A 49,696-nucleotide genomic window follows, 5' to 3' on the forward strand; every position below is an offset into this window, starting at 1 on the left:
CAAATTTTTTTGGGGGTTAGTGCTAATCTAAAACTATGACCTTACAAGGAGATAGCAATATGAGTTACAAACACATACTTGTGGCAGTCGACCTGTCAGACGACAGTAAAGTGTTGATTAAAAAAGCCGTATCACTGGCTAAACCTCTGGATGCGAAAGTCTCTTTTATTCACATCGACGTGAACTACGCAGAGCTCTACACCGGGCTTATCGACATCAATATGGCAGAAGCGCAACATCAAGCAATGGAAGCGTCGCGCACACAATTGGCGAATTTCGCAGAATATGCGCAATACCCAATTGCCCATACTTTAGTCGGTAGTGGCGATTTGAGTAATGAGCTGTGCGATACCATTCAAGACTACAGTATCGATTTGGTGGTTTGTGGTCATCACCAAGATTTCTGGAGCAAGATTCTGTCTTCGACTCGACAACTGATTAACTGCTCTCCAGTCGATATGCTGGTCGTACCGCTAAAAGACTGATTGGCGCGACGTTAAAACTTGGTTAGACTGCGGGCACATTTGTTGTTGATAAAGATTCTCATCCATGGCTTATCTATCCGCAGTTACCCTACTTTGGGCATTCTCATTTAGCCTGATCGGCGTTTACCTCGCTGGTCAGGTTGATTCTTGGTTCTCGGTGTTCATGCGCGTGGCACTGGCGAGTCTGGTTTTCATTCCCTTTTTAAAATTCCGCGGCGTTAGCAAATCCTTAATCGCGAAACTGATGACGGTCGGTGGCTTTCAGCTCGGTCTGATGTACTGCTTCTACTACCAATCTTTTTTGCTCCTTTCCGTGCCAGAAGTATTGCTGTTCACCGTATTCACACCCATTTACGTCACGCTGATCTATGACTTCTTGAAAGGTCGCTTTTCACCTTGGTATTTGGTTACCGCGGCGATTGCTGTATTTGGCGCAGCCTGGATTAAGTTTGCAGGCATTAATGAAGACTTCCTGCTGGGCTTTTTGGTCGTACAAGGAGCAAACCTCTGTTTTGCCATTGGTCAGGTGGGCTACAAATACATCATGGAAAGTGAACCGGTTGATTTGCCACAACACACCGTGTTTGGTTACTTCTACTTAGGTGCGCTTTGTGTAGCAACCGTGGCTTTCACTCTGATGGGCAACCTCGACAAACTACCCACCACCGCAACGCAATGGGGCATTCTGACGTACCTTGGTTTAATTGCTTCCGGTTTTGGTTACTTCGCGTGGAACAAAGGCGCAACCATGGTGAACGCAGGTGCACTGGCAGTAATGAACAACGCATTGGTTCCGGCGGGTTTGATTGTGAACATTGTGATTTGGAACCGCGATGTTGATGTCATGCGACTCGCCATTGGCGGTGCGATCATCATGCTATCGCTATGGATTAACGAAACCTGGGTGAAAAAGCGCGTCGAAATGAGCTATGCCAAGAAGTAAAGCGACCGCTCCCAACACACATACCGACAATAAAAAACGCTCTCCAACTGGAGAGCGTTTTTTTGGATTAGATTAATGCACTTTGACTTGCGAGCTTGCGCTCATCAACGCCTTGGGCGACGTTGGCAACAACACTTCTAGCTTCGCATTGCGCGCTTCAAGCTTGCGCTGACGCTTAAGTAACTTTTGTTGTTTTTTCGCTACTTTTAACAACTTCTTCTGCTGCTTATAATGCTTTTTCAGTGCTTTTTTCGCTTTCTTAAGCGATTTTTTATCCGCTAAATCAAACCATACTGGTACGTCGGTTCTTACTGGATCCAGGGATTTTTCGGCTTGCTTTTTCTCTTTTACGCGCTCAACAACACGCTTCACAATCGCGGCTTTTTCGTTGCTTTGTTTTGTTGTCACAGGAATCGGTTGTACTGGCAGCGCTTCAGCCAATAAGCCACATGATTGTTGCTCGTTCAATGGCTTGTCTTGGCATTTTTGCGGCGGAATAGCGGCTGGCTTACACAGGGTATCTTTGGCCGCTGAAGAGCGTGCGCAAGAGCGACAAACAAACTTTGGTGCGACAACTAAACGATGGATGTCGCCAAGCTCCGCCGCGATCTGTTTACGACTCATTTTGCATAAGCGTTTAGCCATTCTACTACTCCAGCTTCCCAATTATCGACCGCATCACAACAAGTGAAATAATAATAATTCTTAGTTAGATATACAGTCAGGAAGGAAAATTAGCAAGAGAAAACTATCAGTAACGATTCAGAAAGAGAGGCTTGATCACAGCACGATACACCGTACTGTGACAAGAAAAGTTGAGCGGTCAGGAAGTTATGCCATTGAGGCTTTAACATAGACATCAAAGCGATTTTTTTTGGTTTCAATCGCCATAGTCGGCTTTTGCTCGTTCAGCCAGTTTGCATAGTCTGGGCGCTTCACCACCACGCGTTTTGTGGCTAACGCCATGGCAGGATCTAGCAAACCATCGGCGTCCAAATCGGCGCCAACCAACGATTGAAAAACGCGCATCTCTTTTTTTACGAGCGCCGATTTCTTCTTGTTTTCTGGGTGCGGATACATAGGGTCGAGATACACCACATCTGGCTGAACAAAGTCTTCATCTTGTGCCAGCTGTTCCAATGCATCATGACTGGAGGCATGGATCAGCGACATACGCTCTGATACCCAAGTTCCAATTTCAGGGTCTTGTTTCGCACGCGCTAAGCCGTCATCCAGCAACGCTGCGACTACCGGGTGTCGCTCCACCATCTGTACCTTACAGCCGAGCGAAGCCAAAACGAACGCATCACGTCCCAGCCCCGCCGTGCCGTCTAGAACGGTTGGCGTTGCCCCTTTGTTCAAACCTGCGGCTTTTGCGATGGCTTGGCCCTTACCACCACCAAATTTTCGGCGATGTCCCACTGCGCCACCAATTAAATCGACAAAGATAGCTCCCAACTTTGGCTCATCCACTTTACGCAGCTCTAAACGCTCGGTGGTCAGCACCAAAGCAAAATCGCTCTCGTCAGTGTGAGAAAGCTGCCAGCGCGCAGCCAGTTCATCCAGATGAGGTTGTTGAGACGGGTCTTCACAGATCAATTGCAGTTGCAAAAGGAGGCTCCAATAAAAAATCGCGGTAACTGGCGCTGAGTGTATACCTAATTTACCTCTCAATGCTAGGTTGAGCTTGATATGACAAGACTACTCAGCCGTCAGTCGCTCAACTAACTCAGAAAGCGGTTGAGGATGCCCAATACCGTAGCCTTGGCCATAATCCACACCAAGATCGATCAAATGCTGCATGACTTGTTCGTTTTCGACAAACTCCGCCACCGTCACTTTGCCTAGCTGTTTTGCCAAGTCATTGATCGAGCGAACCATTACACGGTCCATTTCATTTACGTTGATATCTCGCACGAAAAGGCCATCAATTTTCACAATATCAACGGGAAGTTTCTTTAAGTAACCAAATGAAGACAAGCCCGAACCAAAGTCATCCAATGCAATCATGCAACCCAGCGCTTTGAGCTTGGTGAAGAGCTCAATGGCTTGCTCAAGATTACTCATCGCCGCTGTCTCGGTGATTTCTAGACAGATTTTTTCACACGGCATGGACGAACGTTCCAACCGCTCCAATAAGAAATCGATAAACTCTTGATTCCCCATAGATTGACCTGAAAGGTTTATCGAACAACGACCGAGTTTTTCAACCACCTCCGGGCGTTGCTCAAACCATTCTAGTGTTTGAGTAATGACCTGTTTATCAATCCAATGCGCAATGTTGTAGCGCTCGGAAGCCGGAATAAACAGTGCAGGAGAAACATAATCACCATATCCATTGCGAATGCGCACTAAAATCTCAAAATACATCTGAGCATCGTGCTGTTGTAAGCTTTTGATCGGTTGAGCAAACAACTCTAAACGCTGATTCGACAATGCCTCATGCACCAAATTGACGCTCTGCATTTCCATCTGGCGACGTTGTAGCTCTTCGTTATCTAAGCTGAACAGATTGTAGCGGTTACGGCCTTGCTCCTTGGCGGCATGACACGCAGAGTCTGCTTGAGCGTGCACCATTTGCGGCGTCTCTGCCGTATGGTCGATGATACGAATACCAATAGAACAACTGATGAACAAGCGCGTATCTTCCCAAATAAAGAGATGCTCACTCAACGTCGAGATGATCAGTTTAGCGATATTAATGGCGCCGTATTCGTCGCAATCTTTGAGTAGTACCGCAAACTCATCGCCTCCCATTCGAGCCAAGATGGAATTGTATGGCAGCACTTCCTCTAACATGCTGGCGCAAAATTGAATCGCCGCGTCACCCGCATCATGCCCAACCGTATCATTGAGGACTTTTAGCTGATCTAAGTCGAGGTACAGCATGGCGTGGACGCGACGATGGCTGTCCACCTCACGCAGTGCGGTCTTGAGCTCTAGTTCAAAGTGGTTTCGGTTATAAGTCCCTGTCAGTAAGTCATAGCGCGCTTGATATTCCAGTTTCTCGGAAAGCTGTTTAGTTTCTGTAATATCTTCGCCCACAATCAACAGCTGATCAGATTCACTCAGTGGACGAATGTTCTCGCGTACCCAAACACGATGACCATTTGCATGGCGATACTCGACTTCACGTCGCCAGACCCCATGCACCTGTTGATTGGGTTGCAATAGCACTTGGCGAGGAAACAGTACCTTGTCATCAAAATAAAACTCCCTTAGGCGGTGTCCGAGCATGTCCATCGGTTTGTAGCCGAGGAGTAGTTGAGCAAATCGATTCACTTCTTGAATGCGGTTATTGCAGTCAAGTGTCACCATCATGACAGGCTGTTGCTCATAATAGTTACGCAGGGTTGATTCGCGTTGATAGAGCTTATCTTCCATCAACTTACGACTAGTGATATCGCGCGCTTCAAACAAGTATTGCTTTTGATTTCCTACTTGCTGAGAAAAAGGCTTGAGTGAAATTTCCAACACCAATGTACCGTGCTCTTTACTCCAAATTTCAGCCTCAAACGTCGACACTTGATGGTGAGGCGCGTGGAAATACGCCTCAAGCAACGATTGTGCTTTCTCACTCCAATTGGGATGAAACCAAAGTGGTCGGTCTAAACGCAGCCCTTGGTGATACAGCAAAGATTGCAGGTGATCGTTGCCCGATTTAAGTACACCGTTGGCATCCAAAATGCCCATATACTGCATGCTCTGATCAAAAATCGACTCTAAGATGGCTTGGCTTTCTCGCGCGGCACTCTCGCTGCGACGCATCCGCTGTAAATAGTAACCCATCAACAAAATGACCACCGACATCACCACAAACAGGCTACCAAACAAGCGAATTTCTTTGGCAAAACGCTCAGAAAACTTCATCGGTTTATTAAAAAATACCGCAGAGACCTCTTGCTCAGCACCCAGCCCCCAGCGCACTACAGCTTGATAATCGAGCTTGATTTCAGAATCACTTTTCTTCACGGCTGGCAGAGCTTGGTCAGGGTTATCCAACACAAACTCAAGTATCTCAGCGCTCTCTATGCCATGCCGATAACCACTTTGGATCACGCCACCAACCGCACCGTGCCCTAAGCCAATGTCGTGCACCATAAACAGCGGCGCATTTGAGGCTCTGTTGACGCCAATCCAGTCACGTTCACTGCCAACCACACCTTGTTTATCTCGGTAATAGGTCCAAAACAGGACGACTTTATCTTTATTCAGCTTCGCCACTTGTTGCTTTAAGTCAATGATACTATCGGGAATAACTTGCACGATTTTGTCGCGATATTGCGGATGTTCATGTACAAAATCGTCGATTTGATAGCGTAATACCTCTCCCGTTACGGAATGGTCACTGACAATAAGAATTTGAGTGTAATCAGGGTGTAGGCGCTCTATGAGGGCTAAATTTGCCTCCAAATCGACATCTTCTGTTACTCCTGTTGCGTTCAGGGATTGGTGCAAAGAAGGATGATAATTGTTGATGCCGTTAAATATAACCGGGGTGTCTTTGATGATTAGCGCCAAACGCTGCATCAGTTCAAGCGCGTTGTTGTCGCTCACTAAAATGGCATCGAATCGTTCTTTGCTTAATTTCGTACGATATAAGGATTCAAGCTGAGCGAAAAACTGCTCACTCTGGTTACGTTTCGAGTCTAAATAGAGCACGCGCATATCCAGCGATCGATCACCCAATTGCTGCTCGATACCTCGCTGTATGGAATCCGTCCAGAAAAAACCTTGATGATAGGAGTGCACGACCAAAACTTTCGGATCTGAGGCCGCGGCAAACGCGCTCCAACATAGCGCGACAATAACCAGAAAACGCTGCACATTATCTCCATAGCTCGGAGTTAACCCGCAGTTACTCCTGCCAAACCTTGTGAATCCTATCCGCTATGAGTATAAAAGGGAGGTAAAACTCTATCCCTAACGGAAATAATAGTATGAATGCGAGCCTGCCGAAACTCGACGACCTTGACCGCGCAATATTAAAAACACTGATGGCTGACGCCAGAACGCCCTACGCAGAAATGGCAAAGCAGTTCGATGTCAGCCCTGCCACTATCCATGTGCGTATTGAGAAGATGAAATCGGCTGACATCATCGAAGGAACGGAGGTGATCGTAAATACCAAAAAGCTCGGCTACGATGTGTGCTGCTTCATTGGTATTAACCTAAACGCAGCTCGCGATTACCATTCCGCGCTAGAAAAACTCAACGCGCTCGACGAGGTCGTTGAAGCTTACTACACCACGGGCGCGTATAACATATTCGTCAAATTGATGTGCAAATCGATTGAAGAACTGCAATTTGTGCTGATTGATAAGCTGCAAGCCATTGATGAGGTTCAGTCTACGGAGACATTGATATCGCTGCAGAACCCAATTAACCGCAGTGTGAATCCGTGAATTTTTTATAAAAAATGGACAAAAAAAGGCCAACCGAATGGTTGGCCCTAGTATTTTTTAAAAGACAGCGTGCGCTTACGCTGCAATACCAGAATGGCGCAATAGCGCATCAATTTGTGGTTCACGACCACGGAAGCGCTTAAACAGCTCCATTGGCTCTTCACTGCCACCCATTTCTAAGATGTTGTTCAGGAAGCTTTGACCCGTTTCTTTGTTGAAGATACCTTCTTCTTCAAAGCGAGAATACGCGTCTGACGACAGCACTTCAGCCCACAGATAGCTGTAGTAACCCGCGCTGTAACCTCCAGCGAAGATGTGACCAAAGCTGTGCGAGAAGCGCGCCCACTCAACGGCTGGAACCACCGCGACTTTCTCTTTCACTTTCGCCAGCGTTTCTAAAACGCGTGCACCCACTTCTGGGTCGTATTCGGTGTGCAGAGTAAAGTCGAACAAACCGAATTCTAGCTGACGCAAAATGCCCATCGCCGACTGGAAGTTCTTCGCCGCGAGCATCTTATCTAGCATCGCTTTCGGTAGCGGCTCACCTGTCTCATAATGACCAGAAATGAACGCCAGAGCATCCTCTTCCCAACACCAGTTTTCCAGGAACTGACTTGGCAATTCAACCGCATCCCAAGGTACGCCATTAATGCCTGATACCGCGCCAGTTTCTACTTGCGTCAGCATGTGGTGGATGCCGTGACCAAATTCATGGAAAAGTGTCACAACTTCATCGTGCGTAAACAGTGCTGGCTTTTCGCCCACTGGACGGTTGAAGTTACACGTTAGGTACGCCACCGGCGTTTGCAGTTCACCAGAGAGCGTAATACGACGACCACGACAGTCATCCATCCACGCACCACCACGTTTGTGCTCACGTGCGTAGAGATCTAGGTAGAAACTGCCACGCAGTGCGCCTTCAGCGTCAAAGATATCGAAGAAACGCACAGATTCGTGCCAAGTGTCCACGCCTTCGCGCTCAGTAACTGTCATGCCAAACACGCGGTTTAGCACTTCAAACAGCCCACTGACAACCTTTGATTCTGGGAAGTACGGGCGCAGTTCTTCATCCGAGATTTGGAACAAGTGCTGCTTTTGTTTCTCGCTGTAGTAAGCAATATCCCACACATTCAATTCTTCAACGCCAAACTCACTTTTCGCAAACTGACGCAACTCTTCGACTTCACGTTCACCTTGTGGTTTCGCACGTGTCGCTAGGTCATTCAAGAAGCCCAACACTTGATCTGGCGTTTCGGCCATTTTCGTTGCTAACGATTTCTCGCTGTAAGTATTGAAACCCAACATGCGTGAAATTTCGTGACGCAGTCTCAGTTGCTCAGTAATGATTTCTGAGTTGTCCCACTTACCAGCATTTGGACCGCGATCAGAGGCGCGCGTCACGTATGCTTCGTACACTTCTTTGCGCAACTCTTGGTTGTCGCAGTACGTCATGACAGGTAGGTAAGATGGGATATCCAGCGTAATGAGGTAACCATCTAACTCTTTTGCTTCTGCCGCGGCTTTCGCTGCTGCCAGCGCCGATTCTGGCATGCCAGCAAGGTCTTTCTCATCCGTGATGTGCTTGGTCCAACCCATGGTGGCATCCAGTACATTGTTAGAGAATTTAGAGCTGAGCTCAGACATGCGCTTGCTGATTTCGCCGTAACGGTGCTGCTCATCGGATGGTAAACCAACACCCGATAGCTCAAAGTCTCGTAACGCATCGGTGATGGTTTTTTGTTGAGCGCGAGTCAGCGTTGCGAATGCATCACTGGCTTTAATCGCTTTGTACGCTTCGTACAGGCCTTTGTGCTGACCAACCCAAGTGCCGTATTCCGACAAAATTGGCAAACAACTTTCGTACGCTTCACGCAGATCTTCGCTGTTCACCACGGAGTTCATGTGACCCACTGGCGACCAAATGCGGCTTAAGCGGTCATCCGCTTCTTCAATTGGCGCAATCACACTGTCCCAAGTTGGGTGAGCATTATCTTTTAGAACTTCATCGATTTTCGCTCGGCAGTCAGCAATCGCTTGTTCAACGGCTGGCTTGATGTGTTCTGGTTTAATTTGAGAAAACGGAGGTAAGTCCGTAAACGTCAGAAGAGGATTAGACATGAATAATTCCTTTTGTGTTTTGACTCTGTGATTGCCTGTCTATTTTGTGTAGATAGGCCAACTCAATGTACAGACGAGCCAGCAACATGGATTAGGGGAGCTCCGTTCCCTTTCTCTATGCTGCGATGACCATATAGTCAACGAGCGCTACTCTGTCCTTGAGTCTTGTTATACCTAAATGAGATTTCACACTCTTTGAGCACGAGAAACTCACCTAGTTCAATTCGATTACCAATAGTAAGTGTGGGTGACTTAAAGAAATTTCAATAGCGTCCCCTTATCAGAGGAACAGATTTGATTGGAAGTTCTACATCTTTAAGTTACTTGAGTATAATACCGCCATAGAGTGAAAATCACAGACCACACTCAGCCAAAGAGTGTTTCGAGAGTTTAATTTGTTAAGTTACCGCCACAGCTTCCACGCCGGAAACCATGCCGACGTGGTCAAACACATCGTTCAAAGCCTCATTCTTGATGCGCTGAAACAAAAAGATAAACCATTCGTTTATCACGATACCCACTCGGGTGTGGGCCGTTACGATCTGACTCACGAATGGTCTGAAAAAACGGGCGAATACAAACAAGGCATCGCGCGTATTTGGGATAACCCAAATATTCCTGAAGACATCAAAAGCTACATCGATGCCATCAAAGTGCTCAACAACGGCGAGAAGCTGCGTTACTACCCAGGCTCACCACGTGTGGCGCGCGCGCAAATCCGCCCACAAGATCGCATGGTGCTGACGGAGCTGCACCCAGCCGATCACCCATTGTTAGAGCAAGAATTCCATCGCGATCGCCAAGTGAGCATCTTCAAAGAGGACGGATTCCAACGCCTAAAAGCAAGCTTACCGCCACAAGAGCGTCGTGGTTTGGTGCTGATTGACCCACCATACGAGCTCGCGAAAGAGTACCGCGATGTAGTGCGCGCGATTCATCAGAGCCATAAGCGTTGGGCAACCGGTATCTACGCGATTTGGTACCCAGTGGTAAACCGTCACGACATCGAAGATATGATCGAAGGCCTGGAAGCACTGGGCATTCGTAAAATTCTGCAAATCGAGTTAGGTGTCGCACCCGATACCAACGAGCGCGGCATGACGGCATCCGGCATGATTGTGATTAACCCGCCGTGGAAACTGGAAAGCCAGATGAAAGAGATTCTGCCATTCCTGCAAGACGCGATCGCGCCAGCAACTGGCCACTGGAAAGTGGACTGGATTGTGCCAGAGTAAGCTCATCTGCACCGAAACCTTCTAGCGCAACGACATGCTCGTTGCGCTTTTTATGCTCTCACCTTCTCCCTCCAGTCGCGCTTATTCTTCTTTTTGTGCCTCTCATCGCTATTTGTCATAAGTATTGTCGCTTTTTCCCATTTAGGAATTAGTCGAATTAGATTTATGATAGTGGGATAACGGTGGCATTGAGTTCGGGCAAGGTCATCCCAATCTATCTATGTACCAGATAAAATTTATAAGCTCTTGGAGAAAGTAATGGCGACTCATTTTGACTATATCTGTATCGGTGGCGGCAGTGGCGGCATCGCATCTGCAAACCGTGCGGCGATGTACGGCGCGAAAGTTGCGCTAATCGAAGCTCAAGACCTTGGCGGTACCTGTGTCAACGTAGGTTGTGTACCGAAGAAAGTGATGTGGCACGGCGCACAAATCGCAGAAGCAATGAACCTGTACGCAGAAGATTACGGTTTTGATGTCGACGTGAAAGGTTTCGACTGGAGCAAGCTGGTTGAGAGCCGTCAGGCGTACATTGGTCGTATTCACCAATCTTACGATCGCGTTCTTGGCAACAACAAAGTAAACGTGATTAAAGGCTTTGCTAAGTTTGTTGACGAAAAAACGGTCGAAGTAAACGGTGAACACTACACAGCAGATCACATCCTGATCGCGGTTGGTGGTCGTCCTACTATTCCAAACATTCCAGGCGCTGAATACGGCATCGATTCAAACGGCTTCTTCGACCTAGCAGAGCAACCAAAACGCGTTGCGGTTGTGGGCGCAGGCTACATCGCAGTTGAAATTGCTGGCGTACTGCACGCGCTAGGTACAGAAACGCACCTGTTCGTACGTAAAGAGTCTCCACTACGTAGCTTCGATCCAATGATCATCGATACGTTGGTTGAAGTGATGGACGCAGAAGGTCCAAAACTGCACACCCACTCTGTACCAAAAGAAGTGGTAAAAGAAGCCGATGGCAGCCTAACTCTGCACCTAGAAAACGGTGAGAGCCAAAACGTTGACCAACTGATTTGGGCAATCGGTCGTCACCCAGCAACAGACGCAATCAACCTAGCGTCAACCGGCGTGGCAACGAACGAAAAAGGCTACATCAAGGTAGACGAATACCAAGAAACCAACGTGAAAGGCATCTACTGTGTGGGTGACATCATGGAAGGCGGTATCGAGCTAACGCCAGTAGCAGTGAAAGCGGGTCGTCAACTTTCTGAGCGTTTGTTCAACAACAAACCAAACGCGAAGATGGACTACGATTTGGTACCAACTGTGGTATTTAGCCACCCACCAATCGGCACTATCGGTCTTACAACGCAAGAAGCGGAAGAGAAGTACGGCAAAGACAATATCAAAGTCTACACGTCTAGCTTTACTGCGATGTACACCGCCGTTACTAAACACCGTCAACCATGTAAGATGAAGCTTGTATGTGCTGGCGAAGAAGAAACAGTTGTTGGTCTACACGGCATCGGTTTCACGGTAGATGAAATGATCCAAGGCTTCGGCGTAGCAATGAAGATGGGCGCAACCAAAGCAGACTTCGACTCTGTTGTGGCTATCCACCCAACGGGCTCAGAAGAGTTCGTAACGATGCGTTAATTGCGCGCTAATCGCATTGCTGATTTCAGCGAATCATTTGAAAAGGTCATCTTAGGATGACCTTTTTTGTTTGCCCATACTTAACTCGCATTCTCCAATAACGTGCGAACAAACTCGGCTTTGATAGCACTCTCCTGCTTACCATCATGAATCAGACACAAGTCTGCACGCAGTGACTCTTTCAGTTTAATAAAACGAATCCCATGCCAATGATGCTGAGAAAATGTCGACGGCACCAACGTCACGGTGTTGCTGTTTGCTACATACGCCATCAAGGTGCTTGGCTCCACCACTTGTTTGCCAATATGGGGTGAACAGCCTTCTTGCAGACAGGCATTGATGATGAAGTTTGCCGAGGCAGAATTCGCCAAACTCATAAACGCAAACTCACACGTCTTTAAATCTTGGAGCCGCAGCAAAGATTTGCTGGCTAACTCATGTTGCTCCGACACCGCCACCACAAACACATCTTTGCCCAAAGATACCGACTGATACGGATAAATGTTGAGTGCATCGGCAAAGCGCACAATACCCACGTCGATTTTCTTCTCACTCAGATGCTTCTTTTGCGTCTCTGGGTTGAGGTCAAAAATGTCGGCGTGATAAGTGTCATGCTCAGCATGGAAGCGCTGTAACAGACGATCAAATCCGCCCCAAAATGCGCTACTTACCACACCAACTCGCAAGATGTTTCTCTGGTTCAACCCCACTTGCTGCACTTGATTGAGCGAGACATCCAAGGTCTGAAAAATCAGTTGGCATTTGGACTCCAACAATCGCCCGGCCTCCGTCAGCATGACGTTTCTTGAATCACGCTCAAACAGTTTGACGTTAAGCACCTCTTCCAACTCTTTGATGCGGTTGCTCAACGGCGAATTGGTGATATTGAGGTTCTCGGCCGCCTTAGTGAAATGCTTGGTTTGTGCGACCTCGTAAAAGTAACGCAGCATCTTCAGCGTCACGCGCTCAAATGGTTCTGACTTCATGCATTAGGTCCTAGCGAGTTTCATCATCCTCTTTTTAAGGATGATAGTAGCGAATAAAGCAAAGATAACCAGCGCAGAAAGTCACACAATGGAATCAACACACAACCAGAAGGTGACTAACATGAATCACGATCCAGTAATCGGCGCGCTACAAACCATTCGCGAACGCAAACCAAACTTCCAACCTAAAGCGGCGTTTATTTTAGGCTCTGGCTTAGGCGTATTGGCAGACGAACTACAAGACAAAGTGGTCATTCCATACGAAGAGCTCGAAGGCTTTCCGGTTAGCACCGTGCAAGGTCATTCTGGTGAGTTGGTACTTGGTACCATGGGCGGCGTAGACGTAGTGTGCATGAAAGGCCGCGGTCACTACTACGAACACGGCTCAATGAAGGTCATGACCACGCCCGTGCGCACCTTTAAAAAGCTGGGTTGTGAGTTTCTGCTCGTCACCAACGCGGCAGGTTCACTTCGCCCTGAGCGTATTGATGTCGGTTCTCTGGTGGTATTTCATGATCACATCAATACCATGCCTGAGTCGCCAATGATCGGTCCGAATGATGAAGAGTACGGCCCGAGGTTCTTCAGCCTCGCCAATGCGTACGACAAAGACCTGCGTGCAGAAGCGTTTGAAGTCGGCAAAGCCAATGGCATTCACCTGAATGAAGGTGTGTTTGTCTCTTACACAGGCCCCAACTTTGAGACCGCAGCCGAAATCCGCATGATGCAAATCATCGGTGGTGATGTAGTGGGCATGTCGGTCGTGCCAGAAGTGATTTCTGCGGCGCATTGCGGCTTACCCGTATTGGCAGTGTGCGCGATCACCAACATGGCAGAAGGCTTGGGAGATGTAGAACTGTCTCACGCCCAAACATTGAAGTGCGCGAAGCTAGCCGAAGCCGATTTCATTCGCTTTATTAAGCGCTTTATGAAGCATCACTTCTAAAGCCGCTTCATTCCAAAAGCAAAAGGGCCATCAAGTAACTTGATGACCCTTTTTCGTATCACGTTTCCCAACGTTCGGGGACATTTCGGAGCCGTTTGTGCGTTTTACTTAACTGCGCGAACCAATTCAGCAATGCCTTCCCAATCGCCGTTGTCCATCATTGCGGTTGGCACCATCCACGTACCGCCACAAGCCACAACCGATTTCAACGCTAGGTAATCTTCCACGTTAGATGGGCTTACGCCACCTGTTGGCATGAATTCAACTGGGTAAACCGCCGTGAGTGCTTTCAGCATGTTTACACCGCCTGATGGCTCAGCAGGGAAGAACTTCAACGTACGCAGACCCATTTCCATCGCTTGCTCAACCAAGCTTGGATTGTTTACACCCGGTACGATAGTCACGCCACGTTGCTGACAGTATTTCACTGTGGTTGGGTTGAAGCCTGGGCTAACGATAAAGTCCACGCCCGCTTCGATTGCGATATCCACTTGTTCTGTGGTCAGAACGGTGCCCGCGCCAATCAACAGCTCTGGGTACGCTTCACGCATGATGCGAATCGACTCCGCCGCCGCTTCGGTGCGGAATGTCACTTCCGCACATGGTAAACCGTTTTCTACCAACACTTTTGCCAGTGGCAGAGCGTGTGCTACGTCGTTGATTGCGATAACTGGGACGATTTTGATTTCTCTTAATCGTTGTTCAAGTGTTGTCATGGGGAACCTCTAAAGAATAAAGCTTAATGTTGCGACGATAATAAACGCGATACCGCCAAGTAACGTTTCCATTACCGTCCAAGTTTTTAATGTGGTTTTCTCATCCATCTCAAGCAAACGAGATACCAACCAGAAACCAGAGTCATTGAAGTGAGACAGTACCGTTGCACCACCCGCAATCGCGATTACGATAAAGCAAAGGTCTAGTTCACTCAAACCTGTTGATGCAGCCACAACTGGCGCGATAAGAGCTGCCGTAGTGGTTAGCGCTACCGTTGCCGAGCCTTGAGCAACACGCAGACAGGTTGAAATAACAAACGCCGCCACAATCACAGGCATACCTGTATCTGTAAGAACGTCAGCCAGTGCATCACCGATGCCGCTTGAGCGCAGTACGCCGCCAAACATGCCACCAGCACCCGTTACTAGGATAACGCCACAGATTGGAGCCAATGACTCACCACACAATTTTTCTAGTTTTGCCATGCCGTAGTCTTTGGCAAACACAGCCAGACAGACAATCAAAGTAATCAGCAACGCGACTGGGGTTTTACCTAGCATACGTAGGAACTCAACCAGTGCCGTTTTGCCATCAATCAAACCTGCAACCGCCAGTGTGTTCAATACCGTATCCAAACAGATTAGCAGGACTGGCAGCACAAGGATGGTCATAACCGTGCCAAATTTTGGTGCGTTGCGCTCATCCACCATCGCTTCACCATTAAAGAAGGCTTTAGATAGTGGGATATCGAATTTTTTGCCCGCGTACAAACCAAATAGGTAAGCGCCAAGGTACCAAGTGGGAATAGCAACCAAAATACCCACCACCAATAGCAGACCGATGTTTGCGCCAAGGAATTCTGCCGCTGCAACCGGACCTGGGTGTGGTGGAACAAACGCGTGCATAACCGCAAAAGCACCGGCTGCAGGCAACGCGTATTTAATTGGCGAGCCACCAAAACGAGCCGCCACACTTAGGATGATTGGCATCATCACTACAAGGCCTGCATCGAAGAAGATTGGGAAGCCAAACAGTAATGAAGCGACGCCCAAAGCAAATGGTGCGCGCTCTTTACCAAAGCGACCAATCAAAGTGTCTGCCAGCACTTTCGCACCGCCAGTCACTTCAAGAATTTTACCGATCATCGCACCAAGACCAACCAGTAATGCCACGGAAGCCAGTGTGCCGCCGAAGCCGCCCATCATGGTCGATACGACTTTCTCTGAAGGAACGCCAGTGGCGATTGCTGTGCCTAAACTCACCATAGTAAGGGAAGCAAAAGCATGGACTTTCAGTTTAATGATCAGAACGAGTAACGCTGCAATGGCAAGGCCTGCAATCGTCAGTAGGAACGTAGGATCTGGGGCTTGGGTTAATTGCTCCATAGGTTCACCTTTAAGAATTATTGTTTGTGTTATGGTTCACATTTATTTCAGTTACCGGTAACATGTTACCGATAACATGAATAAGATAAACCCATATTTTAAAGTGAATTCAAAAATTGAGATCACGCGCAAATTTGGTTATGAGGATAAGTTATGGCTGGTAGTAGTGTCATCGTTATGGGCGTTTGTGCTAGTGGTAAAAGCACAATTGGTGAGCATCTAGCGAAAAAGCTAGGGCGTAAATTCATTGATGGTGATGATCTTCATCCACGAGCGAACATTCAGAAAATGGCATCGGGCCAGCCTCTGAACGATGATGATCGCAAGCCATGGCTAGAACGCATTCGTGATGCGGCGTACAGCCTAGAAAGCAAAAACGAACACGGCATTATTGTCTGTTCAGCACTGAAAAAGATTTACCGCGATCAGATCCGCGAAGGCAACGACAACGTGACCTTCCTGTTCCTTGATGGCGATATGGAGTTGATCCTTAATCGCATGCGTATGCGCAAAGGCCACTTCATGAAAGAAAACATGGTGAAGAGCCAATTCGAGACGCTAGAGCGCCCAGACAACGAGCCTCAAACTCTGATCGTCAGTATCGACGGAGACATCAGCGACGTGGTGGAACGCTCTGCCGCTGAGCTAATCAAAATGCAAGCGATCGAGGTGGCGTAATGACTCACTCTGTTGTTCTTGAGGTCACACAACGTTTGACCGAGCGCAGCCGTGAAGCGCGCGCTGCGTTTCTTGCTCGCACCGAAGTGCAAGCCGAAGCTGGCAAAGGCCGTGTTGGTTTATCTTGTGGTAACTTAGCCCATGCAGTCGCCGCTTCTTGCTCTTCTGAAAAGAAAAATATTCTCGATTTTACTCATGCCAATGTCGCGCTGATCAGCGCCTACAACGACATGTTGAGCGCCCACCAGCCGTACCAAGACTACCCAGCGCAAATCAAACAAGTGCTGGCGGACTACGGACATACAGCGCAAGTCGCAGGTTGTGTGCCAGCGATGTGCGATGGGGTGACTCAAGGTCAAGCAGGCATGGATATGTCGCTGTTTTCGCGTGACTTAATTGCGCAATCAACGGCGTTGTCTTTGAGTCACAATGTCTTTGATGCCACATTACTGCTTGGTATCTGTGACAAAATTGCCCCGGGGCAACTTATGGGCGCGCTGTCTTACGCGCACCTACCGACTGCGTTTGTACCAGCGGGTCTGATGGCAACAGGCATCAGCAACGAAGAGAAAGTCGACGTACGCCAAAAATACGCAGCGGGTGAAGTCGGCAAAGACGCTCTGCTGGATATGGAGTGTCGCGCTTACCACTCTGCGGGTACGTGTACGTTTTACGGCACCGCCAACACCAACCAGTTGGTGTTCGAAGCCATGGGCTTGATGCTGCCAGGTTCGGCATTCATTCATCCCCATACCCAACTGCGTAAAGCGTTAACCGATCACGCGGCTCTGAAAATCGCCTCAATGACGGCGGGTTCTGCACACTTCCGTCCGCTGGCCGAGGTGGTCACAGAAAAGAGCTTGGTCAACGGCATCATCGCTCTACTTGCATCTGGCGGCAGCACCAATCACACCATTCATATGATCGCCGTGGCGCGTGCTGCTGGCATCTTGCTCACGTGGCAAGACATCAGCGATCTGTCGGATGTGGTTCCTTTGTTAGCTCGCGTTTACCCGAACGGCCCAGCCGATATGAACGCGTTCCAAGACGCGGGGGGCGTGCCTGCGTTATTGCACCGCTTGAACCAATCCGAGCTTTTGCATCGCGATGTGAAACCCGTGTTTGGTGAATTTGAAGACCAAATGACGCTACCGAGCCTTATCGATGGCCAACTGACTTGGACACCGTGCCAAGGCAGCCAAGACGGTGACGTGATCGCCAAACCGGACGCCACTTTCCAAAACACTGGCGGCACTCGCGTACTGACTGGCAACTTGGGTAAAGCCGTGGTGAAAGTGTCTGCGGTGAAAGAAGAGCAACGCGTGATTGTTGCACCTGCGATCGTATTCCAATGCCAACATGAAGTGGAAGCCGCGTACAAACGTGGTGAGCTGAACAAAGATTGCATCGTTGTAGTCACACACAACGGCCCAGCAGCAAACGGCATGCCTGAACTGCACAAGCTGATGCCAATTTTAGGTAACGTGCAAAAAGCGGGCTTTAAAGTGGCGTTGGTTACTGACGGTCGCTTATCTGGCGCGTCAGGTAAAATTCCGTCTGCGATTCATGTTTCTCCAGAAGCCATTCGTGGTGGCGCGATTGGTTTGGTGCGCAATGGCGATTTGATTCACCTTGATTGCCAAACGGGCGAACTGAACAACTTAAGCGACACCACTGGTCGCGAGTTGATTCATTTCGATACCGAATCCACCCAACAAACATGGGGACGAGGCTTGTTTAGCGTGATCCGCCAAAACGTCTCTAGCGCAGAAGAAGGCGCAAGCTTCATTGTTTAAGGCGAGAAGAAAAACCTCGTCATTTCGACAAGCCTAAGCAAGATCAGGAATCTAATAGCAAAATGCTGTGAAGCCAGAGAAAATCCCTCTGCCACAGCACTTTTTTGTTAGTAGATTCTGAATCACGCTCGTCCCTCGCTGTTCAGAATGACGAGCTTTGGGGTTGGTCACTGTTCTTCTTAAAAATGAATGACTCCGTCATTTCGACGAGCCTAGGCGAGATCAGGAATCTACTATCAAGGTGCTGTAAAGCTAGAGAAAACAACTCTGTCACAGCACTTTTTGTTGGTAGGTTCTGAATCACGCTCGTCCCTCGCTGTTCCGAATGAAGATATCTGGGGCTCAGAGGATTGCATTAAGCGGTTTTCATCACCACGACCGCAGCAATCACCACAAAGATACCAAACCAGCCGATTGGCTTGAGTTTCTGTTTAAACAGCAAGGCTCCACCCACTGCGGTACCCAAGATACCGATCGCGCCCCAAGAGGCGTAAGCAATAGCTAAGTCGATCTCTTTCACCGCTTGCGCCAACAGCGTGAACGCAGCCAGTACCAACACAATCGCGGTAATGCCCCAGCCTTTGTATTTAAAGCCGTGAGAACGTGTGAGCGCCATGTTCGCCACAATATCGACCAAGGCAGCCATCACGACAAATCCAAATGACATCGTAAAAAATTGACTCATGATTCACACCTTACACTTGTAGAAAATGAACGTTCTTTTGCCAGTTTATCGGCGTTTTTCTTGGTGTTAGATTGACCGTGTGACTCCCCTAAAGTCACACAAACGATGCCGATGACAGCTAACATCAAACCAAGCAGCTCTTGGGTATTTAAGTCAGAATCAAACAACACGATCGAAACGACCGTGATCAATGAGATACCCAACCCTTCCCAAACAGCGTATGCCACGCCGATAGAAATCTTTTTCGCTGCAATCGAGAGGAAGTAGTACGACACCGCAATCAATACGTACATCACGATGTAGCCCAACCATCCATGACCTTGTCCGATAAAAGACATGGTGCTGGTGCCTGCTACTTCGGCAACGATGGCGAGCAATAAAAATAGACGTGCAACTAGCATGATGAATCCTCCATCAGAAATTAAAAAACTGCATAACGGAGAATGGTGAATGTCACGCATCTGTATCGACATTCAAAAAGTTAAAAAGATAAAAATGAGCCACTTCTCCTGACTATTTGAGCTAAGGTTAGCGCTGAGCAGGAAAAAGAGACAGGTAATTGAGATATTCATTTTTGAATATCTATAGGATCGAGTTGTCTATGTAATCACATATTTTCTTCATGGTTATTTTATGCAGAGAATCTCGGTGACGCGATACAATAACCAGTCATCACTGTGCGAAAATTAATGGCGTCTTCAGGGTTTGGCGTACCACTTTATGTAAGTGTCGGTGCAAAGGATGGTTGCGATTGGTTTGTAAGAAACCGCCAGAGACGACAAACTGGCTAAACTCACGGTTGACCAAAGGCATCGCGTAAGAGTCCAGCTCCGGCATCAATACTGCTGAGCTTTGACTGGCATACATAATCGCGTCGGTTTCTTGCAGCATTTGGCAAGCCACGCGCAAATTATAGGATTTCAATAACACCACAGGCTCATAGCCCATGCGGCGATACTCAGACTCCACGGTACAAAGTGGTTTATACGAAGCGGGCGCAGGCAGAGACACCAGAGGCAGTTTGGACACCGTGTCCCAATCATTACTGACTTTCGATAACGTCGGGTGGTTTTTACGTGCCAAAATCACCCGTTTTTCAACAAACAACGGACGCATATAAATGTCTTTCGACAGCTCGGTCTCTTGGTCAAGAATGCAGTAATCGTGCTCGCCCTCTAGCATTTCATCGTGCGAGTAACTGTTCCAACTGGAAAAGGCAAAGTGCGCTTTGGGAAAGGCTCGATGACAGCCAGTTAGCAATCGCTGCCCTTGCTCATCCATCAAATAAGGGTCGGTCACAATCGCGATCTGCCCTTGGTATTGCAGTGGGTCGAACACTTCAAACTCTTGCACCACTTTTTCCAGTGGTGCAATCATGTTGTCGAACTCGGCGGCGAGACGTATCGCCATCGGTGACGGCTCAACCCCATGCGCTTTACGCACAAACAGCGGGTCATCAAACACTTGTTTGAGCTTCATCACGCCGCGACTGGCGCTCGGTTGAGAAATGCCCAGCTGCATTGCGGCCAGCTTGATGCTGCGGTTTTCCACCACGGCCTTTAATAAACGCATTAAGTTGAGATCCAATGCATCCAGCTGATGTGCCATACCCTAACCTGCCAATACCATTGATGAGCGAATACAGAGAGCGGTTAACTGCGAGTTAAACACTCTCTCCTGAGGTAATTTGATACCCCATATCAACCACTTTTTCTTCTTGCGCTTCACCTTTCAGACGCGCGATCAAAAGTTCTGCGCTCTTTTCACCGATTTTGAAACGCGGCGTATCGACGCTAGTCAGTTTCGGGCTGATGGTTTGACCAATATCCAGCGCGTTATAGCCCACAACCGCCAGCTGCTGCGGAACTTGAATGCCACGTTGTTGCGCGCTCAGCATGGTCCCTATCGCGATGTCGTCGTTGGTACAGAATACGCCATCAAGCGTTGGGTGAGTTTCTAGCGCGCGTTCAAGCAAATCATGCGCTAAAGAGAAGCTAGAGTGATCACCCGTTAATACGTGCTTAGGTTTTAGCCCTGCTTCCGTCATCGCGCGATCATAGCCTTGCATACGCAGCTTGGTTCGCGTATCCAAACGCGCCCCAAAATAAACGATTGTACGCTTACCTGAATCTAGCATCTGCTTAACCGCCGTGTACGAGGCATCTTCATGATCTAGCCCAACCGCCATATCAATCGGCTCTGGTGGTAGTTCCATGGTTTCCACCACAGGGATCCCTGCATTTTTTATCATTTGCAATGTACGCGGCGTGTGATGGCTTTCAGTGAGAATAAGTCCATCGACCTGATAAGAGAGTAATGATGCGATCTTGCGTTCTTCTTCAAGCTCATCGTAGCTAAAATGCGCTAAAAGCGTCTCATAGCCATTGGCTTTGGTCACCATCTCGATGCCCTGAACAAAGGAAGCAAAAATTTGGTTGGACAATGAGGGCAGTAAAATACCAATGGCTTTACTGGACGACTTTGACAACATAGCGGGGGCGCGGTTCTCGATGTATCCCATCTCTTCAATCGCAGTCGCAATCTTGGCCCGAGTCTTTTCTGCCACCGATTCAGGGTTACGCATATAACGTGAAACCGTCATCTTCGTGACACCAACTTGGTCTGCGACATCCTGCAATGTCGTGCGAGTTTTCTTATTCTGTTGAGCCATAAATATGTGATTTATCAGTAATGTTACAAGTAACATTATGACGAATAGACTCTCTGCCGACAAGCTCAGTGAAAATAATTCGCAAAATCATGATGTTATTATTCTATTAGCCACCAAATTGCGTTTCATACATTGTGAGTCAAAGCCGAATAAATAAATGACATTTATATCAAAGTTCTTATAAAATGCCGTACCTAAAAGAATAAGACATTAGGCACAGTGCAGTTAGGCTCTAGCGAAACCCAGATTTACTATCACTTGCTTGATCTGGACGACTCCCAAAAGCAGCAATACCTCCAAGCATTGCAACAAAGTCAACCTGAGCTGTATCAACAACTCGTTCCTCTTTTAGCCCACGAGACACCTGAAGAACAACTAACGCAGTTACTTTACTTTGGTGCTCACCAGGCTACGAACCGAGACGTCGATCTAAGCGGAGAAGTCATCAGTAAGTATCGCCTAACTCATGAGTTGGGTCGCGGTGGCATGGGTGTCGTTTACGCCGCCCTACGTGCAGATGAAACGTTCGAACAAGATCTGGCCATCAAGTTTATTCAAAGCAATTTGAGTAATGTGCTGGGACAACGTGCACTCTTCGATGAGGCACAACTGCTCGCGCGCCTAAACCATCCATACATAGCGAAAGTGTTTGATGGCGGCCTTCATCAAGATTCAGTTTACATCGTGATGGAGCGGGTATTTGGTCAAACCTTAGATGAATACCTGTCAGAAAATAAGCTGGAAAAGACAGAAAAACTGCTGCTGTTTAAGCAGATTTGTCAGGCGATGGAGCACGCCCACCAGCATCATGTTTTGCATGCCGATCTAAAACCAGAAAATATACTGATTGATCGTAGCAAACGACCCAAACTGCTCGACTTCAACTTAACTCAAAAAGCGCACTCCACCCGAGAGGGAGCACCCTCGGCACTGATTGCGTTTAGCCAAAATTTTGCCAGCCCTGAGCAACAGGCAGGACAAGTACTGACAGAACAAAGCGATGTTTATTCATTGGGCAAAATCCTCGCGTTGATGTTTCCGTCACCAGCGGTTTGGTCTGATGTGTATTGGGTGATAAGACGGGCGACGCGTCCAGCCACCCAAGTGCGATACCCAGATGTGCGAGCGCTACGCATTGATATCGAGCGAATTATCGAACGTCGCCCTATCGAGCAGAAAAAACACTGGCCGTTGTATAGCGCCTTTCGCTTGGTGCAACGGCGCCCTCTTGCTTCTGCATTGTCAGGCATCATCGTGCTCTCAGGTGTGCTATTTGGCAGCGCCATGATGCAAAAGAATATCCAACTGCAACAAGAGAAGAAGATTGCAGAAGATATGATGTACGAAATGACCCGCCTTATCTTCCACGCGAAGGGGCAGAATGTCGAACACCTCTCGGTGAGCTCCATGATGGAGTTAACACGAAGGCGGATACTCTCTAATCCAGATATCCCCAAACATATAAAACAAAAAATGTTGTTGGCGATGATGACACCGGTGCCAAAGAAGCACCTAACTACTCCAATGAGTTGTCAGCCAAATTGTGCGTCTGAGGACAGCACCAACCAATAAGGCTTAAAACAAAATGTATACACGTTCAGTGGTATTTTGGCTGTCTGCATTGACGGCTACCTCCACATTAGCAGCAGACACTTCTGCTGCTACTTCACACCCGCCCACTTCAACCTTGAAGCAAGGCTACTTTATCGATGCGCCAGTGACTGGCTTGTATTACAAAACCAGTTCCAATATCACTGGCGTTACCCAACAAGGGGCATTTCACTACCAACCTGGTGATGTGATTAGTTTCTTCCTTGGCAACGATGATAAAGGTTATCTGCTGACAACCTTATCGAGCCAAGAAGTGCTTACACCGACGATGGCAACAACCAAACCCAGTCGTAGCATCAATATGACGCGCCTGCTGCTCTCTCTCGACAGTACGCCTGAGAATCGTAAGGAAATTGTCTTAGCCAACCGCGTGTTGTCTGATGCTCGCTTTCAAAACCAGCTCAAGGGCCTTGACCTCAATTATCTGGATGACGCCAAACGCCACCTCAATCTCGACTGGGTGTCTGTCGATGAGGCAATTGAGCACTTAAACGAAAGCCAGCAGTACATTGAGAAAAACTTTGCCTCTGATGAGATCATCTTCGAACCTAGCGGCATGACGTTCAAAAACATCGTGATCAAAAAGAAAGATTGGCAAGGCCGAGCTTGTGCTTACGACTTACGTTATCAACATCATCCTAAATATCGCCCTCCGTTTGGTGAAACTCGATTCACCATCACCAAAGATTCATTGATTGAGCATCCAAGCATTGGCGATCATTTTCAAGGTTGCTTCCTCTCGATGAAGCGCCCTATCACGGAAGACATTGTCGAGCCGATAGGCAAATTTGCGGATTGGTTTAATATCGTCGGTTGCTCAATCACAGGGTGCACCCGCAACGATTTGAATGGCTTCTCTCTCGAAGACTTTGATGATGAAGGCGACTGGAAATACCGCTCCGTTGCACTCAACTTTGATCCAAGTACTGAGCTACTGATGGAAAAAGTACAAGGCCTTGGGCGTAAAAAAAACATCCACCACCACAATCGTACAGAAATGCTGTGGTTTACCTACCCTAACACGAACGAACACGACATCGACTACCTCGGGGTATGGCAGCAGACCCAATACCACCAGCAGTCCATGACACAATCGTGCCTATTGATGCGCCACCAACAAGTCATGCGACTGCCGCACAATGCAGACACCTGTCCAACCGACGCAAGCCTATACACCCAAGATGTCACCCAAGAGTATGCGGACATGTGGTGGGTCAACAATGACGAACCCAAAGCCGAGCTTGCGCAAATGAATGTCATGGTACGTTGGTCAACGACCCCTGCCGAAATCAATTACACCACTTGGGAATATCTGCCCGCTGGCGCAACTTGGGAACAAGGCATTTTATATCGCTATCAACAAGATGTTCTCCGCAACCGAGACGGCTCTGATCGCATTGAAACCCACACCATTTCTGAATTTGTCAAAGTGAGCGAGGATGTATAACCATGGCAACAGCAGTAGCACTGACACAAATCATTCAACAATGGCAATCTGGTGATAAACAAGCTGAGAGTGAGCTTTACCAATTTGCGTATTTGCAGTTACGTAAGATCGCCCAACACGAGCGTGAACGAAACGCGGAAAAGTACGGCACCGACAACAAAGTATTGGCTGATAGCGTCAACAGCACCACGGCATTAATTCATGATGCTTACCTAAAGATGTCCAACTGCGACATGAGTGAAATTGAAACAAAACGTGATTTCTTTTTGATGGCCGCCAAAGTGATGCGTCAAATCTTGATCGATAACGCACGCTCGCACCAAGCACAAAAGCGTCAACACATCACATTGATGAGAGATGAAGAAGATCGTTTCGAGCAATTGATTATCATGGATAAAGCGCTGGATAACTTCAGTAGCCGTTACCCACGCCAATCAAGTGCACTCAAACTCAAGTATTTAATGGGAATGAAAAACCAAGAAATCAGTGAACTGCTCGAGTGCAGCGCAAGCTTAATAGAGAAAGACCTAAAATTCTCTCGCAGCTGGTTGCAATCACGAATGGCGCACGCGTAATGAGAAGCAAAAAGTTTTGGATAATCGGCGCAATCTGCGTTGGTTTGCTCGGCGTATACTGCATGTCAGACGAATCCAGCTTGGCATCCGCGGCGGACTCATCAGACAGCACAAGCCAATCAACCACGCGAACACATCGTCAATATGAGCGCACATCTTTAGTTGAAGTAAAGCAAGCGTTGACAGGTTCTGCGTTGGAGAACGCCCACACAAAAGACGGTGATGACGCCTTCAATTCTGCCATTTTAGGACAACCAGGGCCAGTTACGAACCCATTTCATACTACAGAAGACGGCTCTTTTTACGACTCGTCTGTGGGTTATGAAGACAGCCGCTCAAAAGAGGACCCATCAGAGAACAATAAACCCATCATCAACCTCACGGTGGAACAACAGCTACAAACCATTATTTATGCTTGGGAGCTCAACCAAAACTCTCCGATTAGCTATTCGCTCAATCTTAACCAACTGTTTGAAGACCCGGATGGTGATCTCCTCACCACTCGGATTTGGCTCGAAAACGCCAATGGATTAAGGGTGCTAAACCAAGGACAAATGATGGTGCTAGGTGCACCAGAGAACATTAAAACCACCACATACCTGGCGGTAGCGGCGCGTGATGATTACCACGGCGACAGCGACCATGCGTGGGTCACAACACGTTTTGAGTTGCCTGTTGTCACTCCAGGTCACAATGACACGGAACACCCGTTAATTGGCGGCATTGTCTATCGCTTGGAGACGACGCAAAACCTTGGCGGTACCGCGTACGCGTATGAAGTGGTTTATTGCGAAGCGTTTCAGTTTGAGGATGACGAGGTACGTTATGCCGCCTCAAACAACAAACACCAGTGTCCTGAAAAGGGAGACTTAAAAAAGGTGGGTGAGTACAAAATCAGTGATGACTCGTTGATTGTTTATGTCCACGGCGTACGCCAAATTTGGACCACCAAAAAGGTATACGCATCTCAGGTTCATAAAGAGACTCAGAACTATTTCACCACCGTATTTGATGGCAAACAATTCGAAAGCTACACCATGCAAAAAAACAAGCAATCGATGGAAAAACGCATCAATGTCCACACTGGTGAGTACGAATATCAAGGAACGTTGTTTGACTACCTCTTTCCCATTTCAGGAGGAGGTTATATAAACGGGACTGCTAGCAACTACATATTTGATAGAAGTGTTCAGGGTAACGAACCAGTGCACAAACTGGACTCTGATCTCAATATGAAATCAAACCAACATGACCTATTTTGTCATGATTATTTATTTTACTGGTACAGCTCTATCGTAGCGGGGCGAGGAGAGTTTGCCGATATTATCTCTAGCTCAATGGATTTTGACGGCGTAACTCCAATACATTGTGCTGAATGGCCAGATGATTACTGGCAACGAACATTTATGTTTTACAACCTTGAATACACAGATTACGACATATTCATTCCAGGCGAAGTCTACAGTTATGTGCTTAAACCTCACCCTCAATTTGCTGATCGCGTTGAGGAATTTAAGATCAACATGATTTATCACGCCCCTGTCCTTAGCGACACCCAATAAACCTTTCTTTACAGGTGGTTATTTTGACAAAACAATCATCCCCAAAATAAAACTGGAACCGTGATCAAATTATCAATTTTCCATCATAGACAAAAAATAGAAATAAATTTTACGGGTTTTGTGCGGTTTTTCGTGTCTTGAACCTAGGCTCAATAGTCATTAAAAAGACACCACTCTCTTCAATCTCACTAGTGAGATTGAAAGATAAAAACAATAAAAAAGCGACTTTCTCATTCGGAAACGAAACAAGGACAAATGAATAATGAATAAGGTGAGTTTATTAGCAGCGTCAGTGGCTATCGCTCTTACTGGCTGTGGCGGTTCAGATGGTGGTTCAAACAGTGCTAACAACGGTGTTGTGATCACAGGCTTTGACGGCTACTTCAAACATGCAGTTGTTTTTGAAGATACGAACAACAACGGCCAATGGGACACTCAAGAAACATTCCTTGGTCTGACCGATGAGAAAGGTCAGCTTAAATTGGATGCAAAACCAGAAAGCACTCTAGCGCTGCAGACCATTACACCAAACGGTGCAAAGCAGAAACAGCTTATCGCTTTGGATGCTAAAGAGTACGCTGGCAAATACACGGTTGATATGGATCATCCAGGCCAAGCCATGGCCCACGAAATCGTGTTCCGTGCACCAACATCGTCAAACGTGATTTCACCTATCACAGACCTTGTTGCGATTGAAATGGCAAAAGATCCATCCATTAGTGAAGAAGACGCAAAAGCCAAGGTAAACCAAGCGCTAGGAGGCTCAGAAGAAGCACCAATTGATCTGTACAGTGATTTTGTTGAAGGTGCGACAAAAAACGCCGAACTACATAAAACCGCTCAGATTCTGACCGACTCAAAAGCGCAAAACCCAGCTAACTACGAGAAAAAGGCCACTGAATTTGCTCAAGCGGCAAACCAAGAAGTCGATCGTCTTATCGCATCCGGCGAAAACATCAATGATGCAAGCCTACGCCCAATCATCACTGACGCGACCCCAAATAGCGACAACTTAGCACCTGAAACGGCAATCAATAACAAGCTAACCGTAAACGAAACCGTCGAAGAGGCTGCTAAAGATAAGCTTGGCAAATTACCAAAAATCGTACAAGGCGCAGGCTTTGATGGCGTTGAATTAAACATCGAAGGTCTTTTCACAGACAAAGACCAAAACCTTGTGACAACCAAACTGACGCACAACTTAGCAGGCACAGGCATTGAAGTTGCACAAACTGGCAACCTGATTGTTCTATATCCGACTGCTATCGTAGAAAAAGCTGGTGATTTTGAGATAGTCCTAACGGCGCAAGACATTGATTCTTCAGGTAAGGTTTTGGGTACGGTAAGCACCGTATTTAAGTTCGAAATCGAATCGGCAAACTTACCACCAATGGTTGTAGAAACAGAACAAGCGCATCTACAGTCCATCGTTGATGGTTGGTACCTACAACAAGGTGAAGTATTTGAACAAACGCTCGATATTTCTAGCTTGTTCCAAGATAAAGACGGTCATATCACCGACTACTCAGCGGACTATGTGGACATTGAAGGTCTAACAGTATCTGAGGATGGTAATGCGATTGTCACCATTAAAGGCACACCGACAAAAGCGAGCGAAGCTGGTGCAGCACTTGCGATTAGCGCAACAGATGGCCATACCGCGGTACAGATTGCGCTTAGCATGCCAACGGTTATCGAAGGCGTAACGCCACCACCAGTAGTACCGAATTTGGGCTTCACTCACGAGCACTTCAACGGTCAAGAGTGGAAAATGGGTAGCTTTGCACAAAAAGACGGTGAAATTGGCTATGCCATGTTGATGCAAGACTCTGAAGGCCTACTATTCTGCTGGGGCTCAAACCATGATGAGATGAATCAAGAGTACAAAGCGAGCATCAGCGACTTCCTAGAAAACACATGGGAACACGATGCCTACGCTATTCTTGCCGCTCTGGACCAACAAACTGGTTACGCGGAATACCACAGTAAAGACTGTGAAGACGTCGAGCTGAAAGACGGCAAGCTATACAACAGCTATGGCGAAGAGTATGAAATGCTGTACCAGCACACAACCGAGCATAACGGCACTCAGATGATCGTTAAAATCTCAGATGATGAGCTGTTCTGGATGGATTCAAGCAACACACCATTCGCAGAATCACTTTCGGTTGCAGAACACATCAAACACGGCACGGTAGAGCATGACTTGATGGTAGAAAGTAAAGGCTCGGGCGACGACAAAGTCCTGAAATACTCGTCAGGTACGTACGAGTACAACGCTGATACTTACAACTACACGTCGTTCATGCCAACAGGATTCCAAACTCCAGGTAATTGGGAAATCCAGAGTGATGAAGGCCGTGAGCTGCTGATTCTAAAAGAAACAGGCTCAGAGTCAGATTACAAAACTCGTCATCGTTACATCAACCGTGATTTTGGTGACTTCTACATCGGTATTCGTTGGAGTAAAGAGCAAAACGGTCATGAATCCGCGCCGGAATATGGTCTGTACTCTCACAACAAAGAAGCCATGACGAGCATCGCGAGTTCGCTCCCGATTTTGGAGCCTGGCGATGATGACTAAAGCAACCATCGTTAACCCTTGCTGTGATAGCGTGCATTTGCGTAGAAGACGCAGAACGCTTTGGGAACGCTTGGTCGGCATCAAAGAAGTGTATATCTGCTCTAACTGTCACAAAGAAACGCCACTCAAATAGCGATAATATTTGAGACCGCAAAAAAGCCCCGAACTCGGGGCTTTCTTCTATCTTTTGACCGCAATATTTGAGTCGTTATTTCACGCACACTACGTTCAATAATGAGGTTCCGGTGAGCTGGTTTGGCTCACGATCTGCGAACAAACCTTTCTTATCTTTGCCCCAATACGGCAGTTGCAGTGGCCATTGATTTTTTTCCATCACACCAGACGCCCTCAACACTTTGAATTCTGCAGGGCTGGCTAAGCTCATACCCAGTTGCTGACATACTTTTTGCGAGTTTTCGTAGTTGAGACGATTCCACGGCTTGCCGTATTCCATGTAAAACTGATTGTGGTGGTCGAGTAAGTACGGCACCACGTACGTTTTGCCTTGTAAGGAGGTTCTCAACCGAACTTCAATGTCATCATTCCCGCTCACAACTGGCTTCGCTTTGGTCTTAGCAACAGGCTTGGAAGAAGAATTATCACGTGTATTTTTTGCCTTGGTCTTTGACTTCTCTGCCGGCGCTGTAAAGGCGTCGGTATCAGCTCGCACGGCAGGAACTGGCGCGGATTTCGGGGTCACCGTCGGTGTTGGCTTAACCGAAGATGCGGCTGATTTCGACGGCACTGCGGGTTTAGATGGTGTCGTAGACTGTTTATTCTCTTTTCCAACCACGCGGATGAAAGCTTCTTTGTAATTCGACAAGGTTTTGACTCCTCGCAAATCCCCCCTCGCATCAGACAGATCTTTGTAAGGCCCAATCAAACAGCGATAACCTTGGGACTCCGGCTTCATCCACACGTCGGTCGTAATCTTGCTGTAAAGCGGCTTTGCTTTCGCGAGTGACATTGGCTTTGGTAGTAATCCGCATTGAATCCAGTAGAGGTAGTTGCCTCCTTGCGGCACTTTCTTTCCCCATACTCCGTTACCAATTGGGCACGTTTTCTCAAGCATCGGCAGTTCTTTCTCGCTGGCTTGAGTAGCTTGGCAAAGGAACTCCTCCGCCGATACTGGGCTAGAAAACTGGGCGCATACCAGCAACAAGCCGAAAGCTAGGCTTGCTTGGAAGATACGAGATGGGTGTTGTGCCTTCTTCATTTCCATACACTTCACTCTAAATTAGTGGGTAAGGTCATTATGGCGGCAAAGCGCCAAAAAAATGTGAACAAAGAATAACTAGCAAAAAAAGAGCCGGAATTTGCATCCGGCTCTCAGTTTAGGAAGGAATTAAGCGAATTTACAACGCTTGGCGGGAAAATTCTTAACCTTTGTACAGTTTCGGGTTGAATACATCTCGTAACCAGTCACCCAATAAGTTGATAACCAGAACCAGTGTAACCAACACGATGCCTGGGAAGGCAGTAATCCACCACGCACCTGAGAAGATGTAGTTAAAGCCGATGCTGATCAGCGCACCTAGTGACGGCTGATCAACAGGAAGACCCAAACCTAGGAATGACAGTGCCGCTTCCGACATGATCGCATTCGCTACCTGTACCGTCGAGATAACCAAGATTGGTGATAGACAGTTTGGCAAAATATGGCGGAACATGATGCGTGGCGCTTTAAAGCCCATCACGCGTGCCGCTTCTACGTATTCTTTCTTCTTCTCTGCCAGTACCGATGCACGAATGGTACGTGCGTATTGCGGCCATTCAGCCACACCGATGATCACCACCAGCATCACCACCGCGTATTGGCTGTAAAAATCGCTGCCAAAGCTGGCTTTGAAAATGGCCGATACGATGATCGCCACCATCATGGTTGAGAACGATAGTTGAACATCCGCAAAGCGCATCAAGAAGCTATCGATACGACCACCGAAGTAACCCGCCGACAAACCAATGATGATACCCAGAATCAACTGAAGACCGACGGCTAAAAAGCCGATCGTCAAAGACAAACGAGAACCGTAAAGAATGGTCGATAAAATATCACGGCCTTGCTCATCAGTACCAAGAACAAAACGCTCATCGCCCTCTTCCATCCAAGACGGTGGTAGCTCTGAATCCATGATGTCGATAGACGTCAGATCATACGGGTCAGTCGGAGCTAGAATTGGCGCAGCTAATGCCAACACTAAGAACATCATAAAGACCGTAAAACTTGCCATCGCCACTTTGTCGCGCTTGAAGTAATACAAGAAGTCCGACTCTTTAAAACGCTGCCATGCAGATGGAGCGGCTTCAGGAGCTGGTGTTACATTTGATTGGCTCATGATTAAGCTCCTTTTCCAGTTAAGTTCACAGTTGGGTTGATGATGCCGTACAGCAAATCAACGATGGTATTGGTTACCACGAAAATCAGACCAACAAAGATAACGTAAGCTGTGATCAACGGTGTATCGACACGGTTGATTGCCTCTAGGAAAAGAAAGCCTGTACCCGGCCACTGGAATACGGTTTCGGTTAGGATGGTGTAAGCCACCATGGTACCAATCTGCACGCCACCTACCGTCAATACTGGCAGCATGGTGTTCTTAAGTGCATGTTGGTAATAAATCTTTTGTAAGTTCAGACCTTTTGCTTTGGCGAACTTAATGTATTCCGAGCTCAGTACTTCCAGCATTTCTGAACGTACCAGACGGATGAACAACGGCAGCATGATAGACGCTAGCGCAATACACGGTAGGATAAGGTGCTTAATACCATCGATGGTAAAGAAGCCAGATTCCCAACCGAGCACGTTAGCGGTTTCACCTCGCCCGTAGGAAGGCAGCCAGCCGAGTTCGATGGAGAAGACGTACATCAGCATGATTGCGGTTAGGAACACCGGAATCGAGATGCCGACACTACTCATCGCCATAACAAATTTGGTAAAGACACTCTTCGGGTGAATCGCGGAATACACCCCGAGTGGTATAGAGAAAACGATAATAATGAGCGTCGCGCCAAACACGAGCTCTAATGTTGCCACCAGCTTATCGAGGATCACCTCAACCGCAGGTCGCTTGAAAAAGTATGATGTACCCAAATCACCTTGCAGTGCATTACCCACAAAGCGCGTGTACTTTGTGATAAAGGGATCGTTCAGGCCCAATTCGTCGCGTAGCGCTTGGCGCTCCGATTCCGAAACCGACTGACCTACAAGCTCACGCAGCGGATCACCCAGGTTGTCCTGAATGGCAAACGCCACCAAACTGATCACAAACATCACTATCAGTGCCTGAAACAGGCGCTTGACCAGAAACGAAAACATTCCTTGCCCCTTAACTATCCATAGATCTCTAAACTTAGAGAGAAAATTCAGTCTGTAAAACTGGCTCAATCCGACTGAAATAAAACCGAGCCAAGTGTCGAAAACAGAGAAGGACTGGCGCCCCTCTCTGTCATGACAAAGTATGATTACTCGACAACTAGGTCGCCAAAGTAAGGCATTACCATTGGGTTCACGATGTCTGCGGCTTTCACGTTAGACTTCGCGCCCCACGCTTCACTTTGCCAGTGTAGCGGTACGAATGCGGCATCGTTGTATAGCGTCGCTTCGACACCTTTCAGCATTGCTGCACGTTTCGCAGGGTCCGTCTCTACGTTTGCAGCTTCAACCACTTTGTCCATTTCTGGGTTTGAGTAGTGACCACAGTTGTACTGACCACGACCGGTTTCTTCGTTACGAGTCATAGTTAGGAACTCGTTGAAGTTTGCCGAGTCCTCTGTATCCGAGTGCCAACCGATCATCAGCATGTCTGCCGCACACTTATCAAACTCAGGCCAGTATTGCGCTTTAGGCATGGTTTTCAGATCAACCTTGATGCCAATCTTAGACAACATTGCCGCCGCCGCTTGCGCTACTTTCGCATCGTTTACGTAGCGGTTGTTTGGCGCAATCATAGTTAGAGTAAGGCCGTCTTCGTAACCCGCTTCTTTCATCAGTTGTTTTGCTTTCTTCAGATCGTAGCGAGGTACTAGCTTGTCATCGTGACCAACGTAGCCAGTTGGACTCTGCTGACCAGCTGCTGTCGCGAAGCCTTTCATGATTTTCTTCACGATGCCTTCGTTGTTGATTGCGTGAACAATCGCTTGGCGAACGCGAACGTCTTTCAGTGCTTCGTTGCTGTTTTGGTTTAGTTGGAACGTGATGATACGAGTACCTGGTAGCGTGACTAGGTCGATGCCGTCTGCGTCTTTCACACGTTTGTGATCGTTAGGTGCTACTGGGTGAATCATGTCAACGCCGCCAGAAAGTAGCGCAGCTACACGAGTCGCATCTTCTTTGATTGGAACAAGTGTTAGCTTATCAACGTTACCTTTCGACTCTTTGTCCCAGTAATCTTTAAAGCGTTCAAATTCCACTTTTACGCCCTGCTCACGTGATGTCACGATGAACGGACCCGTGCCAGAAACGTTAGTCGATGCGAATGAGTTACCGTGCTTCACTAGTTCAGACTTGTCTTTGCCGTCTGCGGTTTTACCCGTGTAGAACTTGCTGTCCATAGGGAAAATGTACGTTGCAGTTTGCAGCACAAGTGGGTAAGGACCTTTGGTTACAAGATCGAACGTGTTGTCGTCCACTTTGACGATTTTCTCGTACGGGTCGAAAATGTTTTTAAAATCAGGAGAACTTTGTAGACGCTCAAACGTCCATACAACGTCGTCAGCCGTTAGGGTATTACCAGAATGGAATTTCACACCTTCACGCAATTTAAAACGAACGGTAGTGTCGTTAATGCGCTCCCAGCTCTCTGCTAGACGAGGTTCGAAATCCATTTTTTGAGTAAAGCGAACTAACGGATCAAATACCATGTGTGACATTTGCAGTGTGCCACCTGATAGCTGCTCATGTGGGTCAAGCGATACTGGGTCAGCTGCGTAGCCAACTTTGATATCTGCTGCCAGTGCATTAAAGCTTAGGCCCGCCGCCATTAGCGCCACTGCTAATTTGCTTTTCATGGTTTTCATTTGCATAACTCCTTCATGCGGGGATACGGATCCCTTGTTGTTGTGTTTGCGTCTTTGTTATGACTAAAGGTTAGCCAAGCGAGGTGCTTGGTTTATGCCGTCTCGATCTCTTCTCGCAAGCCTGTAAATTCAGGCATCAGAGAAATCAATTTTTTGCTGTATTCGTGTTGGGGTGCCGTAAATAACTGTTCTGTTGGTGCCACTTCTAAAAGTGTACCCATTTGCATCACACCTACTCGGTCACACATCTGGCGAATAACAGGTAAATCGTGGCTGATAAACAACATAGTCAAGTTCAGCTCACTTTGCAGATCTTTCAGCAAGTTTAGAATTTGTGCCTGTACCGATACGTCCAGTGCCGATGTCGGTTCATCACAAATCAAAAGTCGAGGACGAGTCGCCAACGCACGCGCAATAGAAATACGCTGACGCTGACCACCGGAGAATTCATGAGGGTACTTAAGCCCAGCCATGCGACCCAAACCAACATGATCGAGAAGGTCATTCACGATTTGGCGAGTTTCCGACTCGTTTTTCGTCAGTTTATGAAAACGGATTGGCTCAGCAATAATATCGAATACCTTCATACGAGGGTTCATTGAGGTATACGGGTTTTGGAACACCATCTGCATTTGACGACGCATTGGGCGGCGTTCTTTCTCAGAGGTTAAAGCTGTCAGGTCAATACCCTCAAACTTCACCTGACCAGAGTTAGGTTGGTATAAACCAGCAATAACTCGCGCAATGGTTGATTTACCAGAGCCAGACTCACCCACCAAACCAAAGGTTTCGCCTTCATGCACTTCAAAGCTCACATTATTGGATGCCTGCACGTATTCGCGACGGCTTTCAAATAAAGAGTCTTTGGTGACAAAGCGCAGATTAACGTTCTTCACGTCCAAAAGCGGGCCTGTGTACTCGCGCTCATCCTGGCTTTGTCCTAGCCAGTGATTCTTAATGTCGAGAGGCTCCATTTCTGCCGCTTCTTCGATGTAGCTGACCAAAGGGAAGCGATCTAGCTTTCTGTCTGAACGTGGAACGGCTGAAATTAGGCTGCGAGTATAGGAGTGATCAGGGTCGCCCAACACTTTGGCTGTTGGCCCAAACTCCACCAAGTCACCACGATACATTACCGCGACGCGGTCGGTGACGTTGGAGACTACACCCATATCGTGAGTAACCAGCATACAGCCGACATTGTTCTTGATACACAATTCTCGGATCAAGTTGAGGATTTGGTCTTGGATTGATACGTCCAGTGCCGTGGTTGGCTCATCGGCAATGATCAGATCTGGCTCACCAGCCAAAGCAATCGCAATGACGACACGCTGACGCATACCACCAGAGAATTGGTGTGGGTATTGTTTTAAGCGGTTTTCTGGCTGCGGGATGCCAACTTGCTGCATCAGAGAAAGCGCACGCTGATACGCCTCTTCATCAGAGACTTTCATGTTGGCGTGGATCGTCTCTTTCAGCTGCTGCTCAACCGTAAAAAGTGGGTTAAGTGAGGTCATTGGATCTTGGAAAATAAAACCAATCTTCGATCCGCGAACCTTACGCATCGCTTCTGGTGATAAACCAGAAATTTTTTCTCCATCCAAGAAAACATCGCCGCTAGCAACGCGACCTGGAGGGCTAAGCAAATCAATAACGGCGTTACCAACGGTGGATTTACCCGCACCTGATTCGCCAACAACACCCACGATTTCACCACGTTCAATATGAAAAGAAAGTGACTTCACGGCAGCGTGAACGCCGTGTCGGGATGGGTATTCAATACGAAGGTTTTTCACTTCTAATAGTGACATTTCAGACCTCTACTGCCTTGTCTGTGGTATCGAATCGCGCCAAAGGCACCATTCATCACCTGAATGAATCCGTTCAAATTCAGAATAATACTCTGAAATCTTAATGCGGAAACAATTTGGCAAAAATCACACAAAAAAGCAACAATTAAAGTATATTCCGCCGAGAAAACATTAAATAAACGCACAATGAGCGAATAAAAATGCATTAACAAGTATTTAACCATTTTCATATCACACTATTTTTGTGCGCCATGCACCGATAAAACTAGAAAAATGCTCTAAAAATAAGCACGAGCCAACCAGGACCATTAACCATACTATTCATGTGCAATTATTAACATTTAACAAACAATATCGTATGCGAAAAGCAATTTTTCAACATAAAAAACTATTAATAAAATAGTCGGCAAATATAAAAAGCCAAACTTAGAAAGAGAAAGGATAGGCTAAAACGTGAACACAACAGCAAAACCACACAAATCCTCTGTCGACGACGATTATGCGCCGCTTAAGCGGTTTGTTGACTAAACAAAAGAAAGTGCGGTTACCATCAATCTCCCATTGTAGGTGAAACACGTCGGTTTTAACCCTTTACGGAACAATTCAGAGTGGGATAATAGATAATCAATGTTAGAGCCAAGCTGTAAATGAAAGGAGCCCCTGTGCTTAAAGCGATTTTTTTTGATATGGACGAGACTTTATGTGCGACGTCACAAGCAGATAAAGTTGCAGGACAAAAGTTTACGACTTGGATTCATAAGACCTACCCGCAAGTTACCGAACCACAAGCTTTTTTACAGCGCTACTTACAGGGTGTGTACAAGAAGCTGAATGCGGAATTCCCTCACCTTGTGGCTCTGCTACCTGATGAAAACGCGTTCCGTTGTGGCCTGATCCAAAATATATTGGCGGAGCACGGAGTCAGCATTAATGCCGAAGAGGCTCAACAAGCTCAAGACTACTTTGACTCTGCACGTATGGGTGCGTTCACTTTCTTCCCTGGTGTAAAAGAAATGCTCAGCGACCTTCGTCAGCATTATAAACTCGTCGTGATCACTAACGGCCCGATTTTTTCTCAACACCCTAAACTCAGCGCGACACAGATGAGCGACTGGGTGGACCATATTATTGTGGGGGGAGAAGAGCCTGAAGAGAAGCCCGCTGCGAGCATTTTCCAAAAAGCGCTCGACTTGGTCGAAGTAAAACCAGAAGAAGCCCTACACATTGGCGACTCTTTACCAGCAGATATAGCAGGCGCTAACAATATGGGCATTTTGAGTGTGTGGGTAAATGCGACAGGCGCAAGTAACTCAACAGATATAACGCCAAATTTTGAAATCCAAGAAACGGTAGAGCTGAGAGAAATCCTTAAAACACTCGCCCAATAAAAGTAGTGGATTAGAAAAACACAAAACCCCAGACGTCGTTCTGGGGTTTATTTTGTCAGCTCGAAAAGCATTTGGCTCATTGGTGGTCAAAAGCCCCTAGAGCTGTACACTTTTGGTGAAATTGAAATCGAATGCAGATTCTTTTAAGAGGATAGATGCAAAAGAGCCCCAGTCTTTCGACTGTGGCTCTAAATAGCGGTCGGTGAAGAGCCGAATTCTAACTTCAGGCAAACCCCATCTGGGTTCAAATCCTTTGAAATACTGTCGACTAATAGTCGTCCAAGCGAGATCATAAACTCTAAAACGACGAAAGCCTGCTAAAAAGCAGGCTTTCTAATAGTGGTCGGTGAAGAGGGATTCGAACCCCCGACCCTCTGGTCCCAAACCAGATGCGCTACCAAACTGCGCTATTCACCGAGCATATATTCTTTAAATAAAGAATGGGGTGGCTAACGAGACTTGAACTCGCGACAACCGGAATCACAATCCGGGGCTCTACCAACTGAGCTATAGCCACCATCAAATTGTCATGTTTACCGCTATCGCAGCCATAAACTAAATAGTGGTCGGTGAAGAGGGATTCGAACCCCCGACCCTCTGGTCCCAAACCAGATGCGCTACCAAACTGCGCTATTCACCGACGATGTTTTATCTTGATTTAATCAAGATTGGGAGCAATGCTACCGCATTCAATCTAAAAAAGAAAGAATGGGGTGGCTAACGAGACTTGAACTCGCGACAACCGGAATCACAATCCGGGGCTCTACCAACTGAGCTATAGCCACCACTGATTTTTTACCGATGTATCCTCCGAGGCAATGGTACGCCCGAAAGGATTCGAACCTTCGACCTTTGGCTCCGGAGGCCAACGCTCTATCCAACTGAGCTACGGGCGCATGCCCTATCGGCGGAGTGGAATAATACGGATATCACACTATGCCGTCTAGTACTTTTTTTACTTTTTTTATCGTTTGGTCTCTTTTTCGACAGTTATCTTCCTTTAAACTGAATTTTTGATGTGATTCACGCCCTGTCATGGATAACTTGTTGTTTATTGCAACAAGTTATCGGGATATAATCACCCATTATTTACATTGATTTAACAGCTGCAACCAGGTTGTCTAATCATTCTATGCCATTCAGTGGAATTTAGTGATTTCTCTGCTCGGCATTAATACTCTAACTATATAAATAGGTAAGTCACTTACCTCGGGAATGTGAAGTGGGTTTAATGGATATGTCTCGACAAATGATTAGCGTTTTGTTCGCTGCCTTAACGTTTTCTACGGCAGCTTTAGCTTCTGACATCAGCCAAACTGAATACGATGCGATCGCAGAACGCATCCAACCTGTCGGTGATGTTTATCTAGCGGGTTCTGAGCCAGTGAAAGAAGAACCAACCGGTCCACGTGATGGCGCCACAGTTTATGGTACTTTTTGTATTGCTTGTCACGCATCTGGTGTAAACGGCGCACCTAAAACAGGTAATGCCGATGACTGGGCACCGCGTATTGCACAAGGCAAAGAGACGTTAGTGAAGCACGCGTTAGAAGGCTTCAATGCGATGCCTGCCAAAGGAACCTGTATGGACTGTTCTGACGATGAAATCATCGCAGCAATCGACCACATGATTGAAGGTCTATAAGTAAAGACATCAACGAAAAAGGCTTGCCAACTGGCAAGCCTTTTTGTTTTTAGTCAGTGAACACAAGGATACTCTACTTCTTAAACATTGCTCGAATATTGGCAATGTGTGCCTGACCTTTCGCCATACGCTCTTCTGCTGATACTGGCTTTTTATTGGCTTCCCATTCAACGTCATCAAATGGCAACTCATCCAAAAAGCGGCTTTGAGTCGGTTTGATCAACTCGCCGAACTGTCGACGCTCTTTGCACATAGTGAAAGTCAGTTCACGCTGCGCACGGGTAATGCCAACATACATCAGACGACGCTCTTCTTCGACGTTGTCTTCATCAATACTGGTTTGGTGCGGTAAAATACCTTCTTCAGACCCAATTAAGTATACATATGGGAACTCAAGGCCTTTTGATGCATGCAGCGTCATCAGTTGTACTGCATCGCTGTCTTCATCTTCTTCGCCACGTTCCATCATGTCACGCAAGGTCAAACGCTGAACGACTTCTTTTAACGTTTTCTCTTCTTGATCGTAGTTGTCACCTTCTAGATCCGCCACTATCCAGGAGTAAAGATCAGAAACGTTCTTCATTCGCATTTCAGCGGCTTTCGGGCTTGCTGAAGTTTCGTATAGCCAATCTTCATAATGGATATCGCGAACTAGCGAACGAACCGCTTCGACTGTGTCACCACGCTCAGCTTGGTCAGCAATCGCCACTAACCATTGGGTGAAACGACGTAAGTTTTCCAGGCCGCGTCCCGTTAAGTGCTGTTCGAGCCCCATTTCAAAACTCGACTCAAACAGGCTCTTCCCACGCATATTGGCATAACTGCCTAGCTTTTCTAACGTTACTGGGCCAATTTCACGTCGTGGTGTATTCACAATACGTAAGAATGCATTGTCGTCATCTGGATTAACCAAAACACGCAAATACGCCATGATGTCTTTAATTTCTGCTCGTGCAAAAAACGAGGTGCCACCAGAAATTTTATAAGGCACACGGTTTTGCATCAGAGACTTTTCAATTAAGCGCGATTGGTGGTTGCCACGGTACAAAATTGCGTAATCACGATAGTCGGTTCGATTCAAGAATTTGTGTGCAATCAACTCCCCCGTGACACGCTCAGCCTCATGCTCTTCATTTTTAGCCAACAACACTTTGAGTTTTTCACCGTCAGGAATTTCTGAAAATAAGGACTTCTCATAGACGTGAGGGTTGTTGGCTATCAAAATGTTGGCCGCACGCAGGATTCGACTTGTAGAGCGGTAGTTTTGCTCCAACTTAATCAATCGCAAATTCGGGTAATCTTCACCCAGCAAGACTAGGTTCTGAGGCTTCGCACCACGCCATGAATAAATGGACTGGTCATCATCTCCTACGACCGTCAATCGCCCACGTTCACCGACGATTAATTTCACCAACTCATATTGACTCGTGTTGGTATCTTGGTACTCATCAACCAGTAGATAACGGATGCGGTTCTGCCAACGTTGACGAACGTCTTCATGATTGCGCAAAAGTAAAACGGGCATCAAAATTAGGTCATCAAAATCGAGCGCGTTATAGGCTTTCATTTGCTTTTGGTACATATCAAAGCAGAACGCAAACAATTGCTGCTGCTCACCTTGCGCACGCGCTTTGGCTTGCTCTGGCGTCAACATGTCGTTTTTCCAATTGGAAATACAACTCAGAAGCTGACGTAGCAGATCTTTATCACCATCAAGCTGCTTTTCGGTAAGTTCCTTGAGTAGCGCCAGTTGGTCTTGGTCATCAAACAGTGAAAAGCCCGCTTTCAACCCTAAATGCTTGTATTCGCGTTTGATGATGTTTAATCCCAAGGTGTGGAACGTTGATACCATCAAACCTTTAGACTCGGCTTTCCCCAACGTTTGGCCGACACGTTCTTTCATCTCACGCGCCGCTTTGTTGGTAAACGTCACCGCTGCAATATTACGCGCTTTGTAGCCACATTGCTGAACCAGATAAGCGATTTTATTGGTAATAACACGAGTTTTGCCCGAGCCAGCACCAGCTAGCACTAAGCATGGACCAGACACGTATTTCACGGCTTCATCTTGACTAGGGTTCAGCTTCATAGAAATTCTCTGCGGGTGATAAATGTGGCGCCTATGATAAAGGGGTGGCCTCGTGAAAGCTACGCTGATTTCTTGTAATTTTCATACCAACAAGCGCAACATTCTGTTGCATAAAAGGCGGGTATTTGAGCTATAATGAATGAACGTTCATTCACTGGTGGTAGGATTATGAAGGATAACCCTGCTGTAGATAAGCGAGAACAAATCTTAGTCGCTGCAGAGCAACTCATTGCTGAATCGGGCTTTCAAGGGCTTTCCATGCAAAAGCTCGCCAATGAAGCTGGTGTCGCAGCAGGAACGATTTATCGTTATTTCTCAGATAAAGAACATCTTTTGGAGGAGTTACGCCTTAACGTAGCAAAGCGCGTCGCTACGGCTGTGCAACTGGGCGTGAGTGAAGAGATGCCTTTAAAACAGCGATATCGAACCATGTGGCTCAATATTTGGAATCTAGCGAGCTCGAATTTAAATGCGCTCAGCAATCGAGTTCAATATGAGTCTCTACCCTGTTCAAATAGTAGCAAAGCTCGGGAACTTGAAAGACAAATGTTTGCCCAAGTAGATCTTCTTTTTAATCAGGGGAAAGAAGAGGGCGTATTCAAGCCTCTCGATAACGAAGTGCTTTCTGGATTGAGTTTTGAGGCAAGTGTTGCACTTGCTAGGAAACACGCTTTGGGATTTTATCAACTGGATAAGGCGGCATTAGAAGCTGCTATTGAAGCCAGTTGGGATGCCATTATTAAACACTAACTTGGAGTTCTTAATAGAATGAAAAAGTGGATTTTGATGCTATCAATTGTTTTATTGCTTTTTGGTAGTGTTGTGACATACAGACTAATTGATATCAAAGACAAAATGGAACAGTTTGCCAATCGCCCTGAACCAGCATTCCCAGTAACCGTAACTGAAGTACAAGCGGTTGATTGGGTTCCTGCTATAGAGGCAATTGGCTTTATTGAACCAAACCAAGGGGTTACCGTTGCTAATGAAACTAGCGGTGTTATCGACAAAATCGCATTTGATTCCGGTACTCAAGTCAAAGCAGGGCAGCCATTAGTACTGCTTGACTCTGACGTTGAGAAAGCGAATTTAAAGAGCTCGCAAGCCAAGTTGCCAGCAGCAGAAGCGAAATACAAACGCTACCAAGGGCTATTTAAAAAAGGCTCTATTTCTAAAGAAGCGTATGACGAAGCAGAAGCGAACTACTTCTCCTTAAAAGCGGACATTGAAAGCTTGAAAGCGACCATCGACCGACGCGAAATCAAAGCGCCATTTGATGGTGTGGTAGGTATTCGTAACGTGTACCTAGGTCAGTACCTACAAGCGGGTACTGATATTGTTCGCCTGGAAGACACCAGCGTGATGCGCTTACGCTTTACCGTGCCGCAAACCGATATTTCACGTATCAACATCGACCAAGAAGTGGATATCTTCGTGGATGCCTACCCAGAACAGCCTTTCAAAGGTTCAATTTCTGCGATTGAGCCTGCGGTTAACGTACAAAGTGGCTTGATTCAGGTTCAAGCAGATATCCCTAACAGTGATGGCAAACTGCGTAGTGGTATGTTCGCACGTGCAAACATCATTCTGCCTAAATTAGAAAATCAGGTCACTCTGCCTCAAACTGCGATCACGTTTACGCTATACGGCGACAATGTTTACATCGTAACGGAAGAAGATGGCGAGAAACGCGTTAAGCAGCATGTGGTAAAAGTTGGCGAACGCTCTAAAGATATCGCACACATTCTAGAAGGCGTGAAGCCAGGTGATGTAGTGGTGACATCGGGTCAAGTCCGTTTAAGTAACCACGCAAAAGTAAGCATTGTCGAAAGCGATGCAACTACCCCACCTGCTGAAACACCAATGCTTTAAGTTGGAGGCATCATGCGCTTTACAGATGTTTTTATAAAACGTCCAGTTTTAGCGGTATCGATCAGTTTTTTGATTGCATTGCTTGGTTTGCAAGCCGTGTTCAAAATGCAAGTTCGTGAATACCCTGAAATGACGAATACAGTGGTCACCGTGACCACCAGTTACTACGGTGCAAGTGCCAACTTGATCCAGGGCTTTATTACTCAGCCATTGGAGCAAGCGGTGGCGCAAGCCGATAATATTGATTATATGACCTCGCAATCGGTGTTAGGTAAATCAACCATTACTGTCAACATGAAGTTGAATACCGACCCAAACGCGGCATTGGCTGACATCTTAGCGAAAACTAACTCGGTACGTTCCCAGCTTCCAAAAGAAGCCGAAGACCCGACCGTAACGATGTCGACCGGTTCTACTACCGCGGTATTGTATATTGGTTTTACCAGTGACGAGTTGTCTTCCAGCCAGATCACCGACTACCTTGAGCGTGTAATCAACCCACAGCTATTCACTGTAAATGGTGTATCAAAAGTCGACCTTTACGGTGGTATGAAATACGCGCTGCGCGTATGGCTAGATCCAGCCAAAATGGGCGCATTAAAGCTGACTGCAACGGATGTGATGAGCGTTCTTAACGCCAACAACTACCAATCTGCGACGGGTCAAGCGACGGGTGAGTTCGTGCTTTATAACGGTAGCGCGGATACTCAGGTATCAAACGTTGCTGAACTTGAAGCGTTGGTCGTAAAAACGGGTGAAGGGGACGTTATTCGCTTAGGTGATATCGCGAAGGTAACACTTGAGAAGAGTCACGACGTTTACCGTGCAAGTGCAAACGGCCAAGAAGCCGTGGTTGCTGCAATCAACGCCGCGCCAAGTGCCAACCCAATCAACATCGCTGCTGATGTGCTTGAATTATTACCTCAACTTGAGCGCAACTTACCAAGTAACATCAAAATGAACGTGATGTACGACTCTACCATTGCGATCAACGAGTCAATTCACGAAGTAGTGAAAACGATTCTTGAAGCGGCAATTATCGTACTTGTAGTGATTACACTGTTCCTAGGTTCGTTCCGTGCGGTCATCATTCCTATCGTCACTATTCCACTCTCTTTGATTGGTGTGGCGATGGTTATGCAGGCAATGGGCTTCTCTTGGAACTTAATGACACTACTAGCGATGGTACTTGCCATCGGCCTGGTGGTGGATGACGCGATCGTGGTGCTAGAAAACGTGGACCGTCATATCAAAGAAGGCGAGTCACCATTCCGTGCAGCAATCATTGGTACGCGCGAAATTGCTGTGCCAGTTATTGCGATGACATTAACGCTAGGTGCGGTATACGCACCAATCGCGTTGATGGGCGGTATTACGGGCTCGTTGTTCAAAGAGTTCGCTTTAACGCTAGCAGGTTCGGTATTTGTGTCCGGTATCATCGCTTTAACGCTATCACCTATGATGTGTTCAAAGATGCTGAAGGCGAACGAAAAGCCGAGCAAGTTTGAGCAAAAAGTTCACCATATCCTTGATGGCATGACTAATCGCTACGCAAATATGTTAAAAGCAGTAATGGCGAGCCGACCAGTGGTGATCGTATTTGCCATTATTGTATTTGCAAGCCTACCTGTTTTATTCAAGTTTATTCCTAGTGAACTAGCTCCTTCTGAAGATAAAGGTGTTGTTGTGCTCATAGGGACCGCACCATCGAATTCGAATTTGGACTACATCCAAAACACCATGGATGATGTGAATAAGATTCTCTCTGATCAACCAGAAGTAGAATACGCTCAGGTATTTAACGGTGTACCGGATTCTAATCAAGCGTTTGGTTTAGCTACACTCAAACCATGGGGCGAACGAGAAGCGAGCCAAGCAGAAATCAAACAGCGTGTTGGTGGGCTTGTTTCGAGCATTCCGGGAATGTCTATTGCTGCCTACGAAATGCCGGAGCTACCAGGTGCTGGTTCAGGCCTTCCTGTACAGTTCGTAATTACAACACCAAACAACTTTGAAAGTTTGTTTACCGTTGCAAATGACATTCTGTCAGAAGTAGCAAGCAGTCCAATGTTTGTCTATTCCGATCTGGATCTGAAATATGATTCTGCAACGATGAAGATCAAGATCGATAAAGACAAAGCGGGTGCCTACGGTGTGACCATGCAAGATATTGGTATCACTCTCAGCACCATGATGGCTGATGGTTACGTTAACCGTATCGACCTTAACGGCCGCTCATATGAAGTGATTCCTCAAGTTGAACGTAAATGGCGTCTAAACCCAGAGTCGATGAAGAACTACTATGTACGCTCTGTAGATGGTAAAGCGGTTCCATTAGGTAGTCTGATTACCATCGATGTGGTGGCCGAGCCTCGCTCTTTGCCACACTTCAACCAGTTAAACTCAGCGACTGTAGGTGCAGTTACTGGCCCTGGTGTCTCGATGGGAGATGCAGTTAATTGGTTTGAAGACATCGCACAAACCAAACTGCCTGCTGGCTATAACCACGATTACATGGGCGAATCTCGTCAGTTTGTAACGGAAGGTAGTGCCTTGTATGCAACCTTTGGTCTTGCACTTGCGATCATCTTCCTCGTTCTGGCGATTCAATTTGAATCACTCCGCGACCCTATTGTCATCATGGTATCTGTACCGCTAGCAATATGTGGTGCCTTGATCGCGTTGGCGTGGGGTACGGCCTCGATGAACATCTACTCGCAGGTTGGTTTGATCACGCTGGTCGGCCTGATCACCAAGCATGGTATCTTGATCTGTGAAGTAGCCAAAGAAGAGCAGTTACATAATAAACTGTCTCGTATTGATGCGGTGATGGAGGCTGCGAAAGTGCGTCTTCGCCCTATCCTAATGACAACCGCAGCGATGATCGCAGGTCTGATCCCACTGATGTACGCTACCGGTGCAGGTGCCGCGCAACGTTTCAGTATCGGTATCGTCATCGTTGCTGGCCTTGCAATCGGTACATTGTTCACACTATTCGTACTACCTGTGATTTACAGCTACTTAGCTGAAAAACACAAACCACTGCCAGTATTTGTTGAAGACAAAGACTTGGAGAAGTTAGCACGAGTTGATGAAGCGAAAGCAGCACACCGTGAATTAGCGGATAACAGATAAGCTTTTAAGGCATTCAAAAAGGTCACTTCGGTGACCTTTTTTATTGCCGCTCTCTTTTTTGCCATCTAAATGGCGACTTTCACGTATCATTTACTTAAAATGAGGGCAAATCAAAAGGAGTTTTAGCCACTATGTTTGACCCAAAGAAATTAGAGCAAATTGCTAAACAGATTCACGACTCAATGCCTCAACCTGTAAAAGAGTTGGGCTCTGATGTTGATCAGAAGGTTCGCCAAGTAATCCAAGGCCAACTGAATAAGCTAGATGTAGTAAGCCGCGAAGAGTTTGATGTTCAAACTCAAGTTTTACTGCGCACGCGTCAAAAACTGACAGAAATGGAACAGAAATTGGCGGAGCTTGAAGAGAAGCTTGCAGAAAAATAGGTGTTAAAACGCTCCTCACAAAGGAGCGTTTTTCTTATCGGCGCGCAGATAAATCGGCTAAAAACAAAAAGGCTTGGTCAACGGCGACCAAGCCTTTTGATTAGATGTTGTGTTTTATTTTGTATTTACCACTCCAGTCTGCCTGGAGTTCATTTAATATTTTCTCCGCTTTGCAGCAAAGAAAATTAGCCACCAACCGCGATGCGCTTCATATCTGTCATATAACCACGTAGTTCTTCACCGATGTATTCTACAGGGTGGTTGCGGATTGTTTCATTCACAGCGATAAGAGTCGCGTTATCCACTTGGTTAGACGTTTCACCTAGACCTTTACCAATGACGTCTGTACTAACAGAAGGCATGAATTTTTCACGCAGTAGCGGCGTTGCTACATTAGCAAATAGGTAGTTACCATATTCAGCCGTATCAGAGATAACCACGTTCATCTCGTATAAACGCTTACGTGCGATAGTGTTTGCGATAAGTGGCAGCTCGTGTAGAGACTCGTAGTAAGCAGACTCATCGATGATGCCAGATGCCGTCATTGCTTCGAATGCTAGCTCAACACCCGCACGAACCATAGCAACCATCAGGATACCGTTATCGAAGTACTCTTGCTCAGAGATTTCTGCGTCAGTTTCTGGGTAGTTTTCGAAAGCAGTTTCACCCGTTTCTGCACGCCAGCCTAGTAGGTTCGCATCGTCGTTTGCCCAGTCAGCCATCATAGTGCTAGAGAAGTGACCTGTGATAATGTCATCCATGTGCTTGTTGTATAGCGGACGCATCAGCTCTTTTAGCTCTTCAGAAAGTTCAAATGCTTTCACTTTTGCAGGGTTCGTTAGGCGATCCATCATGTGAGTGATACCACCAAACTTCAGTGCTTCAGTGATGGTTTCCCAACCGTATTGAAGAAGCTTGCCTGCGTAGCCAGGATCGATACCATCAGCAATCATCTTCTCGTAACATACGATAGAGCCAGCCTGCAACATGCCACAAAGGATAGTTTGCTCACCCATTAGGTCAGATTTCACCTCAGCAACAAAAGAAGACTCTAGACAGCCTGCACGGTGACCACCTGTTGCTGCAGCCCAAGCTTTCGCGATATCCCAACCTTCACCTTTTGGGTCGTTCTCTGGGTGAACAGCGATAAGAGTTGGAACACCGAAACCACGCTTGTACTCTTCACGAACTTCAGTGCCCGGGCACTTAGGTGCAACCATTACTACTGTTAGGTCTTTACGGATTTGCATGCCCTCTTCAACAACGTTGAAGCCGTGTGAGTAACCTAGCGCTGCGCCTTCTTTCATTAGCGGCATTACCGTCTCAACAACGTTTGTGTGCTGCTTATCAGGAGTAAGGTTTACTACTAAGTCAGCTTGTGGAATTAGCGTTTCGTAGCTGCCTACCTCAAAACCGTTGTCTTTTGCGTTTTTGAATGACTGGCGTTGCTCATCAATCGCTGCTTGGCGAAGCGCATAAGCAACGTCTAGACCAGAGTCACGCATATTCAGACCTTGGTTAAGACCTTGAGCACCACAACCTACTATGACCACTTTCTTGCCTTTTAAGTAATCCGCTTCTGAAGCAAATTCGCTACGGTCCATAAAGCGACAACGACCTAATTGGTCCAACTGCTCGCGCAAGTTTAAGGTATTGAAATAATTAGCCATCTGGGTGCTCCTTTAAGATTCTTCCATTGAGGTCGGTAATTGCCTTACCGAATAACTTCATACTAAAACAGACATTAAATTGCTTAAAGTGATATATTCACAATTAGTTATTGCAATTTGTGCAACATGGAAATGAAGATTTAATGAATATCAAAAGCCTGCAACTTTTTATTCATCTGTGTGAGAGTAAAAGTTTCGCTAAGACCGCAGCAGCGATGCATGTGAGTCCTTCAGCCTTGAGCAGACAAGTACAAAAGCTAGAGGAAGAAACTGGCCAACAATTATTTTTGCGGGACAATCGCAGTGTTGATTTAACGAGCCAAGGCAAAAAACTGGTTCCTGTCGCCTTAAAAATTCTTGGCGAATGGCAGCAGTACCAAAGTCACCTAAAGGGAGCAGAGGACGAGTTGAAAGGAGAAATCCGTCTCTTTTGTTCGGTTACTGCAAGCTACAGCCACCTGCCAGAGTTAATCTCTGATTTTCGTCTGCAGCATCCTTTTATCGAATTTAAGCTATCAACCGGCGACCCGGCTCAAGCGATCGACAAAATTCTAGCAGATGAAGCCGATATTGCCATCTCAGCCAAATCTGAGCAGATGCCAAGCAAAATCGCATTTGAAACGATCAGTGAAATACCGCTTTCTGTCATCGCTCCTGTCGGCGTGAGTTCATTTGCGGAGGAGCTACAAAAAGAAAGACCAAACTGGTTAGTCATTCCATTCATTCTCCCAGAAGCAGGGACAGCAAGAGATAGAGCCAATACTTGGCTCAAACAAATGAAAATAAAGCCGAATATCTACGCGCAAACGTCAGGGCATGAAGCCATCGTAAGTATGGTTGCACTAGGATGCGGTGTAGGTATAGCACCTGATGTCGTGATCAACAATAGCCCGGTGAGAGAGAAGATAAATCGCTTAAAAGTGTTGCCAATTAAGCCTTTTGAACTTGGTGTCTGCTGCAACAAAAATCAGTTAGAGAATCCATTAGTGAAGGCTTTTTGGAAAGTGGCAGAGAGTAAATACATTACACCTTAACGATAGATGTTTTGAGTTCTGAGTGCTTAGGTAATTTTCAAAACCCAGAAACGCAAAAAAGCCCACTCTTTCGAGTGGGCTTTTTCAAATTTAAAGCCTGGCGATGTCCTACTCTCACATGGGGAAGCCCCACACTACCATCGGCGCTATTTCGTTTCACTTCTGAGTTCGGCATGGAAATCAGGTGGGTCCAAAACGCTATGGTCGCCAAGC

General features: G+C 46.9%; 39 protein-coding genes, 5 tRNA genes and 1 rRNA gene. 21 read left to right on the top strand and 24 right to left on the bottom strand.

The window, feature by feature from the left end; all coding sequences use genetic code 11:
- Nucleotides 1–59 precede the first annotated feature (59 nt).
- Nucleotides 60–485 (top strand): universal stress protein UspA, encoded by a 426-nt coding sequence (gene uspA, locus F7Y48_RS14195; protein WP_005379165.1) that lies wholly within the window; start codon nt 60–62, stop codon nt 483–485.
- Between the two features lie 64 nt (nt 486–549).
- Nucleotides 550–1,428, top strand: a complete 879-nt coding sequence (locus F7Y48_RS14200; protein ID WP_134647552.1) for a carboxylate/amino acid/amine transporter — start codon at nt 550–552, stop codon at nt 1,426–1,428.
- Between the two features lie 72 nt (nt 1,429–1,500).
- Here F7Y48_RS14200 and F7Y48_RS14205 read toward each other — a convergent pair whose 3' ends face one another.
- The 3 genes from F7Y48_RS14205 to F7Y48_RS14215 form a co-directional block, all read right to left on the bottom strand.
- Nucleotides 1,501–2,073 (bottom strand): hypothetical protein, encoded by a 573-nt coding sequence (locus F7Y48_RS14205; protein ID WP_048624591.1) that lies wholly within the window; start codon nt 2,071–2,073, stop codon nt 1,501–1,503.
- 186 nt (nt 2,074–2,259) lie between these two features.
- A complete protein-coding gene (locus tag F7Y48_RS14210; RefSeq protein WP_005394395.1) occupies nt 2,260–3,039 on the bottom strand; it encodes a class I SAM-dependent methyltransferase in 780 nt (259 codons plus the stop codon).
- A gap of 90 nt (nt 3,040–3,129) precedes the next feature.
- Nucleotides 3,130–6,255, bottom strand: coding sequence for an EAL domain-containing protein (locus F7Y48_RS14215; RefSeq protein ID WP_316684816.1), 3,126 nt, complete (start codon nt 6,253–6,255; stop codon nt 3,130–3,132).
- A gap of 113 nt (nt 6,256–6,368) precedes the next feature.
- On the opposite strand from F7Y48_RS14215, the gene asnC reads away from it, so the two are divergent.
- On the top strand, nt 6,369–6,833 hold the full coding sequence (gene asnC / locus F7Y48_RS14220; protein WP_005394393.1) for a transcriptional regulator AsnC: 465 nt from the start codon (nt 6,369–6,371) through the stop codon (nt 6,831–6,833).
- Between the two features lie 75 nt (nt 6,834–6,908).
- On the opposite strand, the gene prlC is transcribed toward asnC, so the two are convergent.
- Nucleotides 6,909–8,951 (bottom strand): oligopeptidase A, encoded by a 2,043-nt coding sequence (prlC, locus tag F7Y48_RS14225; protein WP_316684818.1) that lies wholly within the window; start codon nt 8,949–8,951, stop codon nt 6,909–6,911.
- Between the two features lie 395 nt (nt 8,952–9,346).
- Between prlC and F7Y48_RS14230 the strand changes: the two genes are divergently transcribed.
- Entirely contained in the window at nt 9,347–10,186 is an 840-nt protein-coding gene (locus F7Y48_RS14230) for a 23S rRNA (adenine(2030)-N(6))-methyltransferase RlmJ (protein WP_005394390.1), read from the top strand.
- A gap of 258 nt (nt 10,187–10,444) precedes the next feature.
- Nucleotides 10,445–11,800, top strand: a complete 1,356-nt coding sequence (gene gorA, locus F7Y48_RS14235; protein ID WP_301569015.1) for a glutathione-disulfide reductase — start codon at nt 10,445–10,447, stop codon at nt 11,798–11,800.
- A gap of 80 nt (nt 11,801–11,880) precedes the next feature.
- Here the strand turns inward: gorA and F7Y48_RS14240 are convergent, their stop codons facing one another.
- Nucleotides 11,881–12,786, bottom strand: coding sequence for a LysR family transcriptional regulator (locus tag F7Y48_RS14240; protein WP_316684820.1), 906 nt, complete (start codon nt 12,784–12,786; stop codon nt 11,881–11,883).
- A 121-nt stretch (nt 12,787–12,907) separates the two neighbouring features.
- Between F7Y48_RS14240 and xapA the strand changes: the two genes are divergently transcribed.
- Entirely contained in the window at nt 12,908–13,732 is an 825-nt protein-coding gene (xapA, locus tag F7Y48_RS14245) for a xanthosine phosphorylase (protein WP_005379149.1), read from the top strand.
- A gap of 104 nt (nt 13,733–13,836) precedes the next feature.
- Here xapA and F7Y48_RS14250 read toward each other — a convergent pair whose 3' ends face one another.
- Together F7Y48_RS14250 and F7Y48_RS14255 are read right to left on the bottom strand one after the other, a co-directional pair.
- Complete coding sequence (locus tag F7Y48_RS14250) at nt 13,837–14,448, bottom strand: bifunctional 4-hydroxy-2-oxoglutarate aldolase/2-dehydro-3-deoxy-phosphogluconate aldolase (protein ID WP_005394384.1); 612 nt, start codon at nt 14,446–14,448, stop codon at nt 13,837–13,839.
- A 9-nt stretch (nt 14,449–14,457) separates the two neighbouring features.
- Nucleotides 14,458–15,834 carry a GntP family permease gene (locus tag F7Y48_RS14255; RefSeq protein WP_005478622.1) on the bottom strand — a complete coding sequence of 459 codons (1,377 nt, stop codon included), beginning with the start codon at nt 15,832–15,834 and terminating at the stop codon, nt 14,458–14,460.
- Between the two features lie 153 nt (nt 15,835–15,987).
- Here F7Y48_RS14255 and F7Y48_RS14260 point away from each other — a divergent pair, with 153 nt between their 5' ends.
- Together F7Y48_RS14260 and edd are read left to right on the top strand one after the other, a co-directional pair.
- A complete protein-coding gene (locus F7Y48_RS14260; RefSeq protein ID WP_005467756.1) occupies nt 15,988–16,512 on the top strand; it encodes a gluconokinase in 525 nt (174 codons plus the stop codon).
- A complete protein-coding gene (gene edd / locus F7Y48_RS14265; RefSeq protein ID WP_316684833.1) occupies nt 16,512–18,308 on the top strand; it encodes a phosphogluconate dehydratase in 1,797 nt (598 codons plus the stop codon). Before F7Y48_RS14260 ends, edd begins: the two co-directional genes overlap by 1 nt.
- 355 nt (nt 18,309–18,663) lie before the next feature.
- Here edd and F7Y48_RS14270 read toward each other — a convergent pair whose 3' ends face one another.
- The 4 genes from F7Y48_RS14270 to F7Y48_RS14285 all read right to left on the bottom strand — a co-directional run bounded on the left by F7Y48_RS14270 (nt 18,664) and on the right by F7Y48_RS14285 (nt 21,664).
- The gene (locus F7Y48_RS14270) at nt 18,664–18,993 is read right to left on the bottom strand and encodes an SMR family transporter (RefSeq protein WP_053807555.1); all 330 of its coding nucleotides are present in this window, start codon (nt 18,991–18,993) and stop codon (nt 18,664–18,666) included.
- Entirely contained in the window at nt 18,990–19,394 is a 405-nt protein-coding gene (locus F7Y48_RS14275) for an SMR family transporter (RefSeq protein ID WP_012841241.1), read from the bottom strand. Before F7Y48_RS14275 ends, F7Y48_RS14270 begins: the two co-directional genes overlap by 4 nt.
- 271 nt (nt 19,395–19,665) lie before the next feature.
- Entirely contained in the window at nt 19,666–20,601 is a 936-nt protein-coding gene (locus F7Y48_RS14280; protein ID WP_048624586.1) for a LysR family transcriptional regulator, read from the bottom strand.
- 55 nt (nt 20,602–20,656) lie between these two features.
- On the bottom strand, nt 20,657–21,664 hold the full coding sequence (locus F7Y48_RS14285; protein WP_256954510.1) for a LacI family DNA-binding transcriptional regulator: 1,008 nt from the start codon (nt 21,662–21,664) through the stop codon (nt 20,657–20,659).
- A 219-nt stretch (nt 21,665–21,883) separates the two neighbouring features.
- On the opposite strand from F7Y48_RS14285, the gene F7Y48_RS14290 reads away from it, so the two are divergent.
- From F7Y48_RS14290 to F7Y48_RS14315, 6 genes are all read left to right on the top strand, one after another.
- A complete protein-coding gene (locus F7Y48_RS14290) occupies nt 21,884–23,236 on the top strand; it encodes a serine/threonine-protein kinase (RefSeq protein WP_085343348.1) in 1,353 nt (450 codons plus the stop codon).
- A gap of 13 nt (nt 23,237–23,249) precedes the next feature.
- Nucleotides 23,250–24,722 carry a chromosome partitioning protein ParA gene (locus tag F7Y48_RS14295; protein WP_316684839.1) on the top strand — a complete coding sequence of 491 codons (1,473 nt, stop codon included), beginning with the start codon at nt 23,250–23,252 and terminating at the stop codon, nt 24,720–24,722.
- 2 nt (nt 24,723–24,724) lie between these two features.
- Entirely contained in the window at nt 24,725–25,297 is a 573-nt protein-coding gene (locus tag F7Y48_RS14300; RefSeq protein WP_005394366.1) for a sigma-70 family RNA polymerase sigma factor, read from the top strand.
- Nucleotides 25,297–26,859 carry a hypothetical protein gene (locus F7Y48_RS14305; RefSeq protein WP_316684842.1) on the top strand — a complete coding sequence of 521 codons (1,563 nt, stop codon included), beginning with the start codon at nt 25,297–25,299 and terminating at the stop codon, nt 26,857–26,859. Before F7Y48_RS14300 ends, F7Y48_RS14305 begins: the two co-directional genes overlap by 1 nt.
- Before the next feature lie 262 nt (nt 26,860–27,121).
- Nucleotides 27,122–29,443, top strand: a complete 2,322-nt coding sequence (locus tag F7Y48_RS14310) for an acid phosphatase (protein ID WP_316684843.1) — start codon at nt 27,122–27,124, stop codon at nt 29,441–29,443.
- Nucleotides 29,433–29,576, top strand: coding sequence for a hypothetical protein (locus F7Y48_RS14315; protein WP_012841245.1), 144 nt, complete (start codon nt 29,433–29,435; stop codon nt 29,574–29,576). Before F7Y48_RS14310 ends, F7Y48_RS14315 begins: the two co-directional genes overlap by 11 nt.
- Nucleotides 29,577–29,651: 75 nt before the next feature.
- On the opposite strand, the gene F7Y48_RS14320 is transcribed toward F7Y48_RS14315, so the two are convergent.
- From F7Y48_RS14320 to F7Y48_RS14340, 5 genes are all read right to left on the bottom strand, one after another.
- A complete protein-coding gene (locus F7Y48_RS14320; protein WP_316684844.1) occupies nt 29,652–30,665 on the bottom strand; it encodes an SPOR domain-containing protein in 1,014 nt (337 codons plus the stop codon).
- A gap of 157 nt (nt 30,666–30,822) precedes the next feature.
- Nucleotides 30,823–31,779: an ABC transporter permease gene (locus F7Y48_RS14325; RefSeq protein WP_005394358.1), complete on the bottom strand. Its 957-nt coding sequence runs from the start codon at nt 31,777–31,779 to the stop codon at nt 30,823–30,825.
- A gap of 2 nt (nt 31,780–31,781) precedes the next feature.
- Entirely contained in the window at nt 31,782–32,759 is a 978-nt protein-coding gene (locus tag F7Y48_RS14330; RefSeq protein ID WP_031780394.1) for an ABC transporter permease, read from the bottom strand.
- Nucleotides 32,760–32,905: 146 nt separating this feature from the next.
- The gene (locus tag F7Y48_RS14335) at nt 32,906–34,459 is read right to left on the bottom strand and encodes an ABC transporter substrate-binding protein (protein ID WP_046874194.1); all 1,554 of its coding nucleotides are present in this window, start codon (nt 34,457–34,459) and stop codon (nt 32,906–32,908) included.
- A gap of 92 nt (nt 34,460–34,551) precedes the next feature.
- Nucleotides 34,552–36,267, bottom strand: coding sequence for a dipeptide ABC transporter ATP-binding protein (locus tag F7Y48_RS14340; RefSeq protein ID WP_005379108.1), 1,716 nt, complete (start codon nt 36,265–36,267; stop codon nt 34,552–34,554).
- 662 nt (nt 36,268–36,929) lie between these two features.
- Between F7Y48_RS14340 and F7Y48_RS14345 the strand changes: the two genes are divergently transcribed.
- The gene (locus tag F7Y48_RS14345) at nt 36,930–37,655 is read left to right on the top strand and encodes an HAD family hydrolase (protein ID WP_005394354.1); all 726 of its coding nucleotides are present in this window, start codon (nt 36,930–36,932) and stop codon (nt 37,653–37,655) included.
- A gap of 340 nt (nt 37,656–37,995) precedes the next feature.
- Here F7Y48_RS14345 and F7Y48_RS14350 read toward each other — a convergent pair.
- The 5 genes from F7Y48_RS14350 to F7Y48_RS14370 form a co-directional block, all read right to left on the bottom strand.
- A tRNA-Pro gene (locus F7Y48_RS14350) sits at nt 37,996–38,072 on the bottom strand.
- Nucleotides 38,073–38,096: 24 nt separating this feature from the next.
- Nucleotides 38,097–38,172 (bottom strand) — tRNA-His (locus F7Y48_RS14355).
- 46 nt (nt 38,173–38,218) lie between these two features.
- Nucleotides 38,219–38,295: transfer RNA gene (locus F7Y48_RS14360), tRNA-Pro, on the bottom strand.
- Nucleotides 38,296–38,364: 69 nt separating this feature from the next.
- Nucleotides 38,365–38,440: transfer RNA gene (locus F7Y48_RS14365), tRNA-His, on the bottom strand.
- 34 nt (nt 38,441–38,474) lie between these two features.
- Nucleotides 38,475–38,551: transfer RNA gene (locus tag F7Y48_RS14370), tRNA-Arg, on the bottom strand.
- A 335-nt stretch (nt 38,552–38,886) separates the two neighbouring features.
- Between F7Y48_RS14370 and F7Y48_RS14375 the strand changes: the two genes are divergently transcribed.
- On the top strand, nt 38,887–39,300 hold the full coding sequence (locus F7Y48_RS14375) for a c-type cytochrome (RefSeq protein WP_012841248.1): 414 nt from the start codon (nt 38,887–38,889) through the stop codon (nt 39,298–39,300).
- Between the two features lie 73 nt (nt 39,301–39,373).
- Here the strand turns inward: F7Y48_RS14375 and rep are convergent, their stop codons facing one another.
- Nucleotides 39,374–41,389: a DNA helicase Rep gene (gene rep / locus F7Y48_RS14380; protein ID WP_109168649.1), complete on the bottom strand. Its 2,016-nt coding sequence runs from the start codon at nt 41,387–41,389 to the stop codon at nt 39,374–39,376.
- Nucleotides 41,390–41,557: 168 nt separating this feature from the next.
- On the opposite strand from rep, the gene F7Y48_RS14385 reads away from it, so the two are divergent.
- From F7Y48_RS14385 to ubiK, 4 genes are all read left to right on the top strand, one after another.
- The gene (locus tag F7Y48_RS14385) at nt 41,558–42,139 is read left to right on the top strand and encodes a TetR/AcrR family transcriptional regulator (protein WP_005398171.1); all 582 of its coding nucleotides are present in this window, start codon (nt 41,558–41,560) and stop codon (nt 42,137–42,139) included.
- 18 nt (nt 42,140–42,157) lie between these two features.
- Entirely contained in the window at nt 42,158–43,261 is a 1,104-nt protein-coding gene (locus F7Y48_RS14390; RefSeq protein WP_012841250.1) for an efflux RND transporter periplasmic adaptor subunit, read from the top strand.
- Nucleotides 43,262–43,273: 12 nt separating this feature from the next.
- On the top strand, nt 43,274–46,396 hold the full coding sequence (vmeD, locus tag F7Y48_RS14395; RefSeq protein WP_258507211.1) for a multidrug efflux RND transporter permease subunit VmeD: 3,123 nt from the start codon (nt 43,274–43,276) through the stop codon (nt 46,394–46,396).
- Nucleotides 46,397–46,527: 131 nt separating this feature from the next.
- Nucleotides 46,528–46,779, top strand: coding sequence for a ubiquinone biosynthesis accessory factor UbiK (gene ubiK, locus F7Y48_RS14400; protein ID WP_005398178.1), 252 nt, complete (start codon nt 46,528–46,530; stop codon nt 46,777–46,779).
- 185 nt (nt 46,780–46,964) lie between these two features.
- Here ubiK and ilvC read toward each other — a convergent pair whose 3' ends face one another.
- Nucleotides 46,965–48,449, bottom strand: coding sequence for a ketol-acid reductoisomerase (gene ilvC, locus F7Y48_RS14405; RefSeq protein ID WP_258507213.1), 1,485 nt, complete (start codon nt 48,447–48,449; stop codon nt 46,965–46,967).
- Between the two features lie 143 nt (nt 48,450–48,592).
- On the opposite strand from ilvC, the gene ilvY reads away from it, so the two are divergent.
- Nucleotides 48,593–49,483, top strand: a complete 891-nt coding sequence (ilvY, locus tag F7Y48_RS14410) for an HTH-type transcriptional activator IlvY (protein ID WP_258507215.1) — start codon at nt 48,593–48,595, stop codon at nt 49,481–49,483.
- Nucleotides 49,484–49,578: 95 nt separating this feature from the next.
- On the opposite strand, the gene rrf is transcribed toward ilvY, so the two are convergent.
- Nucleotides 49,579–49,695: ribosomal RNA gene (gene rrf / locus F7Y48_RS14415) — 5S ribosomal RNA — on the bottom strand.
- Nucleotide 49,696 lies beyond the last annotated feature (1 nt).

The sequence above is a fragment of the Vibrio sp. 2-1-2a genome, from assembly GCF_032648565.1.
GTDB classification, from domain to species: Bacteria; Pseudomonadota; Gammaproteobacteria; order Enterobacterales; family Vibrionaceae; genus Vibrio; species Vibrio diabolicus.

Bases quoted from the DNA above. Each gene is read 5' to 3' on its own strand.
- F7Y48_RS14285 (WP_256954510.1), bottom strand. From the start codon at position 21,664: ATGGCTCAACAGAATAAGAAAACTCGCACGACATTGCAGGATGTCGCA.
- F7Y48_RS14330 (WP_031780394.1), bottom strand. From the start codon at position 32,759: ATGTTTTCGTTTCTGGTCAAGCGCCTGTTTCAGGCACTGATAGTGATG.
- F7Y48_RS14280 (WP_048624586.1), bottom strand. From the start codon at position 20,601: ATGGCACATCAGCTGGATGCATTGGATCTCAACTTAATGCGTTTATTA.
- F7Y48_RS14270 (WP_053807555.1), bottom strand. From the start codon at position 18,993: ATGAGTCAATTTTTTACGATGTCATTTGGATTTGTCGTGATGGCTGCC.
- F7Y48_RS14315 (WP_012841245.1), top strand. From the start codon at position 29,433: ATGATGACTAAAGCAACCATCGTTAACCCTTGCTGTGATAGCGTGCAT.
- F7Y48_RS14240 (WP_316684820.1), bottom strand. From the start codon at position 12,786: ATGAAGTCAGAACCATTTGAGCGCGTGACGCTGAAGATGCTGCGTTAC.
- prlC (WP_316684818.1), bottom strand. From the start codon at position 8,951: ATGTCTAATCCTCTTCTGACGTTTACGGACTTACCTCCGTTTTCTCAA.
- F7Y48_RS14305 (WP_316684842.1), top strand. From the start codon at position 25,297: ATGAGAAGCAAAAAGTTTTGGATAATCGGCGCAATCTGCGTTGGTTTG.
- F7Y48_RS14300 (WP_005394366.1), top strand. From the start codon at position 24,725: ATGGCAACAGCAGTAGCACTGACACAAATCATTCAACAATGGCAATCT.
- edd (WP_316684833.1), top strand. From the start codon at position 16,512: ATGACTCACTCTGTTGTTCTTGAGGTCACACAACGTTTGACCGAGCGC.
- F7Y48_RS14340 (WP_005379108.1), bottom strand. From the start codon at position 36,267: ATGTCACTATTAGAAGTGAAAAACCTTCGTATTGAATACCCATCCCGA.
- F7Y48_RS14200 (WP_134647552.1), top strand. From the start codon at position 550: ATGGCTTATCTATCCGCAGTTACCCTACTTTGGGCATTCTCATTTAGC.
- F7Y48_RS14205 (WP_048624591.1), bottom strand. From the start codon at position 2,073: ATGGCTAAACGCTTATGCAAAATGAGTCGTAAACAGATCGCGGCGGAG.
- xapA (WP_005379149.1), top strand. From the start codon at position 12,908: ATGAATCACGATCCAGTAATCGGCGCGCTACAAACCATTCGCGAACGC.
- gorA (WP_301569015.1), top strand. From the start codon at position 10,445: ATGGCGACTCATTTTGACTATATCTGTATCGGTGGCGGCAGTGGCGGC.
- F7Y48_RS14250 (WP_005394384.1), bottom strand. From the start codon at position 14,448: ATGACAACACTTGAACAACGATTAAGAGAAATCAAAATCGTCCCAGTT.
- F7Y48_RS14260 (WP_005467756.1), top strand. From the start codon at position 15,988: ATGGCTGGTAGTAGTGTCATCGTTATGGGCGTTTGTGCTAGTGGTAAA.
- F7Y48_RS14295 (WP_316684839.1), top strand. From the start codon at position 23,250: ATGTATACACGTTCAGTGGTATTTTGGCTGTCTGCATTGACGGCTACC.
- ilvY (WP_258507215.1), top strand. From the start codon at position 48,593: ATGAATATCAAAAGCCTGCAACTTTTTATTCATCTGTGTGAGAGTAAA.
- F7Y48_RS14255 (WP_005478622.1), bottom strand. From the start codon at position 15,834: ATGGAGCAATTAACCCAAGCCCCAGATCCTACGTTCCTACTGACGATT.
- uspA (WP_005379165.1), top strand. From the start codon at position 60: ATGAGTTACAAACACATACTTGTGGCAGTCGACCTGTCAGACGACAGT.
- ubiK (WP_005398178.1), top strand. From the start codon at position 46,528: ATGTTTGACCCAAAGAAATTAGAGCAAATTGCTAAACAGATTCACGAC.
- F7Y48_RS14310 (WP_316684843.1), top strand. From the start codon at position 27,122: ATGAATAAGGTGAGTTTATTAGCAGCGTCAGTGGCTATCGCTCTTACT.
- vmeD (WP_258507211.1), top strand. From the start codon at position 43,274: ATGCGCTTTACAGATGTTTTTATAAAACGTCCAGTTTTAGCGGTATCG.
- rep (WP_109168649.1), bottom strand. From the start codon at position 41,389: ATGAAGCTGAACCCTAGTCAAGATGAAGCCGTGAAATACGTGTCTGGT.
- F7Y48_RS14390 (WP_012841250.1), top strand. From the start codon at position 42,158: ATGAAAAAGTGGATTTTGATGCTATCAATTGTTTTATTGCTTTTTGGT.
- asnC (WP_005394393.1), top strand. From the start codon at position 6,369: ATGAATGCGAGCCTGCCGAAACTCGACGACCTTGACCGCGCAATATTA.
- F7Y48_RS14375 (WP_012841248.1), top strand. From the start codon at position 38,887: ATGGATATGTCTCGACAAATGATTAGCGTTTTGTTCGCTGCCTTAACG.
- F7Y48_RS14325 (WP_005394358.1), bottom strand. From the start codon at position 31,779: ATGAGCCAATCAAATGTAACACCAGCTCCTGAAGCCGCTCCATCTGCA.
- F7Y48_RS14275 (WP_012841241.1), bottom strand. From the start codon at position 19,394: ATGCTAGTTGCACGTCTATTTTTATTGCTCGCCATCGTTGCCGAAGTA.
- ilvC (WP_258507213.1), bottom strand. From the start codon at position 48,449: ATGGCTAATTATTTCAATACCTTAAACTTGCGCGAGCAGTTGGACCAA.
- F7Y48_RS14385 (WP_005398171.1), top strand. From the start codon at position 41,558: ATGAAGGATAACCCTGCTGTAGATAAGCGAGAACAAATCTTAGTCGCT.
- F7Y48_RS14320 (WP_316684844.1), bottom strand. From the start codon at position 30,665: ATGGAAATGAAGAAGGCACAACACCCATCTCGTATCTTCCAAGCAAGC.
- F7Y48_RS14335 (WP_046874194.1), bottom strand. From the start codon at position 34,459: ATGAAAACCATGAAAAGCAAATTAGCAGTGGCGCTAATGGCGGCGGGC.